We start from the raw sequence: 48,919 nt of genomic DNA, 5'->3' as shown, positions 1-48,919 counted from the left end.
TCAGCGGACTCGGCGGGCTCGGCCGGTTGGGCTTCGGTGTCCGGGTGCTCGTCGGGTCCGTTCACGACATGGATGACGAAGGGTGCGGCGACGGCGTCCTTGCTCGGGCAGTCGGGATTGCCGCATTGGCACTGCAGGTGGTCGGCGCCGCTGGAGATGGCTTCGATGGCATCGACGCGGCGCTGCTTCTTGGTGCGGGGATCGGCCGGGCAGACGGTGTCGGCGAGCGCGTCGAGGCGGTTGTCGAACACTCGGGCCCCGGCGGTGGGCATGGTGCCGCCGANANTGCTCATGCCGTCGAGGCCGTCGATGACCCAGATCTCACGCTCGTCGGCTGCTTTCTGGCGGCGCCGCACCGCATCTCGATCGTGTGTGGCGATGACGCGGTCGACATATCCGCACATCTGGCCGTAACTGAGCCGCATCAGCCGGGCCGACGCACCTGCCAGGGTGGCGTCGACGTGGGTCAAGACGGCGGGGTCGGTGATCAGGGTCGTGCGCTGCAGCAGCGTCTCGACGATGGGCAGACTCAGTTCACCGGCGCGGAACATCGCCGCGACCAACGGTAGGCGTTCACGCAGCCCGCGGGCGAGGCTGACCTGATCCTTGGCCCGCTCGTAGGCGATGTTGAGGGCGGCGCCGATCTCGACGGCCACCGCGGATTCGGTGTCCACGGCCCACTGGTCGCTGAGCTCATCGCGCTCTGAAATCCGCAGTGCATACACCTCGCCGATCGCGGTCAACCGCGCTGCGGCCTGCTGATTCTCCCGCCGCGCCGCCGCCACCACAACCGAGATCAGTTCGCGCGCCTCGACCGACTCCGGACGCGCGACGGCCAGCACCTGATCGAAGCTTGCCTGCGCCGGATCGAACATACATTCGATTATTGCAGAGGGGTACGACAACTCACGCTTTCGACTCCCCCGCCGTCTACATGATGAGAGGAGGACGCCCATGAGCATCCGACACACCGTGATCGACAGCCCGCTCGACGACTTGACGCTGGCCGCCGAGGGCGACGCGCTGACCGGTCTGTATTTCCAGGGGCACTGGCCAAGACCGGCGAAGAACGGCTTCGGCCCACGCGTCGACGCGGACACCGACCCGCTGCTGGCCGAGGCGCAGAACCAGTTGTGCGACTACCTTGTCGGCGCCCGCACCACACTCGATTTGCCGATCGATCCGCGCGGTGACATCACGCAGCGACGTGTCTGGGAACAGCTCACCACGATTCCCTACGGCGCCACGGCGACGTACGGCGAACTGGCGGATACCGCCGGCGGCTTGACGGCCCGCGAGATCGGTCAAATCGTCGGCCGCAACCCGCTGAGCATCGTGATCCCGTGCCATCGGGTGGTGGGCAAGGCCGGACGGCTGACCGGCTACGCGGGCGGCGTCGCACGCAAGAAGCTGCTGCTCGATCTGGAGGAGCCTGCGGAGCTCAGGGCGGCGAGGCTCTTTTGATGAGCGGGGCGGTGCATCACCATGATTGGCAGCGACGCGTGGACTCCGCCGCTTGGGCGGGGGTCGCCGCCGAACTGGACGAGTTCGGCGGCGCCCTGCTGCCCGCGCTGCTCTCCCCCGCCGAGGCGGCTGAGCTACGCGGCCGGTACGACGACGACGCACAGTTCCGCTCGACGATCGACATGAGCAGATACCGCTTCGGCCGCGGCGAGTACCGGTACTTCGACCGCCCGCTACCCGAGCCCGTCGAGCAGCTCAAGCACGCGCTCTACCCCCGCCTTCTGCCGATCGCGCGGGACTGGTGGTCCCGGCTCGGACGTGAGGCCCCCTGGCCCGACAGTCTCGACGAGTGGCTGGCCGCATGCCACACCGCGGGCCAGACCCGGTCGACGGCAATCCTGCTCCGATACGGCCCCGGCGACTGGAACGCGCTACATCGGGACCTGTACGGAGACATGATCTTTCCCCTGCAGGTGGTGATCGGTCTCAACGAGCCCGGCATCGACCACACGGGCGGCGAGTTCCTGCTGCTCGAGCAGCGCCCCCGCGCACAGTCCCGCGGCACCTCGACGACGGTGCCGTTCTGCCACGGGTTCGTGTTCACCACGCGTGAAAGGCCGGTGCGCTCCGCCCGCGGCTGGAGTGCCGCGCCGGTCCGCCACGGCGTGTCGACGGTCCGGTCCGGCGAGCGGTTCACCCTCGGCCTGGTGTTCCACGACGCCACCTGAGCCTCGGCCTAGTGCGTCACCCGGCGCAGCACGATGACGTTGTCGAGCAGGGTCCCCGCCTCACCGTCCGGGCCGGTGGCGGAACGCTCGACCGGCTCGGCGCGAACCCGTTGCCACTCGGCGGGATCGAGTCCGATGGGGTCGATCACCTCGTCGACCGACAGGAAGCGATGCTTGCGCGCCATCTCATGTGCCCACGGCGGCGCCGCACCATGGTCGACGACGATCAGCACTCCACCCGGCGCGACCGCGGCGACGGCGCGGCGCAGCACCGTGTCACGGTCGAAGTCCAGCGGCGACTGCAGGAACTGCGCTGACACCAGGTCGAACTCGCCGTCGGGGAAGCTCTCCAGCAGATCGTGACGCTGGAAGTCGATCCGCGCCGTCACCCCGGCCGCCTCCGCGGCGGCGGCCGCCCGGTCCAACGCCGTCGGCGAGATGTCGACCGCCGTCACAAGCCATCCGTGCTCGGCCAGCCACACGGAGTCCCCGCCCTCGCCACAGCCGAGATCGAGAGCACGCCCCGGCGAGAGCGGCGCGGCCGTCTCGGCGAGCCAGGGATTCACCCGGCCGCTCCACACCCGCTCGCGCGCGCCGTACAGCTCGTCCCAGAACTTTTGCGCCTCAGACATTCACGTGTTCCTTCCATTCGGGGACCGGCAACCCGTGGTCGTCGGCCATCGAGGTCTGCATCACCGACGCGCCGGCCAGCGATCCGGCGGCCACCGCCGCCGCGACCTGCGGCACCTGTACGCACACGTCACCCGCGGCGAACACGCCGGGCACCGACGTGCGTTGCAGGTCATCGACGGCCACCGCGTCCTCGGCGAGGGGGTGTGATTCCTGGAACCGCACGCCCAGCTGAGCGGCGAGCGGTGAACGCTGACGCAGCCTCGGGGTCACCATCAGGGCGCGCCGGTCGATGCGCGCCCCCTCGGCGAATTCGATTGCCTCGAGCCCGTCGTCGACGATCCGCAGCCCCGCCACCGTGCGTTCGTCGATGTCGACCCCGGCCGCGGTCAGTCGCGCGCGGTCCTCGCTGTCCAGGTCCGCCGGTCCGTCGGTGAGCACCACGACGTCGTCGCTCCATCCCCGCAACAGCAGCGACGCGTGCACGGCGCGTGGTCCGCGGGCGAGCACTGCGACGGGTTGATCCCTGACCTCCCAGCCGTGGCAGAAGGGGCAGTGGAACACCGACCTGCCCCACAGCCGGTCCACCCCCGCCAGCGCCGGGACGTCGTAGGACATCCCGCCCGCCAACACGATTCGCCGCGTCGCGACCCGTCGACCGTCCTGCAGCAGCAGGGCGAACCCGCCGTCGGTACGCTGGGCGTCGACCACTTCACCGGTCTGCAGCTCCACGGAGGGATACGCCGCCAGTTCGGATCTGCCCGCCGCGTACAGTTCCGCAGGCGCCCGGCCGTCGAACCCCAGCAGCCCACCGATTCCGTGCGCGGACAGGTTGCTCTGCGCGCCGGCGTCGACCACCAGTGTCCGTCGCCGCGCACGTCCCAGCACCAGCGCAGCACTCAAACCCGCGGCGCCGCCGCCCACCACCACACAATCCCAGATCTCGTCCATGTCCCGAGGTTGCCGCGCACACCAGTCAAGTGCCAAGCTGTTTTGCCATGCAGGCAAAGACGGCGGAGGAAGACAGCGTCGACCAGCGGGTCCGGCGGCGGTTACGGGAGTTGCGGACACAGCGCGGGCTCACGCTCGAGGAGGTGGCGAACCGGTCGAGCATCGACGTGTCGACGCTCAGCAGGCTGGAATCGGGCAAGCGTCGCCTCGCTCTGGACCACCTGCCGCGCCTCGCCGCCGCACTGTCGGTGAGCACCGACGACCTGCTGCGCGCGCCCGACGCCGAGGACCCACGGGTGAAGAGCAGCTCACGCACCCATCACGGCGTCACCTACTGGCCGCTGACCCGGCAGGGCCCGGCAAGCGGCCTGCACGCGTTCAAGATCCGGGTCAGCGCGCGGCGCCGCAAGCCGCCGGAGGAACTGCCGGTGCACGAGGGGCAGGACTGGATGTACGTGCTCTCGGGCCGACTGCGGTTGATCCTGGGCGACCAGGATTTCACCGTCAAACCCGGTGAGGCGGTGGAATTCTCGACATGGACGCCACACTGGTTCGGCGCCGTGGAGGAAGCGGTCGAGGCGCTCGCGATCTTCGGGCCGCACGGCGAGCGCCTGCACCTGCACACGTCCTGATCGGCGCCTCCGGTCAGAGATAGGACGTCTGGTTCACCAGCCGCACCGACGCAGCGCCGTCGGGGTAGAACTCGGCGATGCTCAGGGAGGCCAGGTCGAGGTGCAGCCGGTAGAGGATCGTGGGCCCGGCGTCGAGCGCCAACCGCAGCATGGTCTTGATCGGCGTCACGTGGGACACCACCAGGACGGTCGCGTCGCCGTGCTCGGCGATGATGCGGTCGCGTGCCCGCCGGACGCGGTGCGCCACGGTGTCGAAGCTCTCGCCGCCGGGCGGGTCGATGGCGGTGTCGCGCAGCCACCGCGAGTGCAGTTCGGGATCGCGCTCGGAGGCCTCGGAGAACGTCAGGCCCTCCCAGTCACCGAAGTCCGTTTCGATGAGGTCTTCGTCGACGCTGAGGTCGAGCCCGAGGGCTTTGGCCGCCGCCGCGGCGGTGTCGTACGCGCGTTGCAGCGGCGACGTCACGACGGCCGCGATCCCGCCGCGCTCACCGAGGTATGCCGCCGCGGCGTCGGCCTGCCTGCGGCCCAGTTCGGTCAACGCCGGATTGCCTCGGCCGGAATAACGCCGCTGCACGGACAATTCGGTCTGCCCGTGCCGCAGCAGCATCAGCCGGGTGGGTGCGCCCCGGGCACCGGTCCACCCCGCCGGGTTGGACACCACCTGTGTCGACGCAGATGGGTTCTCCGCCGGTTCGGACGGGCCGTCACCGATTCCCGCGGCGGCGTCCATGGCTTCGTTGGCCAGCCGGTCGGCGTGGGAGTTCTGTGCGCGCGGTATCCAGCGGTACTCCACCCGCTCGAATCTGCCCGCCACACCCTGTGCTTCGCGGTGCAGTTCGACCAGGTCGGGATGCTTGACCTTCCAGCGGCCGCTCATCTGCTCGACCACCAGCTTGGAATCCATGGCGACCGCCACCTCGGTGGCGCCCACCGCGGCGGCCTCCTCGAGTCCCGCGATCAGCCCGCGGTACTCGGCGACGTTGTTGGTGGCACGTCCGATCGCCTGCTTGCTCTCGGCCAGAACGGTGGCACGGTCGGACGAGAACACCACCGCACCGAAGCCGGCGGGACCCGGATTGCCGCGCGACCCGCCGTCGGCCTCGACGATCACCTTCATCAGCCGTTGTCCTTGACCCGCAACAGGATCGCACCGCACTCCGGGCATCGGAGCACCTCGTCCTCGGGCGCGGCGGAGATCCTCGCCAGTTCGCCGCGGTCGATCTCGATCCGGCAGGCGCCGCACCGCCGGCCCTGCAGCGCGCCCGCCCCGGGACCGCCCCCGGACCGCTGACGCTCGTAGAGTTTCACCAGCTCGGCGTCGAGTGCTTCGACGAGTTCGTCACGGCGCTCGGCACGTTGGCGCCGGGTCTGGCCGAGTTCGTTGACCGCCGCGTCCCGCGCCGCCCGGGCGGCACTCAGACCGGTCTGCAGGTCGTCGATGTCGGTGAGCGCCGCCGCCTGCTGCTCCTGCAACTCCTCGCGCCGCTCCATCACCTCCAGCAGCGAGTCCTCCAGGCTGGCCTGCCTGCGCTGCAGCGTCTCGAGTTCGTGCTGCAGTTCGGTGATCTGCTTGGCGTTGGTGGCGTTGTCGAGCAGTGAGCGGTCCCGGTCCTCCCGCTTGCGCACCGAGTCGATCTCACCTTCGAGCTTGGTCGCCTGGCCCTCGAGATCGTCCAGCGCGATCCGCAGAACGGCCAGCCTGTCGTTGGCCGCGCTGTGCTCGGCCTGCACGGCGTCAAATTTTTGCTGCTCGGCGAGGTTCTTGGTCCGGTGGTCGATGCGGCTCAGCTCGGCGTCGACCTGGGCCAGCTCGAGCAATGAACGCTGGTGCACTACTTCGGCTTTCATGTCCTCTTTTCCGTACGGTCGTCCTCGACGTTCCACGGGTCGGTGCGCACCGGGCACACCTGCACCGGCAGTGCGGCGCCGAACCGGCCGCGCACGAGCTCGGCGGCCTGGTGGCACCAGGGGAATTCACTCGCCCAGTGCGCTACGTCGACCAGCGCGACCGGCGAGCCCCGCCGGTGCTCGTCGGCGGGATGATGGCGCAGGTCGGCGGTGACGTAGGCCTGCACGTCCGCGGCCGTCACGGCGTCCAGCAGGGAATCCCCCGCGCCGCCGCACACTGCCACTCTGGACACCGTCGCACGCGGATCGCCCGCGGCGCGCACCCCCCACGTCGTCTCGGGCAGTGCGGCGCGGACCCGCGCGACGAACACCGAGAGCGGTTCTGGGGCGGGCAGCTCGCCGATCCGGCCGAGGCCGGTGTCGCCCAGCAGCGGCGCCAGCGCGAAGACGTCGAACGCGGGTTCCTCGTAGGGATGGGCGGATCGCACGGCGGCCAGGATGTGTGCCCGCAGCTTCGCCGGTGCGATCACCTCGACCCGGTCCTCCGGCACCCGCTCGACGGCGCCGACGCTGCCGATCGCCGGGTTCGCGCCGTCGTGCGGCAGGAACTGACCGGTTCCGGCGACGGTCCAGCTGCAGTGCGAGTAGTCACCGATGTGGCCGGCGCCTGCTGCGAAGAGCGCCTCGCGCAGCGCGTCGGAATCCTCGGTCGGCACGTAGACGACCCACTTGTCCAGGTTCGTACCCGGGCCGGACGGGGACAGCGCGTCGCCCACCTCGAGCCCGATCGCCTCGGCCAGTGCGTCGGAGACGCCGGGTCGGGCGATGTCGGCGTTGGTGTGCGCGGTGAACAGGGCCCGGCCTGAGCGCAGCAACCGGTGCACCAGCGCGCCCTTGGGGGTGCTCGCCGCCACGGTGTCCACACCGCGCAGCAGCAGCGGGTGGTGCGCCAGCAACAGCCCGCCGTCGGGCACCTCGTCGATGACGTCGGCGGTGGCGTCAACCGCGACCGTCACGGACGTGACGGCCTCGTCGGGATCGCCGCACACCAGGCCCACCGAATCCCAGCCCTCGGCCAGCCCGGGCGGATACGCGTCGTCGAGGACGTCGATGATCTCGGCCAGACGGACACTCCCCACATCACGACAGTAATGGGCGGTCCGTCCGGTGGGATTTCGGGACGACGCACCGCGTCGGGGACAATGGCGGTGTGACGGACACGCTGGACAGCACGCTCGCCGGGACGCGACCGCAGCTGGTCCTCTTCGACCTCGACGGAACCCTGACCGACTCCGCCCGCGGGATCGTGTCGAGCTTCAAGCACGCGCTCGCCGAGGTCGGCGCCACGGTGCCCGACGGCGACCTGGCCGGCCGGATCATCGGGCCGCCGATGCACCACACGCTCGGGGCGATGGGGCTCGGGGACCGCACCGCCGCCGCGGTCGCCGCCTACCGGGCCGACTACACGACGCGCGGCTGGTCGATGAACAGCCTGTTCGACGGCATCCCCGGCCTGCTGGCGGATCTGCGGGCGGCCGGCGTGCGGCTGGCGGTGGCCACATCGAAGGCCGAACCCACGGCGCACCGCATCCTCGAGCACTTCGGTCTGGCCGACCACTTCGAGGTGATCGCCGGCGCCAGCGTCGACGGCTCGCGCGCCGCGAAGGCCGACGTGGTGGCCCATGCGCTGGCGAAGCTGACGCCGCTGCCCGAGCGGGTGCTGATGGTCGGCGACCGCAGCCACGACGTCGAGGGCGCCGCCGCGCACGGCATCGACACGGTGGTGGTCGACTGGGGCTACGGCCGCACCGATTTCACCGAACCCGGCGCTGTGCGCGGGCGGGCGCACGTGGCCACCGTGGCCGACCTGCGCGAGGTGCTCGGTGTCTGACCCACGGCGGGCAGGAGCGACGCGACCCGGGGATGAACCACTGCACGTCACGTTCATCTGCTCGGGCAACATCTGCCGCTCGCCGATGGCGGAGAAGATGTTCGCCCATCAGATCGCCGAGCGCGGCCTGGCCGAGGTGGTGCGGGTGAGCAGCGCGGGCACCGGCGGCTGGCACGCGGGCGACCCGGCCGACAGCCGCGCCGGTCGCGTCCTGCGTGCCCACGGCTACCCGTCGGCCCACTGCGCGGCGCAGGTCGACGACGACCACCGCAGCGCCGACCTCGTGGTGGCGCTTGGCCGCAACCACCTGCGCATGCTCGGTGAACAGGGCGTGCCGTCCAACCGGCTGCGGATGCTGCGCTCGTTCGACCCGCGCTCGGGCGCGCACGCGCTGGACGTCGACGACCCCTACTACGGCACCCAGGACGATTTCGAGGACGTGTTCCGGGTGATCGAAGCGGCGCTGCCCGGCCTGCACGACTGGGTGGACGAACGCCTCGCCGAACGCGGGCTGGCCAGCTGATGCGACGGTGGGCGTTCTTCCTGCGACCGGGCTGGCTCGCCCTGTTCGTCGTGGTGATGGCGTTCGCCTACCTGTGTTTCACCGTGCTGGCGCCGTGGCAGCTCGGCAAGAACACCAAGACCTCCCGAGAGAACGACCAGATCGCCTACTCGCTGACCGCGGATCCGGTTCCGGTGACAACCCTGCTGCCGCAACAGAATTCGTCGGCGGTCGACGACCAGTGGCGGCGGGTGACGGCGACCGGGCACTACCTGCCCGACGCACAGGTGCTGGCCCGGCTGCGGGTGGTCGACGGCGACCCCGCCTACGAGGTGCTGGTGCCGTTCGCCGTCGACGGCGGGCCCACCGTGCTGGTCAACCGCGGGTACGCCAAACCGGAGCAGGGCTCCCAGGTGCCGCCGATCGACCCCGCGCCGGGGGGCACGGTCACCATCACCGCGCGGCTGCGCGACTCCGAACAGGTTGCGGCCGACAAGAAGCCGATGCGCGCCGAGAGCTTCGAGCAGGTGTACTCGATCAACACCGCGCAGGTCTCGGCGCTGACGGGTGTCCCGCTCACCGGTTCCTACCTGCAGCTCGTCGAGGACCAGCCCGGCGGCCTCGGGGTCATCCCGCTGCCGCACCTCGACGCCGGGCCGTTCCTGTCCTACGGCATCCAGTGGATCGCGTTCGGCATCATCGCCCCCATCGGGCTGGGCTACTTCGTGTACTCCGAGATCCGGCAGCGCCGACTGGAGAAGGCCGCGGCGGCCGCGGCGGCAGCGGCCCCGCCTGCGCCACTCACCGCCGAACAGAAGATCGCCGACCGCTACGGCCGGCGGCGCTGAGCAGAACGGCCAGCACCGCGGCGGCCAGCTGCACGGCCCGCGACAGCCGCACCGCCCTGCCGACGTCCGCGGCCTCCGGGATGCGGCCGTCACCGAGGGTGGGGCGGATCTCCAGCTCGTGGGCGTACTGCGTCGGCCCGCCAAGCCGCACTCCGAGCGCACCGGCGAACGCCGCCTCCACCACGCCGGCATTCGGGCTCGGATGGCGCGCGGCGTCGCGCCGCCAGGCCCGCACCGCGGCCGCGGGCGAGCCGCCGACCACCGGGGCGCACAGCGCCACCAGCAGACCGGCGACCCGGGCCGGGAGGTAGTTCAGCACGTCGTCCAGACGCGCCGCGGCCCAGCCGAAGTTCGCATAGCGCGGCGAGCGGTGCCCGATCATCGCGTCGAGGGTGTTCGCGCCGCGGTAGACCAGCACGCCGGGCACGCCGGCCACCGACGCCCACCACAGCGGCGCCACCTGCGCGTCGGAGGTGTTCTCGGCGATCGACTCGACCGTCGCACGCGTCAGGCCCGCCGCGTCGAGCACCGACGGGTCACGGCCGCAGAGTGACGGCAGCAGCCGGCGAGCGCCGTCGAGGTCGCCGGCGTTCAGCAGCGCGGACATGTCGGCTCCGACCTGTGCGAGCGACGTACCGCCGAGCGCGACGAACGTCGCCAGGCCCGTCACCGACGCGGTCACCAATCCGCCACCGCGCCGCGACGTCCGCTGCGCCGACACGCCGAGCGCGGTGAGCAGACCGAGCAGCACGCCGGTGTGCGCGGCCCCGGCGGCACGGCTGTCGGCGTAGGTCGCCCGTTCCAGACCGGCGGCGGCGCCGCCGAACAACGCCACCGGATGGCCGCGCCGCGGATCGCCGAACGCGAGATCGGCCGCACACCCGGCCGCCACCCCCGCTGAGATCGACACGCAGGGAAGCGTCTCACGGCTGATCATGAGTGGGCGCGGAGGGTTTCGAACCCCCGACCGCTGGTGTGTAAAACCAGAGCTCTACCACTGAGCTACACGCCCGTGCGGGGCAGGCTACACGGCGGTGACCTGCGATCGGAAATCAGTCGGCGGACGCCAACGATGCCAGCGCGGCGGCCCACACGCCCTGGTCGCGCGGCTCCCCCGGCTGCTTCATCTCGGCGAACCGGATGGTCCCGGAGCGGTCCACCACGAACGTCCCGCGGTTGGCATATCCGGTGTCGTCGTTGAACACCCCGTAGGCCTTCGCGACGGCGCCGTGCGGCCAGAAGTCGGCCAGCACGGGGAACGAATAGCCGTGGCGGCCGGCCCACGCCTTGTGGGTGGGTGGCGGCCCGACCGAGATGGTCAGCGTCGCCGTGTCGGCGTTGTCGTAGCGGGACAGGTTGTCGCGGATTTCGTCGAGCTCGCGCTGACAGGTCGGGGTGAATGCCAGCGGGAAGAAGACCAGTACCACGTTGCGCGCACCACGGAAATCCGCGAGGGCCACCGGCGTGCCGTGCTGGTTCTTCAGTGTGAAGTCGGGTGCCTGCGCCCCCGGCCCCAGCACTAACGCCTTCCCGCGGCCTTGGACTTCGGCTGCACCAGCCGGCTGGCGATCCAGTCCCCGAGGTTGGCCGATGACGTGGGCATCAGCCCGGCGGTCGGCGCCGACTCGGCGATCTCCGCCGGCTGCACGTGACCCGGCTTGCCCGTCTTCGGGGTGACCACCCAGATGACACCGTCCTCGGCCAGCGGGGTGATGGCATCCATCAACCGGTCGACGAGATCGCCGTCGTCGTTGCGCCACCAGAGCAGGACCACGTCGACGACCTCGTCCGCATCCTCGTCGAGCAGCTCGCCACCGCACGCGTCCTCGATGTCGGCCCGGATGTCGTCGTCGACGTCCTCGTCCCAGCCCAACTCCTGGACAACCTGTCCTTTTTCAATGCCCAGCCCCTGGGCGAAGTTCGGGGCGTCCGCCGCCGCGACCACCGTCGGTCCTCCTTGTGTCTGTGAGTGCACCGGCCCTATCGTCGCACGCCGCCCTGCTGACGCGGATGACTGGCGGCCCGGTTTGTCAATATGAGGCACCACACCGGTCGGCACGGTCTGCAGACGTTACCGCGTGCCACCCCCCACCGTCGGATAGTTCGGCTCCTCACCCCCAGCGGTGCGGTTCGGGCACGATGGGAGGACGATGGAGGTCGTTGGCGCCGATCGCGCCCGCACCCCCGTACCGCACTACCAAGGAGCGGAAGTTGACCACCGAGTTCGCGCGCCAGGACCTGGCTCAAAACTCATCGAATTCACCCGAGCCCGACCGGGTCCGGGTGATCCGTGACGGTGTCGCGTCGTACCTGCCCGACATCGACCCCGAAGAGACCTCAGAATGGCTGGAATCGTTCGACGCACTGCTGGAGCGGTCCGGCCCCTCACGGGCGCGCTACCTGATGCTGCGGCTGCTCGAGCGCTCCGGTGAGCAGCGCGTCGCCATCCCGGCGTTGACCTCCACCGACTACGTCAACACCATTCCCACCGAACTGGAGCCGTGGTTTCCCGGCGACGAGGACGTCGAGCGCCGGTACCGGGCGTGGATCCGGTGGAACGCCGCCATCATGGTGCACCGCGCGCAACGGCCGGGAGTCGGTGTGGGCGGCCATATTTCGACATATGCGTCGTCGGCTGCGCTGTACGAGGTCGGCTTCAACCACTTCTTCCGCGGCAAGAGCCATCCCGGCGGCGGCGACCAGGTGTTCATCCAGGGCCACGCCTCCCCCGGCATCTACGCCCGCGCGTTCCTCGAGGGCCGGCTGACCGCCGACCAACTCGACGGTTTCCGGCAGGAGCACAGCCACCCCGGCGGCGGGCTGCCGTCCTACCCGCACCCGCGGCTGATGCCGGACTTCTGGGAGTTCCCCACGGTCTCGATGGGGCTGGGCCCGATGAACGCGATCTACCAGGCGCGGTTCAACCACTACCTGAACGACCGCGGCATCAAGGACACCTCCGATCAGCACGTGTGGGCGTTCCTCGGCGACGGTGAGATGGACGAGCCCGAGAGCCGCGGCCTGGCCCACGTCGCCGCGCTGGAGGCGCTCGACAACCTGACCTTCGTCATCAACTGCAACCTGCAGCGCCTCGACGGGCCGGTGCGCGGCAACGGCAAGATCATCCAGGAGCTGGAGTCGTTCTTCCGCGGCGCCGGCTGGAACGTCATCAAGGTGGTGTGGGGCCGCGAGTGGGACGCGCTGCTGCACGCCGACCGCGACGGCGCGCTGGTGAACCTGATGAACACCACCCCCGACGGCGACTACCAGACCTACAAGGCCAACGACGGCAGTTACGTCCGTGACCACTTCTTCGGCCGCGACCCGCGCACCAAGCAGTTGGTGGAGAACCTGTCCGACACCGACATCTGGAATCTCAAGCGCGGCGGGCACGACTACCGCAAGGTCTACGCCGCCTACCGGGCCGCGACGGAGCACAAGGGCCAACCGACGGTGATCCTGGCCAAGACCATCAAGGGCTACACCCTCGGCAAGCACTTCGAGGGCCGCAACGCCACCCACCAGATGAAGAAGCTTGCGCTGCAGGACCTCAAGGACTTCCGCGACGCGCAGCGCATCCCGATCACCGACGAGCAGCTCGAGGACAATCCCTACCTGCCGCCGTACTACCACCCCGGACCGGAAGCGGCCGAGATCCGCTACCTGCTCGACCGGCGCCGTGCGCTCGGCGGGTTCGTGCCCGAGCGGCGGACGAAGTCCAAGGCGCTGACACTGCCCGGCCGCGACGCCTACAAGGCGCTGAAGAAGGGCTCAGGCAAGCAGGAGGTCGCCACCACCATGGCGACCGTGCGCACGTTCAAGGAACTGTTGCGGGACAAGAACATCGGGCACCGCATCGTGCCGATCATCCCCGACGAGGCCCGCACGTTCGGGATGGATTCGTGGTTCCCGAATCTGAAGATCTACAACCGCAACGGCCAGCTGTACACGTCCGTGGACGCGGAGTTGATGCTGGCGTACAAGGAGAGCGAGGTCGGCCAGATCCTGCACGAGGGGATCAACGAGGCCGGCTCGGTCGGCACGTTCATCGCCGCGGGCAGCGCCTACGCCACCCACAACGAGCCGATGATCCCGCTCTACATCTTCTACTCGATGTTCGGTTTCCAGCGCACCGGTGACAGCTTCTGGGCCGCGGCCGACCAGATGGCCCGCGGCTTCGTGCTGGGCGCGACGGCCGGGCGCACCACGCTGGTCGGCGAGGGGCTGCAGCACGCCGACGGCCACTCGCTGCTGCTGGCCTCGACGAATCCCGCTGTGGTGGCCTACGATCCGGCCTTCGCCTACGAGATCGCCTACATCGTCGAGAGCGGTCTGGAACGGATGTACGGCGAGAACCCGGAGAACGTGTTCTTCCACCTCACCATCTACAACGAGCCCTACCAGCAGCCGGCCGAGCCCGAGGAGCTCGACGTCGAGGGCCTGCTGCGCGGCATCTACCGCTACAAGCGCGGGCCGCAGGGCAAGTCGAACACCGCCCAGATCCTGGTGTCGGGCGTCGGCATGCCCTCGGCGCTGCGGGCGGCAGAACTGCTGGCCGAGGACTGGGACGTCTCGGCCGACGTCTGGTCGGTCACCAGCTGGGGCGAGCTGAATCGCGACGGTGTCCAGGTCGAGAAGGATCTGCTGCGCCACCCGGAGCGGCCCGCGGGCACCCCGTACATCACCAAGGTGCTCGAGGACGCGGCCGGACCGGTCGTGGCGGTGTCGGACTGGATGCGCGGTGTGCCCGAGCTGATCCGTCCGTGGGTGCCCGGCACGTACATCACGCTGGGCACCGACGGGTTCGGCTTCTCCGACACCCGGCCCGCGGCACGGCGCTATTTCAACACCGACGGTGAATCGGTCGCGGTGGCGGTGCTGGAGGGACTCGCCCGCGACGGCAACATCGACTCCTCGGTGGCCGTCGAGGCGGCCCGGCGCTATGAGATCGACGACGTGATGGCCGCCCCCGAGCAGACCTCCGATCCCGGCGTCGCCTGACGGTTGGAGGAAGCCGCCAAATACTGGCGTAGATTTTAGGGATGCCCGACAATCGGTACGTTCCGCCGGCGTCGACCCTCGAGGTGTTGCAGACGGTGCCGGACGCGGTGCTGCGCCGGTTGAAGCAGTTCTCCGGCCAGCTCGCCACCCAGGCGGTGCACGTCATGGAGGAGCGGCTGCCGTTCTTCGCCGGCCTCGAGGCCTCGCAGCGGGCCAGCGTGCAGCTCGTGGTGCAGGCCGCGGTGGTGAACTTCGTCGAGTGGATGCGGGATCCGCAGAGCGACGTGAGCTACACCGCGCAGGCCTTCGAGGTGGTGCCCCAGGATCTCCGCCGGCGCATCGCGCTGCGCCAGTCCGTCGAGATGGTCCGCATCACGATGGAGTTCTTCGAAGAGGTCGTGCCGCTACTGGCCCGCAACGAGGAGCAGCTCACGGCGCTGACCGCGGGCATCCTGCGCTACTCCCGCGACCTGGCGTTCGCGGCGGCCACCGCGTACGCCGACCAGGCCGAGGCGCGCGGCGCCTGGGACACCCGAATGGAGGCCAACCTGGTCGACGCGGTGGTGCGCGGCGACATCGGACCGGAACTGCAGTCCCAGGCCGCGGCACTGAACTGGGACGCCACCGCGCCCGCGACCGTCATCGTGGGACTGCCGCATCCCGATCGCAAGGATCTCGCCTCCGACGACGTCCGCGACGTGGTGAGCCGCAACGACCGGGCGGCCCTGACCGATGTGCACGGCAACTGGCTGGTCGCGATCGTCTCCGGGCCGCTGTCAGTGACCGACCGGTTCGTCACCGACCTGATGAGGGCGTTCGCCGACGGCCCGGTGGTGGTCGGGCCGACGGCGCCGACGCTGGCGGGTGCGCACCGCAGTGCCACCGAGGCCATCTCCGGGATGAACGCGGTGGCCGGCTGGACGCTGGCGCCGCGACCCGTTTCGGCCAGGGAGCTGCTGCCCGAACGGGCACTGCTCGGCGACGCGACCGCGATGGCCGCGCTCGCCTCTGAGGTGATGAGGCCGCTGGCCGACGCCGGGCCCGCGCTGACCGAGACCCTGGACGCCTATCTGGATTCGGGCGGTGCGATCGAAGCCTGCGCACGCAAATTGTTCGTTCATCCAAACACCGTCCGTTACCGCCTCAAACGGATCGCCGACTTCACCGGTCGGGATCCCACGCTGCCCCGCGACGCCTACGTGCTGCGGGTGGCGGTGACGGTGGGCCGGCTGAACAACAAGGCATATCAGCCGACTGCGCCCACCAAGGGATCTGTGCAGGTTCCGGCGGTCCGTCCGGCCGGTGAGACATCACAGCGGCGCAGGTAACACGTTGCGGCGAGGTGTCGATGATGTCGCTTCACATGCAGTTTTGTGGACTGTCCACAAAAACATAAGACAAGGTTCATAATCTCTTACACGGCGCGAAGTGCTCTTCACAGTGTTCTCTTAGAGACGTGCCCCAAGGACCTATCGCGCTGCTCGCTCCCGGACAGGGCTCGCAGACCCCCGGAATGCTCGCGCCGTGGCTCGAACTTCCCGGCGCCGGGGAGCGCATCGCCGCGTGGTCCGAGATCGCCGGCCTCGACCTGGCCCGGCTGGGCACCACCGCCACCGCCGAGGAGATCACCGACACCGCGGTCACGCAACCGCTGGTGGTCGCCGCCACCCTGCTCGCGCACGAGGAGCTGAACCGCCGCGGGCTGCTCGCCGGCACGGAGACGGTCGTCGCGGGACATTCGGTCGGCGAGATCGCGGCGTACGCGATCGCCGGCGTCATCTCCGCCGACGACGCGGTGCGGCTGGCCGCCACCCGCGGCGCCGAGATGGCCAAGGCCTGCGCGCTGGAGCCCACCGGGATGTCCGCTGTGCTCGGCGGCGACGAAGCCGAGGTGCTGGCCCGCCTCGAGGCGCTCGACCTGGTCCCCGCCAACCGCAACGCCGCAGGCCAGATCGTGGCCGCCGGAGCGCGCTCGGCGCTGGACAAGCTCGCCGAGGATCCGCCGGAGAAGGCCCGAGTGCGGCCACTGGCCACCGCCGGCGCCTTCCACACCCACTTCATGGCGCCCGCCACCGACGGCTACTCGGCCGCGGCCGACGCCGTCACCCCCGCCGAGCCCACCACCCGGCTGCTGTCCAACGCCGACGGGCAACCGGTAGCCTCGGCTGCCGACGCCATGGGCAAGCTGGTCGCCCAGCTGACCCGGCCCGTGCGCTGGGACCTGTGCACCGCGACGATCCGCGACCTCGCACCGGTCGCCATCGTCGAGTTCCCGCCCGCAGGCGCGCTGGCGGGCATCGCAAAACGTGAGCTCAAGGGAGTGCCGACGCGTGCCGTCAAGACTCCGGCCGATCTGGACGGGCTGAACGAGCTCTGACCGTCTGCCCCGGCCAGCGCCGTCCGGGACAGCCAAGTGAAAAACGTCCAACCAAAGAGAACGTCCACCAAGTAACAACCCCGATAGAAGGAGCCACAGTGGCTGCCAGCCAGACAGAAATCATCGCCGGTCTCGCCGAGATCATCGAAGAGGTCACCGGTATCGAGCCCTCCGAGGTCACCCCCGAGAAGAGCTTCGTCGACGACCTCGACATCGACTCGCTGTCGATGGTGGAGATCGCGGTGCAGACCGAGGACAAGTACGGCGTGAAGATCCCCGACGAGGACCTCGCGGGCCTGCGCACCGTCGGTGACGTCGTCGCCTACATCCAGAAGCTCGAGGAAGAAAACCCCGAAGCCGCCGCCGCGCTGCGCGAGAAGTTCTCGGCGGAATCGTGACCAGGCCTTCCACTGCTAACGGCGGTTTCCCGAACGTCGTCGTGACCGCAGTCGAGGCCACCACGTCGCTCGCGGCAGACGTCGAGAGCACGTGGAAGGGCCTGCTGGCCGGCGAGAGCGGCATCCGCATCCTCGAAGACGAGTTCGTCGACAAGTGGGACCTCCAGGTCCGCATCGGCGGTCACCTGGTCGACAACGTCGACGACCACATGACCCGGATCGACATGCGCCGCATGTCCTACGTGCAGCGCATGTCGAAGCTGCTGAGCCGTCGTCTGTGGGAGAACGCGGGCGTCCCCGAGGTCGATCCGGACCGGTTCGCGGTGATCATCGGCACCGGTCTGGGTGGCGGCGAGAAGATCGTCGAGACCTACGACGCGATGAACGAGGGCGGGCCCCGCAAGGTGTCTCCGCTCGCCGTTCAGATGATCATGCCGAACGGCGCGGCGGCCGTCGCCGGCCTGGAGTTGGGCGCCCGCGCCGGGGTCATCACCCCGGTGTCGGCGTGCTCCTCCGGGTCTGAGGCCATCGCCCACGGCTGGCGTCAGATCGTCATGGGAGATGCGGACTTCGCCGTCGTCGGCGGCGTCGAAGGCGGTATCGAGGCGCTGCCCATCGCGGCGTTCTCGATGATGCGCGCGATGTCGACGAACAACGACAACCCCGCGGGGGCGTCGCGGCCGTTCGACAAGAACCGGGACGGCTTCGTCTTCGGTGAGGCCGGCGCGATGATGATCATCGAGACCGAGGAGCATGCCAAGGCCCGCGGCGCCAAGCCGTTGGCCAGGCTGATGGGTGCCGGCATCACGTCGGACGCATTCCACATGGTCGCCCCCGCGGCGGACGGTCTTCGGGCCGGCCACGCGATGAAGCGCGCGATGGAGACCGCGGGCCTTTCGCCCAAGGACATCGAGCACGTCAACGCGCACGCCACCGCGACGCCGATCGGTGACACGGCCGAGGCGAACGCCATCCGGGTCGCCGGTGTGGAGCACGCCGCGGTCTACGCGCCGAAGTCGGCGCTGGGCCACTCGATCGGTGCGGTGGGCGCCCTGGAGTCCATCCTCACGGTGCTCGCCCTGCGTGACGGCGTCATCCCGCCCACACTGAACTACGAAACCCCCGACCCCGAGATCGATCTCGATGTCGTTGCAGGTGAGCCTCGTTACGGCGACTACCAGTACGCCATCAACAACTCGTTCGGGTTCGGTGGCCACAATGTGGCTCTGGCGTTCGGCCGCTACTGAGTAGCGCCTGCGCGGAGGAAGGATCAGCGGAGCAGTAATGGCAGGGTTAGCAACGGGGAGCGGCTTCCCCAACGTGGTCGTCACCGGTATGGCGATGACGACCGCCCTGGCAACGGACGTTGAAACCACCTGGCAGCGGCTGCTGGACGGACAGAGTGGGATCCGCAAGCTCGAGGATCCGTTCGTCGAGGAGTACGACCTGCCGGTCCGCATCGGCGGGCATCTGCTGGAGGACTTCGACAGCGAGCTCACGCGTGTGGAGCTGCGCAGGTTGTCGTATCTGCAGAAGATGTCGACGGTGCTGAGCCGGCGGGTGTGGGAGAACGCGGGTTCGCCCGAGGTGGATCCCAAGCGGCTGATGGTCTCCATCGGCACCGGCATGGGTTCGACCGAGGAACTGCTCTTCGCCTACGACGGCATGCGGGCCAAGGGCCTGCGCGCCGTGTCCCCGCTCGCCGTGCAGATGTACATGCCGAACGCGGCCGCCGCGGCGGTCGGCCTGGAGCGCAAGGCCCGGGCCGGGGTGATCACCCCGGTCTCGGCCTGCGCCTCCGGCTCGGAGGGCATCGCCCAGGCCTGGCGCAACATCGTGCTCGGCGAGGCTGACGTCGCCATCTGCGGCGGCGTCGAGACCAAGATCGAAGCGGTGCCGATCGCCGGCTTCGCCCAGATGCGCATCGTGCTGTCGACCACCAACGACGATCCCGCGGGCGCCTGCCGCCCGTTCGACAAGGACCGCAACGGGTTCGTGTTCGGCGAGGGCGGCGCGTTGATGGTGATCGAGACCGAGGAGCACGCGAAGGCCCGTGGCGCCACCATCCTGGCGCGCATCATGGGTGCGAGCGTCACGTCGGACGGGTACCACATCGTGGCGCCCGACCCGAACGGTGAGCAGGCCGGGCACGCGATGACGCGGGCGATCCAGCTCGCGGGCCTGCAGCCGGGTGACATCGACCATGTCAATGCACACGCCACCGGCACCAGCGTCGGCGACGTCGCCGAGGGCAAGGCCATCAACAACGCGATGGGCGGCCACAAGCCGGCCGTCTACGCACCCAAGGCGGCGCTGGGGCACTCCGTCGGCGCCGTCGGTGCCGTCGAGTCGATCCTGACGGTGCTCGCACTGCGCAACGGTGTCATCCCGCCGACACTGAACTTGAAGAACCTGGACCCGGACATCGACCTCGATGTCGTCGCCGGCTCACCACGACCAGGCAATTACCAATACGCGATCAACAATTCGTTCGGATTCGGCGGGCACAACGTCGCGGTCGCCTTCGGAAAGTACTGACACACACGACTTCCGGGGGCGCAAGCCGACATCGGAACGGGCACAGGAGGATACATGACGATCATGGCACCGGAGACTGTCGGCGAATCACTCGACCCCCGCGACCCGCTGCTGCGTCTGGGCTCGTTCTTCGATGACGGCACGGTCGAACTGCTGCACGAGCGGGACCGCTCGGGTGTGCTCGCCGCCGCAGGCGCCGTCAACGGTGTGCGGACCATCGCGTTCTGCACCGACGGCACCGTCATGGGTGGCGCGATGGGCGTCGAGGGCTGCCGTCACATCGTCAACGCCTACGACACCGCGATCGAGGAGCAGAGCCCGATCGTCGGCATCTGGCACTCCGGCGGCGCTCGGCTGGCCGAGGGTGTCAAGGCGCTGCACGCCGTCGGCCTGGTCTTCGAGGCCATGATCCGGGCGTCGGGCTACGTCCCGCAGATCTCGGTGGTGGTCGGCTTCGCGGCCGGTGGCGCCGCCTACGGCCCGGCGCTGACCGACGTGATCGTCATGGCGCCCGACAGCAAGGTCTTCGTCACCGGGCCCGACGTGGTGCGCAGTGTGACCGGTGAGGACGTCGACATGGTGTCCCTCGGCGGCCCCGAGGCCCACCACAAGAAGTCCGGCGTGTGCCACATCGTCGCGGACGACGAACTCGACGCCTACGAGCGTGGCCGCCGGCTCGTCGGATTGTTCTGCCAGCAGGGTCATTTCGACCGCAGCAAGGCCGAGGCCGGCGACACCGACCTGACCGCGCTGCTCCCCGACTCCGCCCGGCGCGCCTACGACGTGCACCCCCTGGTGAACGCTCTGCTCGACGAGGGCACGCCGTTCGAGGAGTTCCAGGGCAAGTGGGCGCCCTCGATGGTGGTCGGCCTCGGCCGGCTCGCGGGGCGCACCGTCGGCGTGCTGGCCAACAACCCGCTGCGCCTCGGCGGCTGCCTGAACTCCGAGAGCGCGGAGAAGGCTGCACGTTTCGTGCGCCTCTGTGACGCGTTCGGTGTCCCGATCGTGGTCGTCGTCGACGTGCCCGGCTACCTGCCCGGTGTCGACCAGGAGTGGGGTGGCGTGGTTCGCCGTGGCGCCAAGCTGCTCCACGCCTTCGGCGAGGCCACCGTTCCCCGGGTCACGCTGGTCACCCGCAAGATCTACGGCGGCGCCTACATCGCCATGAACTCCCGCTCGCTGGGCGCCACCAAGGTGTTCGCCTGGCCCGACGCCGAGGTCGCCGTGATGGGCGCCAAGGCCGCCGTCGGCATCCTGCACAAGAAGAAGCTGGCCGCCGCGGCGCCCGAGGATCGCGAAGCGCTGCACGAGGAGCTGGCCGCCGAGCACGAGCGGATCGCCGGCGGCGTGGACTCCGCCATCGAGATCGGCGTGGTCGACGAGAAGATCGACCCGTCGCACACCCGGAGCAAGGTGACCCAGGCGCTGGCCGAGGCGCCCGCCCGCCGCGGCCGCCACAAGAACATCCCGCTGTAACCCGCGATTTCGGCGCGCTTTCGATCGCTCAGCGAACGTTGGCGCGCCGAAATCACATATGTACTAGGCGATGAACTCCTCCGCGGCCGGCATCGCGCGCGCCCGGTCGGACTCGACCAGTCCGATGCGGGTGCGCCGGTCCAGGATGTCGTCGACGGTCAACGCCCCCTCGTGGGTCACTGCGTACTCGAATTCGGCCCTGGTGACGTCGATTCCGTCGGCGACCGGATCGGTCGGCCGATCGCAGGTGGCGCGTGCGACGACGTTGGGCGCCTCGGCGCCGTAGCGGGCGACGAGTGAGGACGGCAGATCGACCGACGAGCGCAGGGTCGCCACCGGGTTCGCGGGCGCACCGACCAGAGGCAGGTTGCGGGTGCGGCAGGGTATGGCTGCCAGCCTGCGCAGCACCACGGCGCGGTCGAGCACGTCTTGGGCCATGTACCGGTACTCGGTGAGTTTGCCACCGACGACACTGAGCACACCATCACCGGATTCCACGACCGCGTGCTCCCGCGAGAGGTCCGCGGTGTCGCCGTCACCGGTGTCGATCAGCGGCCGCAGGCCGGCGTAAAAACCGACCACGTCGCCATGCCCGAGCGCCACGTCGAGCGCGGTGTTGACCGTGTCGAGCAGGAAGTCGATCTCCTTCGTGGTCGGCTGCGGGACGTCGGGCACCGGGCCGGGCGCGTCTTCGTCGGTGAGCCCGAGATAGACCCGGCCCAGCTGCTCGGGCATGGCGAAGACGAACCGGTTCAGTTCGCCCGGAATCGGGATGGTCAGGGCCGCAGTGGGATTCCCGAAGGCCGCGGCATCGAACACCAGGTGGGTGCCGCGGCTGGGCCGCAGCCGGATGGACGTGTCCACCTCACCGGCCCACACGCCGGCGGCGTTGATCACCGCGGCGGCCGCGACCACCGTGGACTCCCCCGTCAGCTGGTCGATGAGGGTGACCGACGTCCCGGTGGCCTGCGACGCCGCCACCCGGGTCAGGATCCGCGCGCCGTGCTGGGCGGCGGTGCGGGCGACGGCGGTGACGAGCCGAGCGTCGTCGACGAGCTGGCCGTCGTAGGCGAGCAATCCGCCGTCGAGTCCGGCACGCCGCACCGTCGGCGCCAGCGCGACGGTGCGACCGGCGTCGACACGGCGTGACCGCGGCAGCGTCGAGGCCGGCGTGCCCGCCAGCCTGCGCAACCCGTCGCCGGCCAGGAAACCGGTCCGCACCAGCGCCCGGGACGCGCGGTTCATCGACGGCAGCAGCGGCACCAGCTGCGGCATCGCGGTCACCAGGTGAGGCGCGTTGCGCGACATCAGGATTCCGCGCTCGACGGCGCTTCGCCGGGCGATGCCCACGTGGCCCGACGCGAGGTAACGCAGCCCGCCGTGCACCAGTTTTGAGCTCCACCGGCTGGTGCCGAAGGCCAGGTCGTGCTTCTCGACCAGTACCACGGACAGCCCGCGGGTGACCGCGTCGAGCGCGATTCCGGCACCGGTGATCCCGCCACCGATGACGACGACATCGACCCTTGCGCCGTCGCCCAGGGCGGTGAGCTCGGTCCTGCGGCGGGCGGCGTTCAACGCGGTCGTCGTACCGGTCATGGTGCGAGGTATCCGTTCAGCGAGTGTTCGAGTTCGGTCGCCAGCGCGGCGGCGTCGAGGATGGGCGCGATGGTCTGGGCCGACAGAATGGTCGACTGGGTGATCAGCAGGCACATCGCCGCGAGCTGGCGCGCGTCGCCCGGCCGGACGCTGCCTTCGTCCTGGGCCGCCTTCAACTCGCCGGTGACGGTGTCGAGCAGGATCTGCTGGCTGGTTCCGAGGCGCTCGGAGAGATAGAGCATCGCCAGCTCCGGCGCCTCGTGCAGGACCGCCATGATGACGTCGTCGCGACGGAGCCGCCCTGCCACCGCGACGATGCGCTCGACCACCCACCTGCGGCCCACGCCGCCGCTGGGCACGTCGTCCAGGGCATGGGTGATCCGCAGGGTCAGCACCGCCGCCAGGATCGACCGGGTGTCGGGGAAACGCCGGTACACCGTCGGCCTGCTCACCCCGGCGCGGCGGGCGATCTCGGCGAGGGTCACTCGGGCCACTCCGAAGGCGAGCACGCATTCGGCCGCCGCGTCGAGGATGCGTTCATCGACGGACGTCTCCAAGACTTTACTGCTTGACAGCATGTGTAACACTGTAACGCATGAGCCGACCCGATGCACCGCCGCCGATGAAGTGGAACGCCTGGGGTGACCCGGACGCTGCGAAACCGCTCTCGGACGGCATTCGCTCGCTGCTCGAGCAGGCGCTCGGGGTGGACGCGCAGCCGCGCGCCGAGCTGGAGATCGATGAGGTGCGGCTGCGTCCGTCGGCGCTGCCGGACGGCGACCGCGACGCGTTGTCCGCCATCGTCGGCGACCCGCACGTGATCACCGACGACAGGGGCCGGCTGCTGCGGGCGGGCGGCAAGTCGACGCTCGACCTGCTCCGCCGGCGGGACCGCGGCGAGCAGGACGCCCCCGACGCGGTGGTGTTGCCCGGCGACGAGGCAGAGGTGGCGGGCGTGCTGGAGCACTGCGCCCGGCAGCGCATCGCGGTGGTGCCGTTCGGCGGCGGCACGAGTGTCGTGGGCGGCGTCGATCCGCTGCGCGCCGACTTCTCCGCCGTGGTGTCCCTGGACCTGCGCCGGCTCGACCAGCTGCACCACCTCGACCCGATCTCCGGTGAGGCCGAACTCGGCGCGGGCGTCACCGGTCCGCAGGCCGAGACTCTGCTTGCGGCGCAGGGCTTCTCACTCGGCCATTTCCCGCAGAGCTTCCAGTTCGCCACCATCGGCGGGTTCGCGGCCACCCGATCGTCGGGTCAGGGCTCGGCCGGCTACGGCCGATTCGACGACATGGTGCGCGGTGTGCGCGCCGTGACTCCGGCCGGCGTGCTCGACCTGGGCCGGGCGCCGGCGTCGGCGGCGGGACCGGACCTCCGCCAGCTCCTGGTCGGCTCCGAGGGGGTGTTCGGCGTGATCACCCGGGTGCGGGTGCGGGTGCATCCCGTCCCGGAGGTGACCCGCTACGAGGCATGGTCGTTCCCCGACTTCTCCACCGGCGCAGCGGCATTGCGCGCCGTCGTGCAGACCGGCGCCGGGCCGACGGTGATGCGGTTGTCCGACGAGGCCGAGACGGGCGTCAACCTGGCGACGTCCGAGAGCATCGGTGAGCAGTCGATCACCGGCGGGTGTCTGGCGATCACCACCTTCGAGGGCACCGCCGCGCACGCGCAGAGCCGCCACGACGAGACCAGGGCGGTGCTCGCGGCCCACGGCGGCACGTCGCTGGGCGAGGAGCCCGCGCGGGCGTGGGAGCACGGGCGGTTCAACGCGCCGTACCTGCGTGACGCGCTGCTCTCGGCCGGGGCGCTGTGCGAGACGCTGGAGACCGCCACCAACTGGTCGAACGTTCCGGCACTCAAGGACGCGGTCACGCAGGCGTTGACCGATGCGCTCGGCGGGCAGGAGCGAAGCGACCCGGGGCAGAGTACGGCGGATTCCGGCACGCCGGCGCTGGTGCTGTGCCACATTTCGCACGTGTACCCGACCGGCGCATCGCTGTACTTCACCGTGGTGGCCGGACAGCGCGGGAACCCGATCGAACAGTGGCGCACGGCCAAGGCGGCGGCGTCGGACGCGATGGTCCGCACCGGCGGGACGATCACCCATCACCACGCCGTCGGCGCCGACCACCGGCCGTGGATGGCCGACGAGATCGGCGACCTCGGTGTCGCGGTGCTGCGCGCCGTCAAGGCGGCGCTCGACCCCACCGGGATCCTCAACCCGGGCAAGCTGATTCCGTGACAGGGCAGATCGGCCGCATCACGCTGCTGACCAACCCGATGTCGGGCCACGGCAACGCACCCCATGCCGCGCAGCGCGCCGTCGCCCGCTTCCAGCAGCGCGGGGTCGACGTGTGCGAGATCGTCGGCACCGATGCCGCGCATGCGCGCCGACTCGTCGACGAGGCACTCGCCGCGGGGACCGACGCGCTGGTGGTGGCGGGCGGCGACGGGGTGATCTCGCTGGCGTTGCAGGCGCTCGCGCTGGGCGACGTGCCGTTGGGCATCGTCCCCGCGGGCACCGGCAACGACCACGCCCGCGCCTTCGGCGTGCCCACCGGTGACCCCGAGGCCGCGGCGGACATCGTCGTCGACGGCCGGACCGAGACGATCGACCTCGGCCGGATCGACGACGCAGGCGGTGCGGCCAAGTGGTTCGGGACCGTGATGGCCGCAGGATTCGACTCGCTGGTCAGCGACCGCACCAACCGCATGCGCTGGCCGCACGGCCGGATGCGGTACAACGTCGCGATGGTGGCCGAGCTGTCCCGGCTGCGGCTGCTGCCGTTCCGGCTGACCTTCGACGACGGCGAGGAGACGGTCACCGACCTGACGCTCGCCGCCTTCGGCAACACCCGCAGCTACGGCGGCGGCATGCTGATCTGCCCCGACGCCGACCACACCGACGGCCTGCTGGACATCACGATGGTGCATTCGGCGTCACGCACCAAGCTGATCCGGTTGTTCCCCACGGTGTTCAAGGGCACCCATGTCGGGCTCGCCGAGGTGACCACCGCACGGGCCCGCCGGGTCCACGTCGACTCACCGGGCATCAACGCCTACGCCGATGGCGACTACGCGTGCCCGCTGCCGGTCACCGTGTCGGCGGTGCCGCGGGCGCTCCGCGTGCTGCGGGCCGCTGCCTAACCGACTCCGCGGCTCAGCCAGCTGACCTCGGCGCCTGCGCCGCCGTCCCGGTAGGGCTCCAGCGCCTCGTCCCAGGCGGTGCCGAGCACCGAGTCCAGTTCGGCAGCCAGCATGTCGGCGCCGGAGGCCATCAACGTCCGCAACCGCATCTCGCCGACCATCACGTCGCCGTTGGCGCTCATCGCCCCACTCCACAGCCCCAGCTGCGGGGTATGGCACCAGCGGTGCCCGTCCACGCCGGGGCTCGGGTCCTCGGTCACCTCGAAACGCAGCACCGACCAGGAGCGCAGGGCGTTGGCCAACTGGCCGCCGGTGCCCACCGGTCCGACCCAGTTGGTGACCGCGCGCAGCTGTCCGGGCATGGCCGGCTGCGGCGTCCACTTCAGATTCGCCCTCGCCTGGAGGGTCGACGACAACGCCCACTCGACATGCGGGCATACCGCCGCGGGAGAGGCATGGACGTACACCACGCCAGTCGACGCGTCGGCGAACTGGTTCAACGCACGCATAGCTGCTCCTTCGGCTCCACGAGGGACGTCTTCCCCAACGACCTGGTGATTCCGAGTTGTAGCTGTGTCGTGCGTGTCTATTGTGCCTCGTGAGACACCTGTTGCGCTAGTCTGCGCCGAATTCTCTCAGGACACCGTCAGAGATCGCCGGCCACGGCTCATGTGCCCAGTCCCCGAAATCCCGGTCACCCAGCACCACCAGCGCCAGGTCCGCGTCCGGATCGACCCACAGGAACGTGCCGGTCTGGCCGAAATGCCCGTACGTCGCCCCGCTGTTCGCCGAGCCGGTCCAGTGCGGCGACTTGCCGTCGCGGATCTCGAATCCCAGCCCCCAGTCGTTGGGACGCTGCCGGCCGTAGCCGGGCAGTACGCCGTCGAGTCCGGGGAACTGCACGGTGGTGGCCTGCTCGTGCAGTTGCGCCGACACCGTGGCGGGCCGCAGCAGGTCCTGCGCGAAGGCCACGAGGTCGGACACCGTGGACGTCGCGCCGTAGCCCGCGACCCCCGCGCCACCCTCGAGTGACGAGTCGGTCATGCCGAGCGGCTCGAACACCGCCTCGGACAGGTACCGGCCGAACTCGATCTCGGTGGCCGATTCGAGCGTCTGCGCCAGCACCGCGAACCCGTGATTCGAGTAGATCCGCCGCGCTCCGGGCTCGGCCATCACCTCGTCGGACCGCATGTTGTAGCCGGCGGTGTGCGCCAGCAGGTGGCGCACCGTCGACCCCGGTGGTCCGGCCGGCGTGTCCAGCTCGACGGCGCCCTCCTCCACGGCGACGTGCGCGGCGCGGGCAACGAGCAGTTTCGTCACCGATGCCAGCGCGAAGCGGCGCTGCTGGTCGCCGTGACAGGCGAGCGGACCCGCGGGCCCGACGACCGCCGCAGCGACATGGTCGACCGGCCAGTCGGCGATCGCGTCGAGTGCTGCCACGCCTGCAGCCTAAGTGGTGCTCCACGCGGTGCCGATCGCCGACACGTGGCGGGCGTCCGTGCCGCAGCACCCGCCGAGCACGGCCACCGCGGGCAACCGGTCACGCAGGAGCAGGTGCTGGGCCGCGAGGTCGGCGGGATCACCGTCGTCGAGTTCGGTGGCCTCGTCCAGCTCGGCGTGGCTCTTGACCGAGGCGTTGGCGCGCAGGCCGAGCAGGCGCTCCCACGGGCCGTCCTGCCGCAGCACGCCGGCGAAGTGGGTCGGATGCGCGCAGTTCACCATGAAGTACGCGGCCCCGGCAGACGTCGCCGCGTCCACCTGTTCGATCGCCTCGGCCAGCGGCTGGCCGGTCGGCAGCCGGCCGTCGGTCTCGACGGTGAACGAGATCGCCGACGGGATACCGGCCGCCGCCGCGGCGCGCACGATGCCGATCGCCTCTTCGGCGTTGGTCATCGTGATCGCCGTCACCTGGTCGGCCGAGGTGTCGGCGAACGTTCCGATCTGCACCGCGTGGTAGCGCTCGGCGTCCTCGGGCGTCATGGCGGTGCCGGGGTCGTAGCCGTCACCGCGCGGGCCCACGCATCCGCTCACCACGACGGTGATGCCGTCGGCCGTGGCCGCCGTCCTGATCTCCTCCGCCAGCGCGACGGCCGAGCGGTTGACCGCGTCGAGTCGCTCCGCCGAGTAGCCCAGCAGCGAGGCCCAGTCCGGGTTCGCGCGCCAGGTCGGTGTCTCCATCACGAATCCGGCGCCCAGCCGGCGGGCGATGTCGACGTAGCCGTCGTAGTAGCGCCGCAGGCGGGCCCGCTGCTCGGGAACGTCGAGCAGGGGGAACGCGGCGAAGCTCGGCAGGTCCATCCCGTCGAGGAAGACCAGTTCGGTCTCCAGACCGCCGTCGGTGATGAACAATCCGTTGCCACCGGTCTGCGGGAGTGGCCGGCCGGTGCCCGACGGCTGCGACTCGATGGTCGTCATGGGGTCATCTCCAGGCGACGTAGTAGTTGTTCAGGATGTCCGACTCGATCTCGCGGACCTCGACGTCGTCGAACCCGGCGTCCGCGAGCATCGAGGTGGCCAGCTGGCGGCCCCAGCAGGTGCCGAGTCCCGCCCCGCCCAGCCCCAGCGACACGCTCATGCAGTGCATCGTCGACACGGTGTAGAGGTAGGTCGCCAGCGGCGCGCCGACGTTGTCCTCGACTTGGCTCGACGCCTTGATGTCGACCATCAGCAGCACCCCGCCGGGCCGCAACGCGCGGTGGATGTTCTCCAGCACCCGCGACGGCCGGGCCTGGTCGTGGATCGCGTCGAAAACCGTGATGAGGTCGTAGGTCTGGGCCGCGTCGAGCTCGGCCACGTCGGCGGCGACGAACTGGGCGTTGGCCAGCCCGGAACGGTCCGCCTCGGCCCGGCCGACCCCGAGCCCCTCGTCGGAGAAGTCGATGCCGGTGAACCGGCTGGCGGGGAACGCCTTCGCCATCACGTTGACCGCATGCCCGCTGCCGCAACCGATGTCGGCGACGTCGATGCCGGCGGCGAGCCGCTCGGGCAGCCCGGTCACCAACGGCAGCACGGAATCGACCAGCGCGGCGTCGAACACCTCGCCGCTCTGCTCGGCCATCAGCGTGTGGAAGCGCGGATAGTCGCCGTAGGACAGCCCGCCACCGGTGTGGAAGCAGCCGACGATCTTCTGCTCGACCTCGCCGAGCAGTGGGATGAACTGCGCAACCCGGGAGAGGTTGTCCGGTCCGGCGGCGCGGGTGAGCACCGCGGCGCGTTCTCCTGGAAGCGAATACGTGCCTGCTGTCGCGTCGAAGTCCACGACGCGCCCGGTGACCACTCCGCCCAGCCATTCGCGCACGTACCGCTCGTCGAGTCCGGCGGCGTCGGCGATCTGGGCACTGGTGGCGGGCGGCAGGCCGGCCATCGTGTCGAACAACCGGGTCTGGTGTCCGATGCTGAGCAGCAGCGCCAGGCTGGCTGCGTCGATCGCGCCCGCCATGCGTGCGGCGAAGTCCTCGGTGGCCTCGGCGGGTCTTTCGTGGTCGACAGTGGTCATGGCTCTCTCCCGGGCGGTCGGTTGGTGTCTCTGTCGTTGACGACGGCCGATGCGGCCGTCGGGTTCATTCGGCCGTGTCGCCGGGCGGCGCGAAGAACTCGAGCGCGATCCCGTCCGGGTCCCGGAAGCTCAGGCCGGAGCCGTAGCCGGCGTCGACGATCCCGCCGTGCGTCACTCCCGCCGCGTCCAGCCGACGCACCCAGTCCTCCAGGTCGCCGCGGTCCGCACAGCCGAACCCCACGTGGTCGAGCCCGATCCGGTATTCGGTGAAGGGGTCCTCCGGCGCGGGCCGGGTGTGTTGGTGCAGTCCCAGCAGCATGCCGCCACCGATGGGGAACACCACGTGCCGGAATCCGCCGTCGGTGTCCTCGTCGAGCACCGGGTCGGCGCCGATCAGCGCCCGGTACCACGGCACGCTGACGGACAGGTCGCGCACGGTCAGGGCGACGTGGGCGAGTGGGGCGAAATCCGTCATGAGATCTCCTCTCGGGCGCCAGCATGAACGGTAGCCCTGACGACCTCCGTTCAGGCGGCATCGGCAATTTCGCGAGGAGGCTCCGGTTCCGGGCCCATCGAGCCTGCGGGCAGAACCAAGCAGTTGTTAGGTTGTACGCCATGAGCCAGACGGTGCGAGGTGTGGTGTCCCGACAGAAGGGTGAGCCGGTCGAGGTGGTGGACATCGTCGTCCCCGACCCGGGTCCCGGCGAGGTGGTGGTCGACATCGTGGCGTGCGGCGTCTGCCACACCGACCTGACCTACCGCGAGGGCGGCATCAACGACGAATACCCGTTCCTGCTCGGGCACGAGGCGGCGGGCACGGTGGAGTCGGTCGGCGACGGCGTCACCAACGTGGAGCCCGGTGACTTCGTCATCCTGAACTGGCGCGCGGTGTGCGGTCAGTGCCGCGCCTGCAAGCGGGGCCGGCCGCACCTGTGCTTCGACACCCACAACGCCGCCCAGAAGATGACGCTCACCGACGGCACCGAACTCACCCCGGCACTGGGCATCGGCGCGTTCGCCGACAAGACGCTGGTGCACGAAGGGCAGTGCACCAAGGTCGATCCCAGCGCCGATCCCGCGGTGGCCGGCCTGCTGGGCTGCGGCGTGATGGCCGGCATCGGAGCGGCGATCAACACCGGCGCCGTCAACCGGGACGACACCGTGGCCGTGATCGGTTGCGGCGGTGTGGGTGACGCGGCGATCGCCGGCGCGGCGCTGGTGGGCGCCAGGCGGATCATCGCCGTCGACACCGACGACAAGAAACTGCACTGGGCCCGCGAGTTCGGCGCAACCCACACCATCAACGCCCGCGACCTCGACGTCGTCGAGACCATCCAGGACCTGACCGACGGATTCGGCGCCGACGTCGTCATCGACGCGGTCGGCCGGCCGGAGACCTGGAAACAGGCGTTCTACGCCCGTGACCTCGCCGGCACGGTGGTCCTGGTCGGCGTGCCGACGCCCGACATGACGCTGGAGATGCCGCTCGTCGACTTCTTCTCCCGCGGTGGGTCACTGAAGTCCTCCTGGTACGGCGACTGCCTCCCCGAACGAGACTTCCCCACGCTGATCAGCCTCTACCTGCAGGGCCGATTGCCGCTGGAGAAGTTCGTCTCCGAACGCATCGGCCTGGACGGCATCGAGGACGCGTTCGGAAAGATGCACGCCGGTGAGGTCCTGCGGTCGGTGGTGATGCTCTGATGGGCAACATCGAGCGGATCGTCACCAGCGGTAAATTCGAACTCGACGGCGGCAGCTGGGATGTCGACAACAACATCTGGGTGGTCGGCGACGACTCCGACGTGGTGGTGTTCGACGCCGCGCACGACGCCGCGCCGATCGTGATGGCCGTCGGCGGCCGCAACGTGGTCGCGGTGGTCTGCACCCACGGCCACAACGATCACATCACCGTCGCCCCCGAGCTCGGCGATGCGCTCGACGCACCGGTGCTGCTGCATCCGGCAGACGACATGCTGTGGCAGATGACCCACCCCGACAAGGAGTTCCGCACCGTGTCCGACGGGGACACGCTCCGGGCGGGCGGTGTGGAACTGCGGGCGCTGCACACACCGGGGCACTCCCCCGGTTCGGTGTGCTGGTACGCACCCGAACTCGGCGCGGTGTTCTCCGGCGACACCCTGTTCCAGGGTGGGCCGGGGGCGACGGGCCGGTCCTTCTCCGACTTCCCGACCATCCTGTCGTCGATCTCGGGCCGGCTCGGCGGCCTGCCCGCCGACACCGTGGTCTACACCGGGCACGGCGACACCACCACCGTCGGCGACGAGATCGTGAACTACGACGAGTGGGTCGCCCGCGGGCACTAGCCGTCGAGGATGCGCCGCTTCTCCGCCTCGAATTCGGCTTCGGTCAGCGCTCCCGAATCACGGAGCGCGGCAAGGGTGTTGAGCTGCTCGAGCCGGATGCCCTGGTCCGTCGGCGCATAGCTGTGCGCCGATGCGCCACCGGGATCCGCCGCCGTCGTCCCGAAGTCGTAGAGCGGCGTCACCGGCCTGGCCTGCTTGCCGGCGCGGTGTGACCACATGAGCCCCGCCGCCAGTTCGACGACACTCATCACGAACAGCCCCGCGAACACCCACGGCAGCCAGCCGTACTCGCTGCCGTGCCCGAAGGACAGCTGCGGGTTGATGTAACCGTTCACCTCACCGCCGGTCTCGACGTCGTAGCGGCCCTCGGCGGGCACCTGCAGCGTCCACACCCCCACCCTCGTGTCACCGTTGACGGTGGTGACACCGCCCATGGTCTCAGCGAGCACCGGGTCCGGCACGCCATCGGGCTGGTCGATCCGCAGCTGCAGCGGCGGCACCGCGAACCCGCCGTCGGTTCCGCCGGTGAAGGTGTGGAAGCTGATCGTCACCTCACCCGCGGGAAGGTCGACGCTGCCCCGGCCGGGAATCGGCACCTCGCCGTAGGCGTCGAAATCGTCGAACACGAAAGCGTTCATCACGATCGTCACGACGAATCCGATGATCGCCGACACCATCGTCACGACTGCGACGCCGATGACGATGCGGGCAGCCAGCCGACCATTCTGCATGGGCCGAAGTGTGTCACGGCGCCTGCTGATCCGCGGTGCCATCCGGCTCCGGCGGTTACCGTTGGAACCGAGCCCGCACACGTCGAGAGGGGGCCGGAGTTGGCCGTGCCCGAGTCGAGTGTCGTCGTGCGGCCCGAGCCCATCGGCAGCGGGTCCTACTCTGCCAGTTCGCGCCTGCAGGCCGCCGGGTTACGCGGCGCCATCGCGCTTTTCGAGCAGGCCGCGAGAACGGTGCCGCTACCGGCCGCCCCGTATCCCATCGTGCTGGCCGACTACGGTGCGTCGACCGGGCACAACTCGCTGCTGCCGGTCCGCGCCGCGATCGCGGCGTTGCGTGGGCGTACCAGGCCCGAGCACTCGATACTGGTCGCCCACACCGACCTGCCGGACAACGACTTCACCGCGATGTTCCGCACGCTGGCCGAAGATCCCGACTCGTACCTGAGCAGTGACGCCGCGACGTACGCCTCGGCGGTCGGCCGGTCGTTCTATGCCCAGATCCTGCCGTCGAACAGCGTGCACCTGGGCTGGTCGGCCTGGGCGGTGCAGTGGTTGAGCCGGGTGCCGTCGACGATCCCCGACCACATCCAGGTCGCCTACAGCGCCGATGACGCCGTGCGCAGCGCCTACGCCAGGCAGGCCGCCAACGACTGGCACGAGTTCATCGCCTTCCGCGGTCGCGAGCTGAGCCCGGGCGGTCGGCTCGTCGTCATGACGATGGCCGTCGACGAGCACGGCGAGTTCGGGTACCGGCCGCTGCTGGCGGCGTTGACCGACGGGCTGGCCGAACTCGTCGCCGGCGGGGTGATCGGCGCAGATGAATTGGCGCGCATGGTCATTCCCACGGTAGGCAGGCAGGCGGCGGACTTCATGGCACCGTTCGCGCCTTCGGGACGATTCGAACGGCTGGAGATCGAGCACCTCGAGGTCTTCGACGCCGAGGACCGGTACTGGGATCAGTACCGCGTCGACAAGGATGCGGCGGCGTTCGGCGCACGGTGGGCGGAGTTCCTGCGGGCGTCGGTGTTCCCGACCATGGCCACCGCGCTCGACGGACATCGCGATGTGACCGCGTTCGCCGACCGGCTGGAGCGCGAGGTGGCGGTACGGCTGGCGGCCGCACCGGAGCAGATGCAGATCCCGCTGGCGCACCTGGTGTTGTTCAAGCGGCCCAAGAGTCAGTGACGCCCGGTACGGCTAGTTGCCGCCGATGGGCGGCGGCGCCGGGACGAACGGCAGCCCAGGGATCGTGGTGTAGGGCAGCGTCGGGATGATCGGCGGACGGGTCGTCGACGCCGGCGGCTGCGTGGTCTCCGGCGGCGGTGGGGGTGCGGTGGTCGTCGGCGGCGGTGGTGGCGGTGGCGCCTCGGAGGGCGGCGGCGGGGCGGGCGACTCGGGGGCCGCCGGCGGCGGCGCCGTCTCGTAGACGGTCTCCGGTGGCGGGGCCTGGGTCTGCGGCGCAGGCGTCTCCCCTGGCGCGGCCGGGGGAGGCGCGGGCGCCGTGGTGGTCGTCGGGGTGGTGGTCGGCGTGGTGGCCGGCTCGTCGTCGCCGCTCAGCGCATAGGCCGCCGCGAATGCGACGAGGAGCAGGACGATCAGCGCGCCCACAGCGACGATGACGGGCGGGCGGCGGTACCACGGGACCGGCGGCACCGCGGTGTCGTCGTCGTCGCGGGGCCCGAACGCCACGACGGGGCGGGCGGTGGTCGATCCGGCGGGCCTGTCGTCGCCGGCAGGCGAGTCGGCCGGTGCGTCGTACTCGTAGTGGTCGGTGGCCGCGACGTCGGGGATGTCGTCGGCGTCCGACCACGCCAGTGCCCGGAAGGTGCTCGACTGCGACATGTCGTCGGCCTGCGCCGCACCGGCCAGCGCCGCCGCGGCGGGCGCCGCGGCCATCGCCGTCATCGTGTTGTCGGCGCCGCCGCGTACCGCGGCCAGCCCGGCGCCGATCGCCGCGGCCAGTTCGGGCTGCGGGTTGGTGACGACCGGCACCCGGAAGCTCTCCGACAGGGTGGCGGTGATGACCGGGACCCTGGCGCCTCCCCCGGTCGACGCCACGGCGGCGAGGTCGGCGGTGCGCACGCCCGCCCGTTCGAGGGTCTCGTGCACCACCGCGACGAAGTCGGCGAGCGGCTGGCGGACGGCGTCGTCGAGCTCGGCGCGGGTGAGCCGGACTTCGCTGCTGCGGCCGGGCAGATCGGCCGCGAGCGACGTGACGGCCGCCGAGGACAGCCGTTCCTTCGCGGCGCGGCACTGCCCCCTCAGCCGGGTCAGCGATCCGATCGCCGAGGTGCCGGTCAGGTCGACGTCACCGGCCGCCGACAGGTCGTTGATCACACGGGTCAGCAGGGCCTGGTCGATGGCCGCGCCGGAGAAGTCGGGGTGCCGGACGGTGGGGCCGATGGGTGTGAAGCCGTTGCCCGCGTCGGCCAGCGTGATGCTGGTGCCGGTGCCGCCGAAGTCGCACAGCGCGACGACGCCGCTGGTGGGCAGGCCGGGATCGTCCTGAAGGGCGGTGAGCGCGGTGGCGGCGTCCGACACCACCACCGGTGCGGCGCCGAAGTCGGGCACCGCCGCCAGTGCGCCACGCAGCGCGTCGACGGCAGCCGGACGCCAGTGCGCGGGGTGACTGACCGCGACCGGGTCCGCGGGCGCCTGCCCGCGGGTGAGTGCGCGCAGCAGGGCCCGCAGTGCGTCGGCGAGCACCACCTCCCCGCGGTGCGATGTGCCGTCGGCGGCGACGATGCCCACCGGGTCGCCGACCCGGTCGACGAAGTCGGTGAGGATCAGCCCGCGTTCGGTCAGTTCGGGGTTCTCGCTGGGCACGCCGACCTCGGCGGGCCGGTGCGGGTACTGCGTCAGCACCGGCGACCGCGTCAGCGCGGTACGTCCGACGACGACCGCGGTCAGCCTGGTCGCCCCGACCGACAACCCCAGCCCGTCTGCCATGTCACTCCCTCGAGATGGACCCCGTTCAGTTGTCCATCTCGCGCGGCGGGGTCGGCGTTACTCAGCGAATTGTGCCCGCACCGGGGATGAGTGGTAAATCCAGGGCGGTCACCCAGCCCGGCGAGAGGTCGTTGACCGCGGGCACCGCATTGAGCGCGCGCATGCCGGTGGCCAGGCAACCCGCGGCCGCGGCGTCGCGCCCGGACCCGTCGGTGAAGCGGAACGCCGTCTCCTGGGAGATGCTGGGCGTGCCCTCGATGTCGACCCGGTAGACGTCGTCCCGGCTGCCCGTCGGCCAGTCCGGGGCGGCGTCGCCACCGATGCGGTTGACGTGTTCCAGCTGGATCCGGGTCTCGCCCCGGTACACCCCGTTGATCGTGAAGCGCACGGCGGCGACATTGCCCGCCGCGATGACGCCCTTGGCGGTGGTGCGGTCGGTGGGCGTGACCCACTTGTCGTAGGTGGTGGTGATCTCGTCGAGCATGATGCCCGCGGCGTGAGCGATCATCGGAACCGTTGCACCCCAAGCCATCACCAGGATGTCAGAGGTCTCGAGCAGTGCGCGCTTCTCTGGTGGGCGGCCGATGCCCATCTCGAATTCGTAGTCGCCGGTGTAGTTGGTGTAGTCCAGCAGCTCCGAGGCACGCACCGTGCGGACCTCCGAACACAACCCCATCAGGGTCAACGGGAACAGGTCGTTGGCGAAGCCCGGATCGATCCCCGTGGTCAGGCACGATGACTCGCCCAGTTCGCAGGCCTCGGTGACCGGCACGATCCAGTCCGGCGGATTGAGGTGCATCGTCGGCCACACCCACGGCGTCATCGCCGTGGAGCACACGTCGATCCCCGCGCGCAGGAAGCGGGCGATCAGCGCGATGTTGTCGCCGGCGTGGGCGGCGGTCGGGCCGTAGTGCACCAGCGCGTCGGGCGCCAGCGCGATCAGCGCGTCGACGTCGTCGGTGGCGGTCACCCCGATCGGCTCGCCCAGTCCGCAGAGTTCGCCGACATCGCGGCCCACCTTCTCCGGACTGCTCACCCCGACGCCCACCAGATCGAACAGCGGATGACGGACGATCTCGGCGATCACCATCGTGCCGACGAACCCCGTGCCCCAGACCACGATCCGCTTGGCCATCGATCACCTCTTCTTCTGTCTCGCCGGCTAGCCGTCCTCACCCTAGGCGGGAATGATTCATCTGCGTCGGCGCTTGTCGATGGAACACCCACGAGCGAGAGGTTGACCCGATGACGGCTGCAATCGAAGGTCCGTTGAGCGGACGGCGCGCGCTGGTGACGGGCGGATCGCGCGGAATCGGCGCGGAGATCGTGCGCAAGCTGGCGCTCGACGGGGCGGCGGTGGCGTTCACCTACGGCGCGTCCGCCCGCGACGCGGACAACGTGGTCGTGGAGATGTCCAGGGCGGGCGCCCGGGTGTTGCCGATCCGCGCCGACAGCACCGACGTCGGCCAGATCGCCTCGGCCGTGCAGGAGGCCGTGACCCGTCTCGGCGGGCTCGACATCCTGGTCAACAACGCGGGCGTGGCCGCGTTCGGCGACATCGAGACCTTCCCGCTCGAGGAATTCGACCGCCTCGTCGCGGTCAACGTCCGCGGAGTGTTCGCCGCCATCCAGCAGACGGTGCCCCATCTCGGCGAGGGCGGGCGGATCATCAACATCGGCAGCATCAACGCCGAACGGGTGCCGGGCCCGGGCCTGGCGGTGTATTCGATGACCAAGGCGGCGGTGGCCGGCCTCACCCGTGGGCTGGCCCGCGACCTCGGGCCCCGCGGGATCACCGTCAACAATGTGCAGCCGGGCCCGATCGCCACCGACATGAACCCCGAGGAGGGCGAATTCGCCGACCTGGCGCGACAGACCATCGCCGTCGGACACTACGGGCACACCCGGGACGTCGCCGGAGTCGTGGCCTACCTGGCCGGACCCGACGCCGGCTACGTGACCGGAGCGAACTGGAACGTCGACGGCGGGTTCACCGCCTGAGCGCTGTCTAGAAGCAGCGGCGCAGTCCGCCCGGCTCGCAGAACAGCGGGTAGCGGTCCACCGGGAGCGGCAGCGGCTCCTTGAAGGCCAGCGTGAACGGCGTCGACGTCATCGCGGGTTGCAGTCCGCACACCGCGCCGTGGATGGACTTGCGGGTGCCCGCCAGCGTGACCCCGCTCCACGAGAAGATCTGCTCGACCGGTGCGGTGGACCCGTCGGGGCACGTGAGCCCGTCGCTGACCTTGCGGGTGGTCGTCCACAGCCCGTTGGTCATCAGGGCGTCGGAGCCGGTCTGCCGTTCCGGTATCACGTGCAGCCGGCATGCGACCGGCAACCACAGCGGCTCGCGGAGGTCGCCGACCGTCGGCACGCAAGACGGGTAGACGGTCCAGTCGGCGCCGGGCTGCCCACCCTCGTTGTAGGTGTAGACACCCTGCAGGATCTCCGGCGGGGCGTCGGGCGGCTGCGCCTGCGCGATCGGGGCCCAGCCGACCGCCGAACCGGCGAGCATGACGGTGGCGGCGAGCGCACGACGGAGTCTCATGAGCGATGAGTATCGCAGCAGTGCCGCGGCTCGTCACCGGTTTGCCGGTCGGCGCATTCGGGAGCCGGGCGTTTCGGGGCGGATGATCAGCGGGTAAGTGATCTTGGATCATCCGCATGAGCCCTGGAGATGGCGTGACCCGTAGACCGATCGTGCTCGGCGGTCTGATCGCCGCCGTCGTCGCCCTGGTGCTCGGCATGACGTCCTGTTCGACGGGCGAGCGGGTCGACCTCGGCGACGAGGCGTCCGGGAACCTGATCGCGGCGATCGCCGGGGAACCCGACCAGCTCGACCCGCACAAGACCAGCGCCTACTTCTCGTTCGAGGTGCTGGAGAACGTCTTCGACACGCTCGTCGAACCCGACGCCGATCTGGAGATGCGCCCGGCGCTGGCCGAGTCGTGGAACGTCAGCCCCGATTCCCGGGTGTGGACGTTCCGCCTGCGGCGCGGCGTGACGTTCCACGACGGCAGCCCGTTCACGGCCGACGACGTGGTGTATTCCTACCGGCGCATCATCGACGAACAGCTCACCAACGCCGACAAGTTCAGCGCGGTGACCGACATCCGCGCGCTGGACCCGTCGACCGTGCGGATCACGGTCAAGACGCCAACCCCGAACCTGCTGACCAACATCGGCGGCTTCAAGGGCATGGCGATCGTGTCGAGGGCGAACGTCGAGAGCGGGCGCATCGCCACCCACCCGGTCGGCACCGGACCGTTCTCCTTCGCGGGTCAGCGCAGCGGCGACTCGATCACGCTGAAGGCCAACCCGTCGTACTGGGCGGGACCGCCGAAGGTGTCGGGCGTGACGTTCCGCTTCATCTCCGAACCGTCCACGGCCCTGGCCGCGCTGCAGGCCGGCGAGGTGGACTGGACCGATTCGATCCCACCCCAGCGGGTCGCCCAGTTGCGCGACGACGGCTCCCAGCGGCTGGCGGTCACGCCGAGCAACGACTACTGGTACCTCGCGCTGAACGAGGCCCGCGACCCGTGGCGCGACCCGCGGGTGCGTCAGGCCATCGCCTACGGCATCGACCGCGACGCGATCGTGCAGGCGACGAGCTACGGCACCGCCGCGAAGAACCAGCTCGCGATCCCCGAGGGCAACCCCTGGTACACACCCTTCGACAACTACCGCTACGACATCGACAAGGCCAAAGACCTGCTGGCGCAGGCGAATGCCGCGCCACAGCGGATGGACATGCTGGTCACCAGTGAATACCCGGAGACCGTCACCGCCGCGCAGATCATCGCCGACAACCTCGCCCCGCTCGGCATCACCGTCGACATCCGCACCGTCGACTTCGCGACGTGGCTCGACGAGCAGAACAACGGCAACTTCGACATCCTGATGATGGGCTGGCTGGGCAACATCGACCCCGACGACTTCTATTACGCCCAGCACCACACCGACGGGACGAGCAATGCGCAGAAGTTCTCGAACTCCGAGGTGGACCGCCTGCTCGACCGGGGCCGCGTCGAGACCGACCGCGGCGCGCGCCGCGACGTCTACGCCCGCGCCGCCACGATCATCGCCGATCAGGTCAGCTACCTCTACCTGTACAACCCGTCGGTGATCCAGGCCTGGTCGAACGACCTGTCGGGGGTCGAGGCCCGCCGCGACGGCGCGGTCCGCTTCCGTGCGGCGCAGCTGGCCGGAGGGGAAACGGCTTGAGCGCGTTCATGTCTCACCCCGTGCTGCGCTTCCTCGTGCGCCGCGTGCTGTACTCCCTGGTGGTTCTGCTCGGGGTGCTGGTGGTGGTGTTCGCCCTGGTGCACCTGGTGCCCGGCGACCCGGTGCGCATCGCGCTGGGCACCCGCTACACCCCGCAGGCCTACGAGGCGTTGCGCTCGGCGAGCGGGCTGGACCGCCCGATCGTCGTGCAGTTCTTCAGCTACCTGGGCAACGCGCTCACCGGCGACCTCGGCGTGAGCTTCCGCAACGGTGACCCGGTGACGGTGACGCTGCTGGACCGGCTGCCCGCGACGCTGTCACTCGGTCTTGTCGGCGTCGTGATCGCGCTGGTGATCGCGGTGCCCGCCGGCATCTACTCCGCGCTGCGCGAGGGACGGCTCAGCGACACCGTCGTCCGGATCACCAGCCAGTTCGGGGTGTCGGTGCCGGACTTCTGGCTGGGAATCTTGCTCATCGCCCTGTTCGCCACCACGCTGGGCTGGCTGCCCACGTCGGGATACCGCCCGCTGTTCGACGACCCGGCGGGCTGGCTGCGCCACATCGTGCTGCCGGGTCTCACCGTCGGTCTGGTCGCGGCGGCGATCATGACGCGCTACATCCGCTCGGCGGTGCTCGAGGTGGCCTCGGCGGGGTACGTCCGCACCGCCCGCTCCAAAGGGCTGCCGCCCCGTGTCGTCACGTTCCGCCACACCGTGCGCAACGCCATGATCCCCATCCTGACGATCACCGGCATCCAGCTCGCCACCATCCTCGGTGGAGTCATCGTCGTCGAAGTGGTGTTCGCGTGGCCCGGACTGGGGCGGCTGGTGTTCAATGCCGTTGCCGCGCGCGACTATCCCGTCATCCAGGGCGCGGTGCTGCTGATCGCGGCGCTGTTCCTGCTGATCAATCTCATCGTGGACGCGCTCTACGCGGTGGCCGACCCGAGGATCCGGCTGTCATGACCGATCCTGCGCAGACGGCCGGCGAAAGCGGCAGGGTGGCGTCCTGGCGGCTGCTGCTGGGCAATCCCGTCACCCTGTTCTCCGCGGCGGTGCTGGCGGCCGTCGTCGTGGTCGCGGTGTTCGCCGGGTGGCTGGCGCCCTACGGCGTCAACGACATCGACGTGCCCAGTGCGCTGCAGTCCCCCAGCGGCGCACACTGGTTCGGCACCGATGAACTCGGCCGCGACGTGCTGTCCCGGGTGCTGGCGGCCGTTCAGGCGTCGATGCGGGTCGCGGTGGTCAGCGTGGTGTTCGCCGTCGTGGTCGGCGTGACGATCGGTGTGCTGGCCGGCTATCTCGGCGGCTGGGTCGACACGGTGTTCATGCGCGTCGTGGACGTGGTGTTCGCGTTCCCGGTGCTGCTGCTGGCACTGGCCGTGGTCGCCGTGCTCGGGCCCGGCGTGACGACGACGATCCTGGCGATCGGCATCGTCTACACGCCGATCTTCGCCCGCGTCTCGCGCGCCAGCACCCTGAGCGTGCGGGTGGAACCGTTCGTGGCGGTGTCCAAGACCATGGGCACCGGCCACCTGTACATCCTCGGCCGCCACATCCTGCCCAACATCGCCGGACCGCTGATCGTGCAGACGTCCCTGTCGCTGGCGTTCGCGATTCTGTCGGAGGCGGCGCTGTCGTTCCTGGGGCTGGGCATCCAGCCGCCGCAGCCCTCGCTGGGCCGGATGATCTTCGACTCCCAGGGTTTCGTGACGCTGGCGTGGTGGATGGCGGTGTTCCCCGGGGCGGCGATCTTCGTGATCGTGCTGGCGTTCAACCTGCTGGGCGACGGGTTGCGCGACGTGCTGGACCCGAAGCAGCGCACCATGATCGAGGCCAGGAGGAAGCAATGAGCGGGCCCGTCCTGGACGTGCGCGATCTGCACGTGCGCATCGGCGGGCGTGACATCGTGCGCGGCATCTCCTTCGACGTGGCGCGCGAGCAGACCGTGGGGATCGTCGGCGAGTCCGGCTCGGGCAAGTCGATGACGGTGCTGGCGGCCACCGGCCTGCTGGATGCGCCCGGCGCCTCGGTGACCGGGTCGAGTTCCCTTGCCGGAGAACACCCCGTCCAGCTGATCGGGGCGTCGGCGCGGGCCCTGCGCGCCGTGCATGGCGGCCGCATCGGGTTCGTGTTCCAGGACCCGGGCACGTCGCTGAATCCGCTGCTGACGCTGGAGCGGCAGATCACCGAGTCGCTGGAGACGCACCGCAACATGACGCGCAGGCAGGCCCGCGGCCGCGCGATGGAACTGCTGACCGCCGTCGGGCTGCCCGATCCGGAGTCACGGCTGCACTCCTATCCGCACCAGCTCTCGGGTGGCCAGCGCCAGCGGGTGATGATCGCGATCGCGCTGGCGTGCGACCCCGAACTGCTGATCGCCGACGAGCCCACCACCTCCCTCGATGTCACCACCCAGGCGCAGATCATCGAACTCGTTCGCGACCTGCAGCGCGACTTCGGCGCCGCGGTGGTGTGGATCAGCCACGACCTCGGGGTCATCGGTCAGGTCGCCGACGACGTCACGGTGCTGCGGCAAGGCGAGGCCGTGGAGCAGGCGCCGGTCGTCGACGTGTTCGCCCGTCCGCGACACGAATACACCCGCACGCTGCTGGCGTCGCGGCCGCTGCTCGGGGGCGGCGCACCCGCACCCGCACCGGCGGAGTCCGCCGCGCTGCTCACCGTCGAGGGGCTCGACGTGAGATTCCCCGTGACGACGCCGACGGGCCGTTCGACGGTGCACGCCGTCAAGAACCTGTCGTTCACCGTCCGGCGCGGCACCACACTGGGACTCGTCGGTGAATCCGGTTCCGGCAAGTCGACTGTCGCCGCGGCGCTGACCGGGTTGGTCACACCCGATGCCGGCACCGCCACGCTGGGCGAGACCGATGTGTTCTCCGTCAGGGGCGCCGACGTGAAGGCGCTGCGGCGCCGGATCGGGCTGGTGTTCCAGGACCCGTTCTCGTCGTTGAACGCGCGCAACCGGGTGGGCACCGCGATCGAGGAACCGCTGCGGGTGCACAAGCTCGCCGACGGGCGGCAGGGGCGCCGCGACCGCGTCGCCGAATTGCTCGAACTGGTCGACCTCCCTGCGTCTTTCGCATCGAGGTATCCGCACGAACTGTCGGGCGGGCAGCGTCAGCGGATCAGCATCGCCCGGGCACTGGCCGGCGAGCCGGACCTCCTGATCCTCGACGAGTCGACGGCGGCGCTCGACGTGTCGGTGCAGGCCCTGGTGCTCGATCTGCTCGGCGGTCTGCAACGAGAACTGGGACTGACGTACCTGTTCATCGGCCACGACCTCGCGGTGATCCAGCAGATGAGCCACGAGGTGCTGGTGCTGCGGGACGGCGAGGCGGTCGAGTACCGGCCGGCCGCGGAGTTGTTCGCCCACCCGGAGCACGAGTACACCCGCGCGCTACTGGCCGCGGTGCCGCCGGAGCGGCCACGGACCTCGGCGTGAGAAGGTCTAGCCCATGAGCCAACTGAACGGGAAGGTGGCGCTGGTGACCGGCGCCTCGGCGGGTCTGGGTGCTGCCACGGCGAAGCTGTTCGCCGAGCGCGGCGCTTCGGTCTTCGGTATCGCCCGCGACGCCGACCGGCTGGCGGCCGTGTTCGAGGGCGTGCCCGGCGGCCGGTTCGCCCCGGTGGACATCACCACCGCGGCCGCGTGCCGGGATGCGGTGTCGCAGTGCGTCGCCGAGTTCGGCCGGCTCGACGCACTGGTCAACGTCGCCGGGTTCCACCAGATGCGGCACACCCTCGACGTCACCGACGAGGACTGGGAACGCGACCTGGCCGTGAACCTCAATGGGCCGTTCTTCCTGTGCCGGGCCGCGCTGCCGCACCTGTTGGAGGCCGGCGGCAGCATCGTCAACGTCGCCTCGATCGCCGGCATCGAGGGCGAGGTGTACTCGGCGGGCTACTGCGCGGCCAAGCACGGTCTTGTCGGGCTGACCCGGTCGCTGGCGATCGAGTTCACCTCGAACCGGTTGCGGGTCAACGCCATCTGCCCCGGCGGTATGCGCACCGCCCAGGTCACCGAGTTCGCCGCGCCGGAGAACGCGGACTGGAACCTCATCATGCGGATCGCATCGCCGCGCGGCTTCATGGACGTGACCGACGTCGCGAAGACGATCGCGTTCCTGTCCAGTGACGACGCGGCCGCCGTGCACGGCGCGGTCTACGTCGTCGACAACGGAAAAACGGCGGGCTGAACTGGCAGGATCGACGCCGTGAAGACCTCCTCCGGTGACGTCGTCGATTCGCAGGCCACGTCGGACAGCACGGCGGTGGCCGGCTCCACCGCCACCGCCAGCAGCAGCATCGTCGCCGGGTCGGCGGCCACCGTGGCCAGCACCGTCGTCGCGGGATCGGTGGCGACGACGGCCAGTGCGGGTGTCGCAGGGTCGGCGGCGACCGTGGCCAGCGCAGGCGTCGCCGGGTCGGCTGCCACCGCCGCCAGCGCAGGCGTCGCCGGAAGCATCGTCGTCGCGATGTCGATCGCGATGGCCGGCTGCGTCGGCTGCGTGGCGTGCGCGTTCTGCAAGCGTTGCCTGGCCTGCCTCGGATGCGTGGAATGCACCGATTGCCTTGGCTGCGTTGGCTGTTACAACTGTTCGGGATTGCGGGGCGCCGTCGGTCAGCGCAACGTGCACGTCTAGCTCAGCGAGGTGTGCATCAGCATCGTGCTGTAGTCGGACCACCGCGACAGCGTGAAGTAGAGGTCGCTGCCGGTCGACCACGGATGGATGTAGGGCGCGTAGATGCCGCCGGGCACCGCGGCCGACGTGACGAGGGTCTTCGCCGAACTCCACGGTCCCTCGGGTTTGTCGGCGGTGCGCATGACGACGTTGCTCACCGTGTTGGTGTAGAGCATGACGAACTTCTTCAGGTGGTCGTTCCAGGCCACCGACATCTCGCTGCCCGGCGCCCACACCACCTGGATCGCCAGGAACGGAAAACCGCGCAGCCAGCCGAACGGCGTGTGGTACTCGTAGGCCGACTTGTCGGCGACGGCGTTCTCGGCGACGCGGGACAGGAACGGCATGCCGCCGCGGCCTGCGCCGGTGCCGTAGGCGTAGACGTAGCCGCCGTGCCGCAGGTACGCCTGCATCTGAAAGTTCTGGTCCCCCCAGGTGAACGGCACACCGGGCACGGTGTTGAACCAGCTGGGCCGGATGCTTGTGGCGGGCACGGTCCACGTCTCGCCGTTGGTGTCCGACACCGCGACGGCCGAGAAGTTCGTCGACCACTGCCCGGGTGCACCCCACTGGCTGACGGACATGAAGTTGACGTACTGCCGGGTGCCCACCGAGATGCCTGCCGTCGGGATGATCGTCACCTCGGTGGCGGCCAGCCGCAGGCTGTCGATCACCTGCCGCGAGAAGTTCGGCCGGTTCTGCAGCACGGGTGAACCCGCGAACTGGTTGCCGTACTGCGGCGCCGGGACGTCGAGGCCGTTGGCGAGGTCGCGGCTCGCGCTCCGGAACAGCGTGTTGTTGCGCCACTCCTGGCCGGCCAGGTTGCAGTTGCCGAAGGTGTCGCCGAAGGCGATGAGCACCTGCCGCTGCGCGCCGGAATAGCCGTTGTCCCAAAGGATGCCGAGGTCGGCGCCGGAGATGCCGAACTTCTGATAGGAGCCGGAGCCCGGCCCCACGATCGTCTCGACCACCGTCGCCGTCGTCGCGGCGGGTGCGGCGGCCGCGCGCGCCGCGGTGTTGGGGGCCACTTCCGCGTCGGCCGCCGCGGCCTCCGCCGGGGTGGTCTTCGGCGCGGGTTTGCGGCCGATCGGCAGGTGAAGCACGGGCAGCCGGGGGGTCGCGGACTCGGGGGCCGCCCGGCGCGCCGAACCGCTGGAGTCGAACACGGAGCAGGGGTCCGCAGCGGCGGTCGGGCTCGTCAGAACGGGAACGACCAGCGACAGGGCGGTCGCCGATACGACGGCAAGCGATGCCAGTCGTCGCGAGGCCGGCATGACCCACCTTTCATCGGTTACTACAGAGACTGTAGTGACTGATGTGGTTTGCCCGCCCGTCGGCGTGCCGGACTGACACCGTCTCGTGACCGGGCCGACACCTTGCCGGTGTCAGAGCAGTTTGTGCTCGATCACGGTGGCCAGCCGTGGCTTTCGCCAGCGCCCCTCCACGCGTTCGATGCGCACACCCATCTCACCGCCCGCGATCTCGAGGGTGCCGATCTGGTTGCGGAAGTGCGGCATGGTGACCGGCCGCCAGCGCAGCCGCGGCATGCCGACCTTGGTCGTCTTCACCAACGCCCTGCCCACGGCTTCGGCCAGTTTCGTGTGCCCCAGCCGCAGCACCACCCGCTCGCTCGCCGACGGCTCCTTGCGCAGTCCGGAACACACCACCTGCCAGAACCGGGTGGCCGGCGCCGGTGCCTCCTCCTCGGGCACCTCGACCTCGGAGACCCAGCAGTGGTGCACGTCGCCGCCGAACATCACCATGGTGTCCGGCGTACGACCCCGCCTGCCCGCGGCGACGTCGATCACGAGATCCTCGAACTTGCGGTAGCTGTCCTGGAAGCAGGCCCAGTGGTCGAGGTTGGCGGTGATGCGGACCTTCTCCCCCAATCCCCGCATCCGCCTGCCCCAGGCGCCGTCGCTGACTGCCTCCGACCACGCCTCGATGTGGTGCATGCCGTAGGGCAGCAGGATGGGCAGCGAACTGGCGAACAGCAGATGCCGGTAGTCGCCGTCCACCTTCGAGGTGATCCAGTCCCACTCCTCGTCGGTGGTGATCTGGCGGCGGCCGGCGCCGAGCTGGCGTCCGGTGCGGGCGTCGACCACGATCAGCCGGGCCGGCCCCAGGTCGCGGCACATGCTGAAATGCGAGACGCCGTCGTCCCTCTCCGCCATCTGGGCGAGTTCCTTGATCGGCTCGGCGCCCTGCCGGGTCTCCAGCACCCGCTGGAAGGTGTGGTCCTTGGCCAGCTCGTCCGGCGACATGTTGCCCAGATGCTGGTAGATCCAGTAGGCCATCAGGCCGCCGATGATGCGCGTCTCGTACCAGTCGGTCTGGCGCTTCTCCCGCAGCCATTCCAGCGAGGTGTTCCATTTGTCGTTGATCTCGTGGTCGTCGAACATCATCGACGTCGGGATCGTCGACAGCATCCACCGGACGATGGGATCGCTCCAGGCGTCCCAGTAGCCGATGCAGTACTCCTCGAAGTCCTCGAGCACCTCGACCGGTCCGTTGGCGTGCACCTCGCGTTCGGCGACCATGTCCCTGATGGTGTCGTTGACCTGGTCGGCATAGAGCTGGTCGCCCAGCATCATCAGCGCGTCCGGCCACAGCGCCGACGGTTGACGCAGCATCCGCATCCCGTAGGCGCGCAGCACGTCGATGCCCTGGCCCTTGGAGTGCCACATGTGCTGGCGGGTGTAGGGCGGGTGGTGCGGCGCCGAGGCCCGGCACGACCCGAACAGCAGCCGCAGATTGCCCTCGGGCGGCATCAGCCTGATCCGCGGCTGCGGGAGCTCGTAGCCGAACGGCGGCCAGGCCTGCACGCCGTCGAGGTGGACCTCGTACGGATGCTCGACTTCCGGGTCCAGGCCGGTGACGCAGACGATGGCGAAGTGGTGGCCCTCGACCTCGAAGGTGTCGGCGGTGCTGCCGAGAACCTCGACCCGGCAGGCCTGGTCGGTCTCGACCCACACCGTGGCATCGGTCTGGCCCACATGTCGCAGGAGTGGACCTACTCGAACCTCGGGCACTCCGCCATGATGCCCGACGGCGGCGGCCCCGTCATCGCGAATGGTCGCGACCGTCAACGACTTCAAGATCGACCGCCCGCTGCGGGCGAGCGTGAGATCGACACCACGCAGCGGCGCACTCGCGCTTCAGTCGCGTGGTGTCGATCTCACCCACTGCGTCAGGGTTGGGGCCTGCGGCGGCCCAGGTACACGGCCATACCGAGGGCGGCGAAGCCCAACGCCCCCACCGCGCCGGCCGCAGCGTAGAGCGCCACCTGCGTGCGGTCGACGGGTGAGGACTCGTCGGCGGCCAGGCGCAGCGGATAGTCGCCCGGCAGCGGTGCGGCCTGCGGTTCGTCCAGGCCGGGGAACTGCTGGGTGCGGTGCACCTCGAACTGCCGCTCACCGCTGGGATTCTGGGTCCACACCCCCCAGGCCGGCGTCGCGCCGTCGAGCAGTACCTTGCGTTCGCCGAAGCGGGCGTCCTCGCCCATGTCCACGATGCGGTTGACGCGGAACGGCTGATAGACCGCCTGCGGATAGCGCACCTGCACCGGCACGTTGTCGTAGCGCACCAGTCGCGGGGGCTGCGGGAACGGCAACCCGGGCCGTGGGACGTAGCCGCCGCCGAAGAACGTGCCGACCGCGACGTCGACCGCGGTGTCGGCGGCGCCGAGCACGACGGCGGTGAAGCTGTACGCGGCGAACTCGGCCGCCTCCAACACGATTCGCGCCAGCGGCGGGATGTACACGATGCGGGGCCGGTTCAGGTACACGTAGACGATGCGCACCGGGTTGCGGTACGGGTTGAAGAACGTGGGCCGGTAGAAGCGGTCGTACTCCACCCAGTCGCGGTTCCACTGCCGCACCTTGCGGTCCCAGTGCCGGTCCCGATCGCGGTCCCAGCGGTCCTTCTCCCAGCGGTCCTTGTCCCAGCGGTCCTTGTCCCAGTCCCAGCGGTCCTTGTCCCAGTCGTCGCGGTCACGGTCCCGCCGCTCGGAGGAGAACACCGCCCTCGACAGGGTGTCCAGCTCCTGCCTCGGCGCCTCCACCACCTTCTGGACGACGGGTTCCGCGCGCCGGGCCACCTGCACGTCCTCTTCGGGGGCGAGCAGGGTCTCCGGCCGGACCTCGCGGACGGCTTGCGCGGCCTCCGGCGCGTCGGCCGCGGGCGACTTCTCTTCCGGGGACTTCGCGGCCGGGGACTTCGCGGCCGGGTCCTCCGGGGCCTTTCCGGCCGGAGACTCGGGAGCTTCCGGTGACCGCCCGGCCGGAGATTCCGGGGCCTCCGGGGACTTCGGCTCCCGGGACTCCACGCGGTCTGCCGGCGATTCCGGAGTGACCTCGCCTGGCGCCGCTGGGGCAGGCGCGACCGGCGGCGCTCCGGCAGCGGACTCCTCCACCGGCGCCGGCTTTGCGGCGGGGGCGGGCTCCTCCACCGGCGCCGGCTTTGCGGCGGGC

General features: G+C 70.2%; 48 protein-coding genes and 1 tRNA gene. 24 read left to right on the top strand and 25 right to left on the bottom strand.

Annotated features, from left to right (window positions below; all coding sequences use genetic code 11):
* On the bottom strand, window positions 1-875 hold an 875-nt coding region (locus H7I41_RS00365), incomplete at its 3' end, for a DUF222 domain-containing protein (RefSeq protein WP_264010557.1).
* A 79-nt stretch (window positions 876-954) separates the two neighbouring features.
* Here H7I41_RS00365 and H7I41_RS00360 point away from each other — a divergent pair.
* Together H7I41_RS00360 and H7I41_RS00355 are read left to right on the top strand one after the other, a co-directional pair.
* Window positions 955-1,464, top strand: a complete 510-nt coding sequence (locus H7I41_RS00360; protein ID WP_264010556.1) for a methylated-DNA--[protein]-cysteine S-methyltransferase — start codon at window positions 955-957, stop codon at window positions 1,462-1,464.
* Complete coding sequence (locus tag H7I41_RS00355) at window positions 1,464-2,192, top strand: 2OG-Fe(II) oxygenase (protein ID WP_276008107.1); 729 nt, start codon at window positions 1,464-1,466, stop codon at window positions 2,190-2,192. The genes H7I41_RS00360 and H7I41_RS00355 overlap by 1 nt, the downstream gene beginning before the upstream one ends.
* 8 nt (window positions 2,193-2,200) lie before the next feature.
* On the opposite strand, the gene H7I41_RS00350 is transcribed toward H7I41_RS00355, so the two are convergent.
* Window positions 2,201-2,824, bottom strand: a complete 624-nt coding sequence (locus H7I41_RS00350; protein WP_264010555.1) for a class I SAM-dependent methyltransferase — start codon at window positions 2,822-2,824, stop codon at window positions 2,201-2,203.
* The gene (locus tag H7I41_RS00345; protein ID WP_264010554.1) at window positions 2,817-3,773 is read right to left on the bottom strand and encodes an NAD(P)/FAD-dependent oxidoreductase; all 957 of its coding nucleotides are present in this window, start codon (window positions 3,771-3,773) and stop codon (window positions 2,817-2,819) included. The genes H7I41_RS00350 and H7I41_RS00345 overlap by 8 nt, the downstream gene beginning before the upstream one ends.
* 47 nt (window positions 3,774-3,820) lie before the next feature.
* Here H7I41_RS00345 and H7I41_RS00340 point away from each other — a divergent pair, with 47 nt between their 5' ends.
* The gene (locus H7I41_RS00340; protein WP_264010553.1) at window positions 3,821-4,405 is read left to right on the top strand and encodes a type II toxin-antitoxin system RelB family anti-toxin; all 585 of its coding nucleotides are present in this window, start codon (window positions 3,821-3,823) and stop codon (window positions 4,403-4,405) included.
* A gap of 13 nt (window positions 4,406-4,418) precedes the next feature.
* Here the strand turns inward: H7I41_RS00340 and H7I41_RS00335 are convergent, their stop codons facing one another.
* From H7I41_RS00335 to H7I41_RS00325, 3 genes are read right to left on the bottom strand one after another with little or no spacing between them, the layout of a single operon-like run.
* Window positions 4,419-5,522 (bottom strand): bifunctional RNase H/acid phosphatase, encoded by a 1,104-nt coding sequence (locus H7I41_RS00335; protein WP_264010552.1) that lies wholly within the window; start codon window positions 5,520-5,522, stop codon window positions 4,419-4,421.
* On the bottom strand, window positions 5,522-6,253 hold the full coding sequence (locus H7I41_RS00330) for a zinc ribbon domain-containing protein (RefSeq protein WP_264010551.1): 732 nt from the start codon (window positions 6,251-6,253) through the stop codon (window positions 5,522-5,524). Before H7I41_RS00330 ends, H7I41_RS00335 begins: the two co-directional genes overlap by 1 nt.
* Window positions 6,250-7,392, bottom strand: a complete 1,143-nt coding sequence (locus H7I41_RS00325; RefSeq protein WP_264010550.1) for a Nif3-like dinuclear metal center hexameric protein — start codon at window positions 7,390-7,392, stop codon at window positions 6,250-6,252. Before H7I41_RS00325 ends, H7I41_RS00330 begins: the two co-directional genes overlap by 4 nt.
* A gap of 71 nt (window positions 7,393-7,463) precedes the next feature.
* Between H7I41_RS00325 and H7I41_RS00320 the strand changes: the two genes are divergently transcribed.
* The 3 genes from H7I41_RS00320 (at window position 7,464) to H7I41_RS00310 (ending at window position 9,494) form a co-directional block, all read left to right on the top strand.
* On the top strand, window positions 7,464-8,144 hold the full coding sequence (locus H7I41_RS00320) for an HAD-IA family hydrolase (RefSeq protein ID WP_264010549.1): 681 nt from the start codon (window positions 7,464-7,466) through the stop codon (window positions 8,142-8,144).
* A gap of 85 nt (window positions 8,145-8,229) precedes the next feature.
* Window positions 8,230-8,667, top strand: coding sequence for an arsenate reductase/protein-tyrosine-phosphatase family protein (locus H7I41_RS00315; RefSeq protein ID WP_505011353.1), 438 nt, complete (start codon window positions 8,230-8,232; stop codon window positions 8,665-8,667).
* Entirely contained in the window at window positions 8,667-9,494 is an 828-nt protein-coding gene (locus H7I41_RS00310; protein WP_264010547.1) for an SURF1 family cytochrome oxidase biogenesis protein, read from the top strand. Before H7I41_RS00315 ends, H7I41_RS00310 begins: the two co-directional genes overlap by 1 nt.
* Here the strand turns inward: H7I41_RS00310 and H7I41_RS00305 are convergent.
* From H7I41_RS00305 to H7I41_RS00290, 4 genes are all read right to left on the bottom strand, one after another.
* Window positions 9,448-10,431 carry a cobalamin biosynthesis protein gene (locus H7I41_RS00305; RefSeq protein ID WP_372503617.1) on the bottom strand — a complete coding sequence of 328 codons (984 nt, stop codon included), beginning with the start codon at window positions 10,429-10,431 and terminating at the stop codon, window positions 9,448-9,450. The two genes, H7I41_RS00310 and H7I41_RS00305, sit on opposite strands and share 47 nt — an antisense overlap.
* A 3-nt stretch (window positions 10,432-10,434) precedes the next feature.
* Window positions 10,435-10,506: transfer RNA gene (locus tag H7I41_RS00300), tRNA-Val, on the bottom strand.
* A gap of 40 nt (window positions 10,507-10,546) precedes the next feature.
* Window positions 10,547-11,014, bottom strand: coding sequence for a peroxiredoxin (locus tag H7I41_RS00295; RefSeq protein ID WP_264010545.1), 468 nt, complete (start codon window positions 11,012-11,014; stop codon window positions 10,547-10,549).
* Window positions 11,014-11,439: a DUF3052 domain-containing protein gene (locus tag H7I41_RS00290; protein WP_264010563.1), complete on the bottom strand. Its 426-nt coding sequence runs from the start codon at window positions 11,437-11,439 to the stop codon at window positions 11,014-11,016. The genes H7I41_RS00295 and H7I41_RS00290 overlap by 1 nt, the downstream gene beginning before the upstream one ends.
* 266 nt (window positions 11,440-11,705) lie before the next feature.
* Between H7I41_RS00290 and aceE the strand changes: the two genes are divergently transcribed.
* The 7 genes from aceE to H7I41_RS00255 all read left to right on the top strand — a co-directional run bounded on the left by aceE (window position 11,706) and on the right by H7I41_RS00255 (window position 21,284).
* Window positions 11,706-14,495 (top strand): pyruvate dehydrogenase (acetyl-transferring), homodimeric type, encoded by a 2,790-nt coding sequence (gene aceE, locus H7I41_RS00285; RefSeq protein WP_264010544.1) that lies wholly within the window; start codon window positions 11,706-11,708, stop codon window positions 14,493-14,495.
* A 41-nt stretch (window positions 14,496-14,536) separates the two neighbouring features.
* Window positions 14,537-15,823 (top strand): PucR family transcriptional regulator, encoded by a 1,287-nt coding sequence (locus tag H7I41_RS00280; protein WP_264010543.1) that lies wholly within the window; start codon window positions 14,537-14,539, stop codon window positions 15,821-15,823.
* Window positions 15,824-15,951: 128 nt separating this feature from the next.
* Window positions 15,952-16,872, top strand: a complete 921-nt coding sequence (locus H7I41_RS00275) for an ACP S-malonyltransferase (RefSeq protein WP_302915722.1) — start codon at window positions 15,952-15,954, stop codon at window positions 16,870-16,872.
* A 98-nt stretch (window positions 16,873-16,970) separates the two neighbouring features.
* Window positions 16,971-17,270, top strand: a complete 300-nt coding sequence (gene acpM / locus H7I41_RS00270) for a meromycolate extension acyl carrier protein AcpM (RefSeq protein ID WP_264010542.1) — start codon at window positions 16,971-16,973, stop codon at window positions 17,268-17,270.
* Window positions 17,267-18,517, top strand: a complete 1,251-nt coding sequence (gene kasA / locus H7I41_RS00265; RefSeq protein WP_264010541.1) for a 3-oxoacyl-ACP synthase KasA — start codon at window positions 17,267-17,269, stop codon at window positions 18,515-18,517. Before acpM ends, kasA begins: the two co-directional genes overlap by 4 nt.
* 37 nt (window positions 18,518-18,554) lie before the next feature.
* Window positions 18,555-19,808, top strand: coding sequence for a 3-oxoacyl-ACP synthase KasB (kasB, locus tag H7I41_RS00260; RefSeq protein WP_264010540.1), 1,254 nt, complete (start codon window positions 18,555-18,557; stop codon window positions 19,806-19,808).
* Between the two features lie 54 nt (window positions 19,809-19,862).
* A complete protein-coding gene (locus H7I41_RS00255; protein WP_264010539.1) occupies window positions 19,863-21,284 on the top strand; it encodes an acyl-CoA carboxylase subunit beta in 1,422 nt (473 codons plus the stop codon).
* A gap of 63 nt (window positions 21,285-21,347) precedes the next feature.
* On the opposite strand, the gene H7I41_RS00250 is transcribed toward H7I41_RS00255, so the two are convergent.
* Both H7I41_RS00250 and H7I41_RS00245 read right to left on the bottom strand, forming a co-directional pair.
* Window positions 21,348-22,880 (bottom strand): glycerol-3-phosphate dehydrogenase/oxidase, encoded by a 1,533-nt coding sequence (locus H7I41_RS00250; protein ID WP_264010538.1) that lies wholly within the window; start codon window positions 22,878-22,880, stop codon window positions 21,348-21,350.
* The gene (locus tag H7I41_RS00245; RefSeq protein ID WP_264010537.1) at window positions 22,877-23,458 is read right to left on the bottom strand and encodes a TetR/AcrR family transcriptional regulator; all 582 of its coding nucleotides are present in this window, start codon (window positions 23,456-23,458) and stop codon (window positions 22,877-22,879) included. Before H7I41_RS00245 ends, H7I41_RS00250 begins: the two co-directional genes overlap by 4 nt.
* A gap of 44 nt (window positions 23,459-23,502) precedes the next feature.
* Here H7I41_RS00245 and H7I41_RS00240 point away from each other — a divergent pair, with 44 nt between their 5' ends.
* Together H7I41_RS00240 and H7I41_RS00235 are read left to right on the top strand one after the other, a co-directional pair.
* Window positions 23,503-25,119: an FAD-binding oxidoreductase gene (locus tag H7I41_RS00240; protein WP_264010561.1), complete on the top strand. Its 1,617-nt coding sequence runs from the start codon at window positions 23,503-23,505 to the stop codon at window positions 25,117-25,119.
* A gap of 38 nt (window positions 25,120-25,157) precedes the next feature.
* Window positions 25,158-26,024 (top strand): diacylglycerol kinase, encoded by an 867-nt coding sequence (locus tag H7I41_RS00235; RefSeq protein WP_372503619.1) that lies wholly within the window; start codon window positions 25,158-25,160, stop codon window positions 26,022-26,024.
* On the opposite strand, the gene H7I41_RS00230 is transcribed toward H7I41_RS00235, so the two are convergent.
* The 5 genes from H7I41_RS00230 to H7I41_RS00210 all read right to left on the bottom strand — a co-directional run bounded on the left by H7I41_RS00230 (window position 26,021) and on the right by H7I41_RS00210 (window position 29,995).
* Entirely contained in the window at window positions 26,021-26,533 is a 513-nt protein-coding gene (locus H7I41_RS00230) for a DUF3145 domain-containing protein (RefSeq protein ID WP_264010535.1), read from the bottom strand. The genes H7I41_RS00235 and H7I41_RS00230 overlap by 4 nt on opposite strands.
* A gap of 106 nt (window positions 26,534-26,639) precedes the next feature.
* Window positions 26,640-27,464, bottom strand: a complete 825-nt coding sequence (locus H7I41_RS00225) for a serine hydrolase domain-containing protein (RefSeq protein ID WP_264010534.1) — start codon at window positions 27,462-27,464, stop codon at window positions 26,640-26,642.
* 9 nt (window positions 27,465-27,473) lie between these two features.
* Complete coding sequence (locus tag H7I41_RS00220) at window positions 27,474-28,439, bottom strand: homocysteine S-methyltransferase family protein (protein WP_264010533.1); 966 nt, start codon at window positions 28,437-28,439, stop codon at window positions 27,474-27,476.
* Between the two features lie 4 nt (window positions 28,440-28,443).
* Window positions 28,444-29,520 carry a class I SAM-dependent methyltransferase gene (locus H7I41_RS00215; protein ID WP_264010532.1) on the bottom strand — a complete coding sequence of 359 codons (1,077 nt, stop codon included), beginning with the start codon at window positions 29,518-29,520 and terminating at the stop codon, window positions 28,444-28,446.
* A 64-nt stretch (window positions 29,521-29,584) separates the two neighbouring features.
* Window positions 29,585-29,995, bottom strand: coding sequence for a VOC family protein (locus H7I41_RS00210; RefSeq protein WP_264010531.1), 411 nt, complete (start codon window positions 29,993-29,995; stop codon window positions 29,585-29,587).
* Window positions 29,996-30,135: 140 nt separating this feature from the next.
* Between H7I41_RS00210 and H7I41_RS00205 the strand changes: the two genes are divergently transcribed.
* Complete coding sequence (locus tag H7I41_RS00205; RefSeq protein WP_264010530.1) at window positions 30,136-31,221, top strand: S-(hydroxymethyl)mycothiol dehydrogenase; 1,086 nt, start codon at window positions 30,136-30,138, stop codon at window positions 31,219-31,221.
* Window positions 31,221-31,844: an MBL fold metallo-hydrolase gene (locus H7I41_RS00200; RefSeq protein ID WP_264010529.1), complete on the top strand. Its 624-nt coding sequence runs from the start codon at window positions 31,221-31,223 to the stop codon at window positions 31,842-31,844. The genes H7I41_RS00205 and H7I41_RS00200 overlap by 1 nt, the downstream gene beginning before the upstream one ends.
* On the opposite strand, the gene H7I41_RS00195 is transcribed toward H7I41_RS00200, so the two are convergent.
* Window positions 31,841-32,575, bottom strand: coding sequence for an SHOCT domain-containing protein (locus tag H7I41_RS00195; protein ID WP_264010528.1), 735 nt, complete (start codon window positions 32,573-32,575; stop codon window positions 31,841-31,843). The two genes, H7I41_RS00200 and H7I41_RS00195, sit on opposite strands and share 4 nt — an antisense overlap.
* A 105-nt stretch (window positions 32,576-32,680) precedes the next feature.
* On the opposite strand from H7I41_RS00195, the gene H7I41_RS00190 reads away from it, so the two are divergent.
* Entirely contained in the window at window positions 32,681-33,760 is a 1,080-nt protein-coding gene (locus H7I41_RS00190) for a class I SAM-dependent methyltransferase (protein WP_264010526.1), read from the top strand.
* A gap of 12 nt (window positions 33,761-33,772) precedes the next feature.
* On the opposite strand, the gene H7I41_RS00185 is transcribed toward H7I41_RS00190, so the two are convergent.
* Window positions 33,773-35,524 (bottom strand): Hsp70 family protein, encoded by a 1,752-nt coding sequence (locus H7I41_RS00185; protein WP_264010525.1) that lies wholly within the window; start codon window positions 35,522-35,524, stop codon window positions 33,773-33,775.
* Between the two features lie 61 nt (window positions 35,525-35,585).
* Entirely contained in the window at window positions 35,586-36,659 is a 1,074-nt protein-coding gene (locus H7I41_RS00180) for an NAD(P)H-dependent amine dehydrogenase family protein (protein WP_264010524.1), read from the bottom strand.
* A 110-nt stretch (window positions 36,660-36,769) separates the two neighbouring features.
* On the opposite strand from H7I41_RS00180, the gene H7I41_RS00175 reads away from it, so the two are divergent.
* On the top strand, window positions 36,770-37,525 hold the full coding sequence (locus H7I41_RS00175) for a 3-oxoacyl-ACP reductase family protein (RefSeq protein WP_264010523.1): 756 nt from the start codon (window positions 36,770-36,772) through the stop codon (window positions 37,523-37,525).
* Window positions 37,526-37,532: 7 nt separating this feature from the next.
* Here H7I41_RS00175 and H7I41_RS00170 read toward each other — a convergent pair whose 3' ends face one another.
* Window positions 37,533-38,069 carry a hypothetical protein gene (locus tag H7I41_RS00170; RefSeq protein ID WP_264010522.1) on the bottom strand — a complete coding sequence of 179 codons (537 nt, stop codon included), beginning with the start codon at window positions 38,067-38,069 and terminating at the stop codon, window positions 37,533-37,535.
* 197 nt (window positions 38,070-38,266) lie between these two features.
* Between H7I41_RS00170 and H7I41_RS00165 the strand changes: the two genes are divergently transcribed.
* From H7I41_RS00165 to H7I41_RS00145, 5 genes are read left to right on the top strand one after another with little or no spacing between them, the layout of a single operon-like run.
* The gene (locus H7I41_RS00165) at window positions 38,267-39,745 is read left to right on the top strand and encodes an ABC transporter substrate-binding protein (RefSeq protein ID WP_264010560.1); all 1,479 of its coding nucleotides are present in this window, start codon (window positions 38,267-38,269) and stop codon (window positions 39,743-39,745) included.
* 8 nt (window positions 39,746-39,753) lie between these two features.
* Window positions 39,754-40,710, top strand: a complete 957-nt coding sequence (locus H7I41_RS00160; RefSeq protein ID WP_264010559.1) for an ABC transporter permease — start codon at window positions 39,754-39,756, stop codon at window positions 40,708-40,710.
* Window positions 40,707-41,597 (top strand): ABC transporter permease, encoded by an 891-nt coding sequence (locus tag H7I41_RS00155; RefSeq protein ID WP_264010521.1) that lies wholly within the window; start codon window positions 40,707-40,709, stop codon window positions 41,595-41,597. Before H7I41_RS00160 ends, H7I41_RS00155 begins: the two co-directional genes overlap by 4 nt.
* Window positions 41,594-43,207 carry a dipeptide ABC transporter ATP-binding protein gene (locus tag H7I41_RS00150; protein ID WP_264010520.1) on the top strand — a complete coding sequence of 538 codons (1,614 nt, stop codon included), beginning with the start codon at window positions 41,594-41,596 and terminating at the stop codon, window positions 43,205-43,207. Before H7I41_RS00155 ends, H7I41_RS00150 begins: the two co-directional genes overlap by 4 nt.
* 13 nt (window positions 43,208-43,220) lie before the next feature.
* Complete coding sequence (locus H7I41_RS00145; protein ID WP_264010519.1) at window positions 43,221-43,961, top strand: SDR family NAD(P)-dependent oxidoreductase; 741 nt, start codon at window positions 43,221-43,223, stop codon at window positions 43,959-43,961.
* On the opposite strand, the gene H7I41_RS30250 is transcribed toward H7I41_RS00145, so the two are convergent.
* The 4 genes from H7I41_RS30250 to H7I41_RS00125 form a co-directional block, all read right to left on the bottom strand.
* On the bottom strand, window positions 43,928-44,329 hold the full coding sequence (locus H7I41_RS30250; protein ID WP_308214569.1) for a hypothetical protein: 402 nt from the start codon (window positions 44,327-44,329) through the stop codon (window positions 43,928-43,930). The genes H7I41_RS00145 and H7I41_RS30250 overlap by 34 nt on opposite strands.
* Window positions 44,330-44,404: 75 nt before the next feature.
* Window positions 44,405-45,721 carry a glycoside hydrolase family 183 protein gene (locus tag H7I41_RS00135; protein ID WP_264010518.1) on the bottom strand — a complete coding sequence of 439 codons (1,317 nt, stop codon included), beginning with the start codon at window positions 45,719-45,721 and terminating at the stop codon, window positions 44,405-44,407.
* Between the two features lie 111 nt (window positions 45,722-45,832).
* Window positions 45,833-47,479, bottom strand: coding sequence for a DUF7800 domain-containing protein (locus tag H7I41_RS00130; RefSeq protein WP_443735546.1), 1,647 nt, complete (start codon window positions 47,477-47,479; stop codon window positions 45,833-45,835).
* Window positions 47,480-47,637: 158 nt separating this feature from the next.
* A partial coding sequence (locus tag H7I41_RS00125) for a hypothetical protein (protein ID WP_264010516.1) occupies window positions 47,638-48,919 on the bottom strand: 1,282 nt, incomplete at its 5' end.

It is taken from the genome of [Mycobacterium] manitobense, assembly GCF_025821665.1.
In the GTDB taxonomy this organism is placed as follows: Bacteria; Actinomycetota; Actinomycetes; order Mycobacteriales; family Mycobacteriaceae; genus Mycobacterium; species Mycobacterium arseniciresistens.
This window is presented reverse-complemented; position numbering and strand designations above follow the sequence as displayed.

What these genes read in the sequence shown, in the direction of transcription:
- H7I41_RS00360 (WP_264010556.1), top strand. Translation starts at nt 955, where the DNA reads ATGAGCATCCGACACACCGTGATCGACAGCCCGCTCGACGACTTGACG.
- H7I41_RS00355 (WP_276008107.1), top strand. Translation starts at nt 1,464, where the DNA reads ATGAGCGGGGCGGTGCATCACCATGATTGGCAGCGACGCGTGGACTCC.
- H7I41_RS00350 (WP_264010555.1), bottom strand. Translation starts at nt 2,824, where the DNA reads ATGTCTGAGGCGCAAAAGTTCTGGGACGAGCTGTACGGCGCGCGCGAG.
- H7I41_RS00345 (WP_264010554.1), bottom strand. Translation starts at nt 3,773, where the DNA reads ATGGACGAGATCTGGGATTGTGTGGTGGTGGGCGGCGGCGCCGCGGGT.
- H7I41_RS00340 (WP_264010553.1), top strand. Translation starts at nt 3,821, where the DNA reads ATGCAGGCAAAGACGGCGGAGGAAGACAGCGTCGACCAGCGGGTCCGG.
- H7I41_RS00335 (WP_264010552.1), bottom strand. Translation starts at nt 5,522, where the DNA reads ATGAAGGTGATCGTCGAGGCCGACGGCGGGTCGCGCGGCAATCCGGGT.
- H7I41_RS00330 (WP_264010551.1), bottom strand. Translation starts at nt 6,253, where the DNA reads ATGAAAGCCGAAGTAGTGCACCAGCGTTCATTGCTCGAGCTGGCCCAG.
- H7I41_RS00315 (WP_505011353.1), top strand. Translation starts at nt 8,230, where the DNA reads ATGGCGGAGAAGATGTTCGCCCATCAGATCGCCGAGCGCGGCCTGGCC.
- H7I41_RS00310 (WP_264010547.1), top strand. Translation starts at nt 8,667, where the DNA reads ATGCGACGGTGGGCGTTCTTCCTGCGACCGGGCTGGCTCGCCCTGTTC.
- H7I41_RS00305 (WP_372503617.1), bottom strand. Translation starts at nt 10,431, where the DNA reads ATGATCAGCCGTGAGACGCTTCCCTGCGTGTCGATCTCAGCGGGGGTG.
- H7I41_RS00280 (WP_264010543.1), top strand. Translation starts at nt 14,537, where the DNA reads ATGCCCGACAATCGGTACGTTCCGCCGGCGTCGACCCTCGAGGTGTTG.
- kasB (WP_264010540.1), top strand. Translation starts at nt 18,555, where the DNA reads ATGGCAGGGTTAGCAACGGGGAGCGGCTTCCCCAACGTGGTCGTCACC.
- H7I41_RS00255 (WP_264010539.1), top strand. Translation starts at nt 19,863, where the DNA reads ATGACGATCATGGCACCGGAGACTGTCGGCGAATCACTCGACCCCCGC.
- H7I41_RS00250 (WP_264010538.1), bottom strand. Translation starts at nt 22,880, where the DNA reads ATGACCGGTACGACGACCGCGTTGAACGCCGCCCGCCGCAGGACCGAG.
- H7I41_RS00245 (WP_264010537.1), bottom strand. Translation starts at nt 23,458, where the DNA reads ATGCTGTCAAGCAGTAAAGTCTTGGAGACGTCCGTCGATGAACGCATC.
- H7I41_RS00240 (WP_264010561.1), top strand. Translation starts at nt 23,503, where the DNA reads ATGAAGTGGAACGCCTGGGGTGACCCGGACGCTGCGAAACCGCTCTCG.
- H7I41_RS00235 (WP_372503619.1), top strand. Translation starts at nt 25,158, where the DNA reads ATGTCGGGCCACGGCAACGCACCCCATGCCGCGCAGCGCGCCGTCGCC.
- H7I41_RS00230 (WP_264010535.1), bottom strand. Translation starts at nt 26,533, where the DNA reads ATGCGTGCGTTGAACCAGTTCGCCGACGCGTCGACTGGCGTGGTGTAC.
- H7I41_RS00220 (WP_264010533.1), bottom strand. Translation starts at nt 28,439, where the DNA reads ATGACGACCATCGAGTCGCAGCCGTCGGGCACCGGCCGGCCACTCCCG.
- H7I41_RS00215 (WP_264010532.1), bottom strand. Translation starts at nt 29,520, where the DNA reads ATGACCACTGTCGACCACGAAAGACCCGCCGAGGCCACCGAGGACTTC.
- H7I41_RS00210 (WP_264010531.1), bottom strand. Translation starts at nt 29,995, where the DNA reads ATGACGGATTTCGCCCCACTCGCCCACGTCGCCCTGACCGTGCGCGAC.
- H7I41_RS00205 (WP_264010530.1), top strand. Translation starts at nt 30,136, where the DNA reads ATGAGCCAGACGGTGCGAGGTGTGGTGTCCCGACAGAAGGGTGAGCCG.
- H7I41_RS00200 (WP_264010529.1), top strand. Translation starts at nt 31,221, where the DNA reads ATGGGCAACATCGAGCGGATCGTCACCAGCGGTAAATTCGAACTCGAC.
- H7I41_RS00195 (WP_264010528.1), bottom strand. Translation starts at nt 32,575, where the DNA reads ATGCAGAATGGTCGGCTGGCTGCCCGCATCGTCATCGGCGTCGCAGTC.
- H7I41_RS00185 (WP_264010525.1), bottom strand. Translation starts at nt 35,524, where the DNA reads ATGGCAGACGGGCTGGGGTTGTCGGTCGGGGCGACCAGGCTGACCGCG.
- H7I41_RS00180 (WP_264010524.1), bottom strand. Translation starts at nt 36,659, where the DNA reads ATGGCCAAGCGGATCGTGGTCTGGGGCACGGGGTTCGTCGGCACGATG.
- H7I41_RS00175 (WP_264010523.1), top strand. Translation starts at nt 36,770, where the DNA reads ATGACGGCTGCAATCGAAGGTCCGTTGAGCGGACGGCGCGCGCTGGTG.
- H7I41_RS00170 (WP_264010522.1), bottom strand. Translation starts at nt 38,069, where the DNA reads ATGAGACTCCGTCGTGCGCTCGCCGCCACCGTCATGCTCGCCGGTTCG.
- H7I41_RS00165 (WP_264010560.1), top strand. Translation starts at nt 38,267, where the DNA reads ATGACGTCCTGTTCGACGGGCGAGCGGGTCGACCTCGGCGACGAGGCG.
- H7I41_RS00160 (WP_264010559.1), top strand. Translation starts at nt 39,754, where the DNA reads ATGTCTCACCCCGTGCTGCGCTTCCTCGTGCGCCGCGTGCTGTACTCC.
- H7I41_RS00155 (WP_264010521.1), top strand. Translation starts at nt 40,707, where the DNA reads ATGACCGATCCTGCGCAGACGGCCGGCGAAAGCGGCAGGGTGGCGTCC.
- H7I41_RS00150 (WP_264010520.1), top strand. Translation starts at nt 41,594, where the DNA reads ATGAGCGGGCCCGTCCTGGACGTGCGCGATCTGCACGTGCGCATCGGC.
- H7I41_RS00145 (WP_264010519.1), top strand. Translation starts at nt 43,221, where the DNA reads ATGAGCCAACTGAACGGGAAGGTGGCGCTGGTGACCGGCGCCTCGGCG.
- H7I41_RS00135 (WP_264010518.1), bottom strand. Translation starts at nt 45,721, where the DNA reads ATGCCGGCCTCGCGACGACTGGCATCGCTTGCCGTCGTATCGGCGACC.